The 55,979-nt window shown below is 57.5% G+C and carries 55 protein-coding genes and 2 pseudogenes (1 of these 57 running past the window's edge); 36 read left to right on the top strand and 21 right to left on the bottom strand.

What is annotated here, in order from left to right; genetic code table 11:
- The 4 genes and pseudogenes from PKO02S_RS09055 to PKO02S_RS09040 form a co-directional block, all read left to right on the top strand.
- A pseudogene (locus tag PKO02S_RS09055) lies at positions 1-752 on the top strand (MFS transporter) (it extends 225 nt beyond the left edge of the window).
- A 24-nt stretch (positions 753-776) separates the two neighbouring features.
- Positions 777-1,133 carry a DUF1904 family protein gene (locus PKO02S_RS09050; protein WP_127581395.1) on the top strand — a complete coding sequence of 119 codons (357 nt, stop codon included), beginning with the start codon at positions 777-779 and terminating at the stop codon, positions 1,131-1,133.
- 279 nt (positions 1,134-1,412) lie between these two features.
- Entirely contained in the window at positions 1,413-1,961 is a 549-nt protein-coding gene (locus PKO02S_RS09045; RefSeq protein WP_127581392.1) for a hypothetical protein, read from the top strand.
- The gene (locus PKO02S_RS09040) at positions 1,958-2,596 is read left to right on the top strand and encodes a type II toxin-antitoxin system PemK/MazF family toxin (protein WP_127581389.1); all 639 of its coding nucleotides are present in this window, start codon (positions 1,958-1,960) and stop codon (positions 2,594-2,596) included. The genes PKO02S_RS09045 and PKO02S_RS09040 overlap by 4 nt, the downstream gene beginning before the upstream one ends.
- Positions 2,597-2,853: 257 nt before the next feature.
- On the opposite strand, the gene PKO02S_RS09035 is transcribed toward PKO02S_RS09040, so the two are convergent.
- Together PKO02S_RS09035 and PKO02S_RS09025 are read right to left on the bottom strand one after the other, a co-directional pair.
- Positions 2,854-4,074 carry a stalk domain-containing protein gene (locus PKO02S_RS09035; protein WP_246066892.1) on the bottom strand — a complete coding sequence of 407 codons (1,221 nt, stop codon included), beginning with the start codon at positions 4,072-4,074 and terminating at the stop codon, positions 2,854-2,856.
- A gap of 165 nt (positions 4,075-4,239) precedes the next feature.
- A complete protein-coding gene (locus PKO02S_RS09025; RefSeq protein ID WP_127581386.1) occupies positions 4,240-5,373 on the bottom strand; it encodes a copper amine oxidase N-terminal domain-containing protein in 1,134 nt (377 codons plus the stop codon).
- Between the two features lie 188 nt (positions 5,374-5,561).
- On the opposite strand from PKO02S_RS09025, the gene PKO02S_RS09020 reads away from it, so the two are divergent.
- From PKO02S_RS09020 to PKO02S_RS08960, 13 genes are all read left to right on the top strand, one after another.
- A complete protein-coding gene (locus tag PKO02S_RS09020) occupies positions 5,562-6,197 on the top strand; it encodes a DapH/DapD/GlmU-related protein (protein ID WP_127581382.1) in 636 nt (211 codons plus the stop codon).
- A gap of 6 nt (positions 6,198-6,203) precedes the next feature.
- A complete protein-coding gene (locus PKO02S_RS09015; protein WP_127581379.1) occupies positions 6,204-6,908 on the top strand; it encodes a GntR family transcriptional regulator in 705 nt (234 codons plus the stop codon).
- A gap of 22 nt (positions 6,909-6,930) precedes the next feature.
- Entirely contained in the window at positions 6,931-7,356 is a 426-nt protein-coding gene (gene phnG, locus PKO02S_RS09010) for a phosphonate C-P lyase system protein PhnG (protein ID WP_127581376.1), read from the top strand.
- A gap of 15 nt (positions 7,357-7,371) precedes the next feature.
- The gene (phnH, locus tag PKO02S_RS09005) at positions 7,372-7,995 is read left to right on the top strand and encodes a phosphonate C-P lyase system protein PhnH (RefSeq protein WP_127581373.1); all 624 of its coding nucleotides are present in this window, start codon (positions 7,372-7,374) and stop codon (positions 7,993-7,995) included.
- On the top strand, positions 7,983-9,146 hold the full coding sequence (locus tag PKO02S_RS09000) for a carbon-phosphorus lyase complex subunit PhnI (protein ID WP_127581370.1): 1,164 nt from the start codon (positions 7,983-7,985) through the stop codon (positions 9,144-9,146). Before phnH ends, PKO02S_RS09000 begins: the two co-directional genes overlap by 13 nt.
- On the top strand, positions 9,137-9,994 hold the full coding sequence (locus tag PKO02S_RS08995) for an alpha-D-ribose 1-methylphosphonate 5-phosphate C-P-lyase PhnJ (protein ID WP_127581367.1): 858 nt from the start codon (positions 9,137-9,139) through the stop codon (positions 9,992-9,994). The genes PKO02S_RS09000 and PKO02S_RS08995 overlap by 10 nt, the downstream gene beginning before the upstream one ends.
- Positions 9,987-10,832: an ATP-binding cassette domain-containing protein gene (locus tag PKO02S_RS08990; RefSeq protein ID WP_127581364.1), complete on the top strand. Its 846-nt coding sequence runs from the start codon at positions 9,987-9,989 to the stop codon at positions 10,830-10,832. Before PKO02S_RS08995 ends, PKO02S_RS08990 begins: the two co-directional genes overlap by 8 nt.
- Before the next feature lie 27 nt (positions 10,833-10,859).
- On the top strand, positions 10,860-12,038 hold the full coding sequence (gene phnM, locus PKO02S_RS08985) for a phosphonate metabolism protein PhnM (protein WP_127581361.1): 1,179 nt from the start codon (positions 10,860-10,862) through the stop codon (positions 12,036-12,038).
- Between the two features lie 25 nt (positions 12,039-12,063).
- On the top strand, positions 12,064-12,762 hold the full coding sequence (locus PKO02S_RS08980; RefSeq protein ID WP_127581358.1) for a phosphonate C-P lyase system protein PhnL: 699 nt from the start codon (positions 12,064-12,066) through the stop codon (positions 12,760-12,762).
- A 129-nt stretch (positions 12,763-12,891) separates the two neighbouring features.
- Positions 12,892-13,971, top strand: coding sequence for a phosphate/phosphite/phosphonate ABC transporter substrate-binding protein (locus tag PKO02S_RS08975; RefSeq protein WP_127581355.1), 1,080 nt, complete (start codon positions 12,892-12,894; stop codon positions 13,969-13,971).
- Positions 13,968-14,759, top strand: coding sequence for a phosphonate ABC transporter ATP-binding protein (gene phnC / locus PKO02S_RS08970; protein WP_127581352.1), 792 nt, complete (start codon positions 13,968-13,970; stop codon positions 14,757-14,759). Before PKO02S_RS08975 ends, phnC begins: the two co-directional genes overlap by 4 nt.
- Complete coding sequence (locus tag PKO02S_RS08965; RefSeq protein WP_127581349.1) at positions 14,749-15,534, top strand: PhnE/PtxC family ABC transporter permease; 786 nt, start codon at positions 14,749-14,751, stop codon at positions 15,532-15,534. Before phnC ends, PKO02S_RS08965 begins: the two co-directional genes overlap by 11 nt.
- Positions 15,531-16,319: a PhnE/PtxC family ABC transporter permease gene (locus PKO02S_RS08960; RefSeq protein ID WP_127581346.1), complete on the top strand. Its 789-nt coding sequence runs from the start codon at positions 15,531-15,533 to the stop codon at positions 16,317-16,319. The genes PKO02S_RS08965 and PKO02S_RS08960 overlap by 4 nt, the downstream gene beginning before the upstream one ends.
- A gap of 379 nt (positions 16,320-16,698) precedes the next feature.
- Here the strand turns inward: PKO02S_RS08960 and PKO02S_RS08955 are convergent, their stop codons facing one another.
- On the bottom strand, positions 16,699-17,574 hold the full coding sequence (locus PKO02S_RS08955) for a helix-turn-helix transcriptional regulator (protein ID WP_127581343.1): 876 nt from the start codon (positions 17,572-17,574) through the stop codon (positions 16,699-16,701).
- Positions 17,575-17,683: 109 nt separating this feature from the next.
- On the opposite strand from PKO02S_RS08955, the gene PKO02S_RS08950 reads away from it, so the two are divergent.
- The 6 genes and pseudogenes from PKO02S_RS08950 (at position 17,684) to PKO02S_RS08935 (ending at position 23,751) form a co-directional block, all read left to right on the top strand.
- The gene (locus PKO02S_RS08950; protein WP_127581340.1) at positions 17,684-19,027 is read left to right on the top strand and encodes a sulfatase family protein; all 1,344 of its coding nucleotides are present in this window, start codon (positions 17,684-17,686) and stop codon (positions 19,025-19,027) included.
- Positions 19,028-19,155: 128 nt separating this feature from the next.
- The gene (locus tag PKO02S_RS08945) at positions 19,156-19,905 is read left to right on the top strand and encodes an ABC transporter ATP-binding protein (RefSeq protein WP_127581337.1); all 750 of its coding nucleotides are present in this window, start codon (positions 19,156-19,158) and stop codon (positions 19,903-19,905) included.
- Positions 19,902-20,375 (top strand): annotated as a pseudogene (locus PKO02S_RS33745) (FtsX-like permease family protein); the annotation flags it as partial. The gene PKO02S_RS08945 and the pseudogene PKO02S_RS33745, both read left to right, overlap by 4 nt.
- 1,033 nt (positions 20,376-21,408) lie before the next feature.
- Positions 21,409-21,870, top strand: coding sequence for an FtsX-like permease family protein (locus PKO02S_RS33740; protein WP_307720014.1), 462 nt, complete (start codon positions 21,409-21,411; stop codon positions 21,868-21,870).
- A gap of 217 nt (positions 21,871-22,087) precedes the next feature.
- Entirely contained in the window at positions 22,088-22,219 is a 132-nt protein-coding gene (locus PKO02S_RS33620; protein WP_281280417.1) for a hypothetical protein, read from the top strand.
- The gene (locus PKO02S_RS08935; RefSeq protein ID WP_373865204.1) at positions 22,216-23,751 is read left to right on the top strand and encodes a DUF8451 domain-containing protein; all 1,536 of its coding nucleotides are present in this window, start codon (positions 22,216-22,218) and stop codon (positions 23,749-23,751) included. Before PKO02S_RS33620 ends, PKO02S_RS08935 begins: the two co-directional genes overlap by 4 nt.
- 219 nt (positions 23,752-23,970) lie before the next feature.
- On the opposite strand, the gene PKO02S_RS08930 is transcribed toward PKO02S_RS08935, so the two are convergent.
- Together PKO02S_RS08930 and PKO02S_RS08925 are read right to left on the bottom strand one after the other, a co-directional pair.
- On the bottom strand, positions 23,971-24,972 hold the full coding sequence (locus PKO02S_RS08930) for a sensor histidine kinase (protein ID WP_127581334.1): 1,002 nt from the start codon (positions 24,970-24,972) through the stop codon (positions 23,971-23,973).
- Positions 24,969-25,640 carry a response regulator transcription factor gene (locus tag PKO02S_RS08925; protein ID WP_127581331.1) on the bottom strand — a complete coding sequence of 224 codons (672 nt, stop codon included), beginning with the start codon at positions 25,638-25,640 and terminating at the stop codon, positions 24,969-24,971. The genes PKO02S_RS08930 and PKO02S_RS08925 overlap by 4 nt, the downstream gene beginning before the upstream one ends.
- Before the next feature lie 168 nt (positions 25,641-25,808).
- On the opposite strand from PKO02S_RS08925, the gene PKO02S_RS08920 reads away from it, so the two are divergent.
- Entirely contained in the window at positions 25,809-27,275 is a 1,467-nt protein-coding gene (locus PKO02S_RS08920) for an ATP-binding protein (RefSeq protein WP_127581328.1), read from the top strand.
- A 30-nt stretch (positions 27,276-27,305) separates the two neighbouring features.
- Here the strand turns inward: PKO02S_RS08920 and PKO02S_RS08915 are convergent, their stop codons facing one another.
- Both PKO02S_RS08915 and PKO02S_RS08910 read right to left on the bottom strand, forming a co-directional pair.
- On the bottom strand, positions 27,306-28,910 hold the full coding sequence (locus PKO02S_RS08915; RefSeq protein WP_127581325.1) for a HAMP domain-containing sensor histidine kinase: 1,605 nt from the start codon (positions 28,908-28,910) through the stop codon (positions 27,306-27,308).
- A complete protein-coding gene (locus PKO02S_RS08910; RefSeq protein WP_127581322.1) occupies positions 28,891-29,580 on the bottom strand; it encodes a response regulator transcription factor in 690 nt (229 codons plus the stop codon). Before PKO02S_RS08910 ends, PKO02S_RS08915 begins: the two co-directional genes overlap by 20 nt.
- 340 nt (positions 29,581-29,920) lie before the next feature.
- Here PKO02S_RS08910 and PKO02S_RS08905 point away from each other — a divergent pair, with 340 nt between their 5' ends.
- From PKO02S_RS08905 to PKO02S_RS08880, 6 genes are all read left to right on the top strand, one after another.
- Positions 29,921-30,973, top strand: coding sequence for an MBL fold metallo-hydrolase (locus PKO02S_RS08905; protein ID WP_127581319.1), 1,053 nt, complete (start codon positions 29,921-29,923; stop codon positions 30,971-30,973).
- 224 nt (positions 30,974-31,197) lie between these two features.
- Positions 31,198-31,677, top strand: coding sequence for a MarR family winged helix-turn-helix transcriptional regulator (locus PKO02S_RS08900; RefSeq protein ID WP_127581316.1), 480 nt, complete (start codon positions 31,198-31,200; stop codon positions 31,675-31,677).
- 69 nt (positions 31,678-31,746) lie between these two features.
- Positions 31,747-32,697, top strand: a complete 951-nt coding sequence (locus PKO02S_RS08895) for a ring-cleaving dioxygenase (RefSeq protein WP_127581312.1) — start codon at positions 31,747-31,749, stop codon at positions 32,695-32,697.
- Positions 32,697-33,308 carry an alpha/beta hydrolase gene (locus tag PKO02S_RS08890; protein ID WP_127581309.1) on the top strand — a complete coding sequence of 204 codons (612 nt, stop codon included), beginning with the start codon at positions 32,697-32,699 and terminating at the stop codon, positions 33,306-33,308. The genes PKO02S_RS08895 and PKO02S_RS08890 overlap by 1 nt, the downstream gene beginning before the upstream one ends.
- 273 nt (positions 33,309-33,581) lie before the next feature.
- Positions 33,582-34,037 (top strand): helical membrane plugin domain-containing protein, encoded by a 456-nt coding sequence (locus tag PKO02S_RS08885; RefSeq protein WP_127581306.1) that lies wholly within the window; start codon positions 33,582-33,584, stop codon positions 34,035-34,037.
- Positions 34,038-34,071: 34 nt separating this feature from the next.
- Positions 34,072-35,253, top strand: coding sequence for an NAD(P)/FAD-dependent oxidoreductase (locus PKO02S_RS08880; RefSeq protein WP_127581303.1), 1,182 nt, complete (start codon positions 34,072-34,074; stop codon positions 35,251-35,253).
- Between the two features lie 74 nt (positions 35,254-35,327).
- On the opposite strand, the gene PKO02S_RS08875 is transcribed toward PKO02S_RS08880, so the two are convergent.
- The 3 genes from PKO02S_RS08875 to PKO02S_RS08865 form a co-directional block, all read right to left on the bottom strand.
- Positions 35,328-35,702 carry a hypothetical protein gene (locus tag PKO02S_RS08875; RefSeq protein WP_127581300.1) on the bottom strand — a complete coding sequence of 125 codons (375 nt, stop codon included), beginning with the start codon at positions 35,700-35,702 and terminating at the stop codon, positions 35,328-35,330.
- Between the two features lie 18 nt (positions 35,703-35,720).
- A complete protein-coding gene (locus PKO02S_RS08870; RefSeq protein ID WP_246066894.1) occupies positions 35,721-36,092 on the bottom strand; it encodes a collagen-like protein in 372 nt (123 codons plus the stop codon).
- A 468-nt stretch (positions 36,093-36,560) separates the two neighbouring features.
- On the bottom strand, positions 36,561-36,977 hold the full coding sequence (locus PKO02S_RS08865; RefSeq protein ID WP_127581297.1) for a VOC family protein: 417 nt from the start codon (positions 36,975-36,977) through the stop codon (positions 36,561-36,563).
- 116 nt (positions 36,978-37,093) lie between these two features.
- On the opposite strand from PKO02S_RS08865, the gene PKO02S_RS08860 reads away from it, so the two are divergent.
- Positions 37,094-37,558 (top strand): winged helix-turn-helix transcriptional regulator, encoded by a 465-nt coding sequence (locus PKO02S_RS08860; RefSeq protein WP_127581294.1) that lies wholly within the window; start codon positions 37,094-37,096, stop codon positions 37,556-37,558.
- 56 nt (positions 37,559-37,614) lie between these two features.
- Here the strand turns inward: PKO02S_RS08860 and PKO02S_RS08855 are convergent, their stop codons facing one another.
- From PKO02S_RS08855 to PKO02S_RS08840, 4 genes are all read right to left on the bottom strand, one after another.
- On the bottom strand, positions 37,615-38,475 hold the full coding sequence (locus PKO02S_RS08855; protein WP_127581448.1) for a 1,4-dihydroxy-6-naphtoate synthase: 861 nt from the start codon (positions 38,473-38,475) through the stop codon (positions 37,615-37,617).
- Between the two features lie 20 nt (positions 38,476-38,495).
- Positions 38,496-39,203: a futalosine hydrolase gene (locus tag PKO02S_RS08850; RefSeq protein ID WP_127581443.1), complete on the bottom strand. Its 708-nt coding sequence runs from the start codon at positions 39,201-39,203 to the stop codon at positions 38,496-38,498.
- 139 nt (positions 39,204-39,342) lie between these two features.
- Positions 39,343-40,218, bottom strand: coding sequence for an N-carbamoylputrescine amidase (gene aguB, locus PKO02S_RS08845; protein WP_127581292.1), 876 nt, complete (start codon positions 40,216-40,218; stop codon positions 39,343-39,345).
- 28 nt (positions 40,219-40,246) lie between these two features.
- Positions 40,247-41,296 carry an agmatine deiminase family protein gene (locus PKO02S_RS08840; RefSeq protein WP_127581289.1) on the bottom strand — a complete coding sequence of 350 codons (1,050 nt, stop codon included), beginning with the start codon at positions 41,294-41,296 and terminating at the stop codon, positions 40,247-40,249.
- A 219-nt stretch (positions 41,297-41,515) separates the two neighbouring features.
- On the opposite strand from PKO02S_RS08840, the gene PKO02S_RS08835 reads away from it, so the two are divergent.
- Positions 41,516-42,145 (top strand): TVP38/TMEM64 family protein, encoded by a 630-nt coding sequence (locus tag PKO02S_RS08835; protein WP_307720013.1) that lies wholly within the window; start codon positions 41,516-41,518, stop codon positions 42,143-42,145.
- Between the two features lie 264 nt (positions 42,146-42,409).
- Here the strand turns inward: PKO02S_RS08835 and PKO02S_RS08830 are convergent, their stop codons facing one another.
- The 7 genes from PKO02S_RS08830 to PKO02S_RS08800 form a co-directional block, all read right to left on the bottom strand.
- Positions 42,410-42,565 carry a DUF1540 domain-containing protein gene (locus tag PKO02S_RS08830; protein WP_127581283.1) on the bottom strand — a complete coding sequence of 52 codons (156 nt, stop codon included), beginning with the start codon at positions 42,563-42,565 and terminating at the stop codon, positions 42,410-42,412.
- A gap of 47 nt (positions 42,566-42,612) precedes the next feature.
- Entirely contained in the window at positions 42,613-42,978 is a 366-nt protein-coding gene (locus PKO02S_RS08825) for a response regulator (protein WP_127581281.1), read from the bottom strand.
- On the bottom strand, positions 42,971-44,734 hold the full coding sequence (locus PKO02S_RS08820; protein ID WP_127581278.1) for a hybrid sensor histidine kinase/response regulator: 1,764 nt from the start codon (positions 44,732-44,734) through the stop codon (positions 42,971-42,973). The genes PKO02S_RS08825 and PKO02S_RS08820 overlap by 8 nt, the downstream gene beginning before the upstream one ends.
- A gap of 3 nt (positions 44,735-44,737) precedes the next feature.
- The gene (locus PKO02S_RS08815; RefSeq protein ID WP_127581275.1) at positions 44,738-45,289 is read right to left on the bottom strand and encodes a heme NO-binding domain-containing protein; all 552 of its coding nucleotides are present in this window, start codon (positions 45,287-45,289) and stop codon (positions 44,738-44,740) included.
- Between the two features lie 28 nt (positions 45,290-45,317).
- Positions 45,318-46,373, bottom strand: a complete 1,056-nt coding sequence (locus PKO02S_RS08810) for an HD domain-containing phosphohydrolase (RefSeq protein WP_127581273.1) — start codon at positions 46,371-46,373, stop codon at positions 45,318-45,320.
- Between the two features lie 256 nt (positions 46,374-46,629).
- Entirely contained in the window at positions 46,630-48,945 is a 2,316-nt protein-coding gene (locus tag PKO02S_RS08805; RefSeq protein ID WP_246066889.1) for an ATP-binding protein, read from the bottom strand.
- A 166-nt stretch (positions 48,946-49,111) separates the two neighbouring features.
- Positions 49,112-51,214, bottom strand: coding sequence for a multicopper oxidase family protein (locus PKO02S_RS08800; protein WP_246066888.1), 2,103 nt, complete (start codon positions 51,212-51,214; stop codon positions 49,112-49,114).
- Positions 51,215-51,512: 298 nt separating this feature from the next.
- On the opposite strand from PKO02S_RS08800, the gene PKO02S_RS08795 reads away from it, so the two are divergent.
- The 4 genes from PKO02S_RS08795 to PKO02S_RS08780 all read left to right on the top strand — a co-directional run bounded on the left by PKO02S_RS08795 (position 51,513) and on the right by PKO02S_RS08780 (position 55,727).
- Positions 51,513-52,973 carry a circularly permuted type 2 ATP-grasp protein gene (locus tag PKO02S_RS08795; RefSeq protein ID WP_127581270.1) on the top strand — a complete coding sequence of 487 codons (1,461 nt, stop codon included), beginning with the start codon at positions 51,513-51,515 and terminating at the stop codon, positions 52,971-52,973.
- 333 nt (positions 52,974-53,306) lie between these two features.
- Entirely contained in the window at positions 53,307-54,260 is a 954-nt protein-coding gene (locus tag PKO02S_RS08790; protein WP_127581267.1) for an alpha-E domain-containing protein, read from the top strand.
- Positions 54,257-55,132 (top strand): transglutaminase family protein, encoded by an 876-nt coding sequence (locus tag PKO02S_RS08785; RefSeq protein ID WP_127581264.1) that lies wholly within the window; start codon positions 54,257-54,259, stop codon positions 55,130-55,132. Before PKO02S_RS08790 ends, PKO02S_RS08785 begins: the two co-directional genes overlap by 4 nt.
- Before the next feature lie 295 nt (positions 55,133-55,427).
- A complete protein-coding gene (locus PKO02S_RS08780) occupies positions 55,428-55,727 on the top strand; it encodes a hypothetical protein (RefSeq protein WP_127581261.1) in 300 nt (99 codons plus the stop codon).
- The last annotated feature ends 252 nt before the right edge of the window (positions 55,728-55,979 follow it).

Here is a 55,979-nt window from a genome sequence, read left to right as displayed (position 1 = left end):
TGTGATGGCGGTGGCTATGCTTGTTTCCGGCGTGATTTCGTCTCGGCTCGGTATCAAATGGACGCTGCTCACCGGGATCGTTATTATTGCCGTATTCTCCGCGCTAGGCGGCATGTCCGACAGCATCTGAGGGCTTGTGTGGCTGCGCGGCGGCTTGGGGCTTGGCAATGCTTTGTTCGTAGCGACGGCGCTGTCTGCGATTGTGTCCTTGTCCCGGTCGGGTGTGGCGCAATCGATTATTTTGTTCGAGACCGCAGTAGGGTTAGGAATTTCCGTCGGGCCGCTGCTTGGCGGCGAGCTTGGCGCGATTTCTTGGCGGGGGCCGTTTTACGGCGTAGCTGCGCTGATGGTGGTCGCGTTCTTCTTGATCCTGTTCATGATGCCCAAGCCGAAGGCGGCGGTCAAGCGGCAAGGGACTTCGCTGCTGGATCCTTTCCGCGCTTTGAAACACCGTGCTTTGCGTGTGTTTGGGATCACGGCGTTCCTATATAACTTCGGCTTCTTCACACTGCTCGTCTATGCGGCACTTGTGCTGGGGCAGCTGGGGCTGGACGAGCATGGGCTCGGGTATGTGTTCCTCGGCGCGCTTCATCGGAGGCGCAATCGCGCCTTACTTGGCCGGGAAGCTGGCCGAATGGTTCAATCCGCATGTGCCGTTTCTCGTAGGCGGCGTGTTCGTTGTGCTCTCGGTTATTTATCTGTGGTTAAACCGCAAGCATCTGGCGCACATCGATCAGGCGGCTGTGCATTAATTTGGGAGAAGAGGAGTGAGGGCCTTGCCTCATCTATTGGTTAGAGGAATACCCGCAGACCGATTGAAGACAGTCGCGAAGCCTTTGGTGGCGGAATTGGCGTCTATTTGCAGCTGCGGCACGGATAATTTCATGCTGGAATGTCTGCTCACGACATCCATCGTAGATGGAGAAATCGCGGCAAGCTATCCGTTCATCGAGGTCGGTTGGTTCGAGCGCGGCCAAGAGACGAGAGACCGGTTCGCTCGGGCCGTTGCGGACCATGTGCAGGCTCTCGGCGTGCCGGAGTTCGAAATCGCGTTCCGCGTTTACGAGGAGCGAAGCTACTATGTGAACGGCGAGCCGATCGTTTCTATTTCTCAATCCAGTCCACTCAATTAGCGAGGCGAATCGCCTTAATTAAACGGCTCATCTCGGCGAGATGAGCCTTTTGGCGTTCATTGCTCTAAGGAGCGGTATCCGCGAAGGCGCCTTCAGCTCCTCAAGCCCGGTTACGTAAGGCCAGAATCCGAGTGCAAGCGACTGACTTTAGAAATATTTTCTATTGTATCTTGCAAACTACTAAGCAAGCATGTAAACTATGAGAACTAAGACACCAAAATGATCATCAATTATACAATATGAAATATTGTAAACAATAGGGCACTTAACGGAGAAAACATGAATAAGCAAACAAGCAAATGGATACAGTCGAGCGCTTTGATTGACCTCATCGAGGACATTAAGCAACAGCTCCACTTGATAAATCATTGCCTTCCCCATGAAAAACGACCGTACGTTGATTTAGACTTACCCAAACATATACAAGCATTATGGGAGTCGATCCACCAATTCAGGATGACATACTTCCCAGAAGAAAGTGATCTCTACTACAAGTCGCTGCAAAAGGTAGCTGGCCATTGTTTTGCTTATAGAGAATCCTTTTTGTCATCAACTGTTACTCACGAGGCTGTTATCAAGGAATACTTGGTCCTTCGAAGGAAAGTTAGCGGTCTAGAAAAGGACATCGTTAAGCAGTTTTATTACTGGGATACAGGCATCCATTCAAAGCGAATTCTAGCGATTCCAAGAGCTGCTGTGGTAAGAGGAAAAAGTGAAATTACGATTCGACGTTACATAAAAGGAAAAAAAGTACGAGCTTATAAGTTGATAAAAATTTGGTGGGTACCGATCGAGGAAGTAATCAATAAGGGAGGTAGAGAGAAATGATGCTACGAGAATCGGACGAAGAAAAACAGAAAGTGCGTCTTCTACTAGAAGCGATCTATAGTGATTTGGAAACAGAGTCTGCCGAAGATGCGCTCAAATATGCTGGACAACTGGTGGAATTAACTAAGATGCGAATCAAGGCAAAAAGCGGTTGGCTCCCGGACGTACCTTTTGGAGCCCCTGGTAAGTTCAGAATTATTCGACAATGCGTGTACAATGTAAACTTTTCGCCTGTTGTTGGATCGGAGCAGGATCTAACTCGCCCAGCTGTTATCGTACGAACCAGTGGAGGTAATACGGTCATGGTCATTCCATTGACGGACGAGCAGTATGGTAACAAGCTGTATTTTAACGTTGACTTAGAGAGACCATTCGATCCCCGAGTAAACAGTACAGCTTTAGTGGAACAAACGCAAGTGGTCGATAAGAGACGAATAGTCAGCCCGTATAGAATTAAGGGTCAGACCGCTCGAGTGGACGACACGGATATGCTGCGAATCCTCAGCGCATTGGCTCAGCTAACGAGCATGAATCTCGATGAAATCGCCGAATATCGCATTCGAGTGGTTGCTACTCAGGGAATTAAGACAGCAATGGATCAAGCCGCTTCGACCGACAAGACGATGGGATCATGACAAAAGCCGCCTTGAAGGGCGGCTTTTGGAAGTAAAGAGATTGACGCAGGGTTGTTTCCCTACGGAAAATTGGGTTACACTTAGTATAACTCTTCCTGCTTAGTGATGCAATTTAGTCCGCTAAAGTTCCGCGGTCCGATTTGGAACGTATTAGGCACCTGCGAATAGATTACGATAAGTATTACCTGGACAGAACCACATATATTCAAGCGCAAGTGCTGGCTTTACACAAATGAGCTGCTGCAACTGACAAAGCGCTAACGCTCGATCGGTCCGGTGTAGACCGCTTCGAAGTCGCTGCCCTTCAAGGCCCCGAGCTTGCGCAGGTCGTCATCGTTCCACTGCGGGCTGGGAGCGCCGCTCAAGTACAGGCTGCTGCCGTTGTCCGCGACGATCATGCCGTACTTCTGGAGCGCCCGCAGAATCGCCTGGTTCGTCGGCGAGTAGCCGGAGATGTCGAAGTCGGCCTTCAGGCGGAGCCGCAATCCCATCGGCGGCAAGATCGGGTCGGAGCTGCTCGAGGCATAGTGCGTCGCCGGGGCGATGAAGCCTTTCTGCGTCTTGCTGACCGTGAAGCGCAGCGCATGGTTGATCTCGCCGGCGGCGGCTTCCTCGTAGCGGACGAGTCCCGGGAAGACCGGCAGCCCTGCCGCGTCGGCGGATGTCCAGCGCTTCGGCCGAAGCGCGTTCGAGGTCAGGTCCCAGCGGGCGCCGCTCGACGCTTCCCAGCCGCCGTTCGCGGCCGGGCGTGCGTTGAACAGCTCGTACAGCTGCAGGTTGTCCTTGTCGACGACGATCACATGGCGATCGCCGTCGCCGTTCGGCCCGCCCTCGATCGGCGCGTCTGCCGGAATCGGGTAAGGGCCGGGGTCGCTCTCGTCGCCGTAGTCGGTGAAGGCGATGTTCACTTTCGGCTGATCGCCGCCCACTACCGTGTAGGGAATGCCGTTCGGCGCGCCGTCCCAGACGGTGCCGAAGTCGGCATGCAGCCGTGTAGACAGCCCAATGGAGGCGATGAACTTGTCGGAGTCCGGATGCACCGGGAGACCGCTGATCTCCATGTTCCACGGATTATCCGCCGGGAACACCTGCAGCCGAGTCGAGCCGACGGGCGATCCGCCGTTCGCGGGCGGCGAAGGCGTTGGCGTAGCAGTCGGCGCGAGTGTCGGTGTAGGCAGCCCGACCGGGCGCTCGCCTACGAAGATCGAGCTCGTGGCGTCGTCCCAGCCGACCGGCTTGCCCAGCGCCTCCGTCAAGAAGCGCAGCGGCACGTAGGTCGTATCCTTGTATAAGAAGCCTTGCTGCTCCGGCGGCGGCTCCTTCCGCACCCCGTCGAAATAGTACTTCAACTCGCGGAAATACACCTCGATCCCAGTCGCTCCGCCGGCCGCATAAGACAGCCCCGAGAAAAACACCGCCCCGCAGGCGAAGCCGATCATGCCGCTCTGCCAGCGGCTTGGCTTTTTTCCTTTTCTCATCCAATACCACTTCCTTCTTCATAATGACTTCAGCTTGTCCAGCTTGTCCTGTCCCCCTCATTGTAGCGATCGCTCAACCGGGCGGCTATAGTTCATCCCGCTCAATTCCTTACACACAAACAACCTCCACCCTGAGATAGGGGGAGGCTATTAGCTGTTGCTCGCTTACTCGGCGGCAGGCGGTTGGGCTTGCGATTGGGCTGGCTTCACGACAACCTTCCATGCTTGGCCAATTGGCGGCAGGCTGCGAGTCAGGCGAGGGCCGTAGAAGCCGATCACTTCCGCTCCTTTGACAACAGCGCTCTTGTCGATCGCCGCGCCGTTCGGAGCTACGAATAGAGTGTTCTCCCCGAGTGTAAGCACCACTTCGTCCGGCGTCTGCTCGTCAAGGCCTTGTCCTTGGATCAGGATGCTGGCTGAGCCGGAGTCGCCGGTGCGCACTTCTTCGATGGTGCCGGCTGTGCCGATCATCCCGGCTTGCAGTGCGGCATCGGCAACGGTGATGCGGTATGCAGCCGTCTGAGGCGGAAGGCTCATCGTCGAAATGATCGAGTGCTCGACATCGACGGTCAAGCCGGGATGCAGGTCGCTAAGCGCCAGCTTCGCCCCAGCCTTGGATTCGACGAGCGTTTCCGGGCCTACATTGAGGACGATTCCATCGGTACCGGCGCCTTGAATGTGCACGGAAGAGGAACGCTCGCCGATGCGAATCGAAGTGATGACGCCCTTCGCTTCCACGGATTTCCTCTGCTCCTGGAGCGAGACGGATACCGAACCGTCCTTCGTTTCCACGGAACCGTGCAGGATGCGTCCCACGAACGAAGCCGGCACGAACAGCTTGCTGTCCACCAGGGCAGGCGCCGTGCCCAGCGTGACGTACATTTTATTGACCGTGTAGCGATCCTGGCCCGTCGTGACGGTCGTGAACACGTTGTCCTTCGACAGGTCGACCGAATAAGTAACCGGGTTCCATTCCAGGGTAAAGCCGAGCTTCTCGGCGACGGCGCGCAGCGGCAGCATCGGCTCTTGTGCGCCATCGGCGTGATAGCCGGCTACCTCGACCGCTTGCCCATTCACCTGTACCGTAACTTGCTGAGACGGCAGTGGAGCCGAGATCGGCAGGATGATCGGTGCGGAGATCGGAACCGCAATAGGAGCAGAAATCGGAACCGCAATGGGCGCCGAGATCGGCACGGCCTGCACGGGTGCTGGAGGCTGGTCCGCGTAGGCCGCCACCGGGGCGATCATGGACGTGACGGTCGCGAGAACGATCAAGCTTCTTTTCATAGTATGGGTCATCAGGAATCTTCCTCTCTATGTATGTAGCAAGGTTGCCTCCTTTTAAACGAGAGTAAGTGCTGGAAGGTTGCAAGCGGAATGGAGGGGATTTACACGATCTTCATGGCCATTTTACATTGCAATAACCTTCCCAACTTGGCATCAAGTTAGACTGGTACCAGATTCGAAGCCATAAGGAGGATGCCAGGATGCAGCCTATTCACCAGCCTGAGTCATCAGCGAGACTGTCCGGCGAACCGACCGTACATGCGAGCGCTTCTGTAGTCAACAGCCATGCCGGTGCTTGGACGTCGATCGGTCCCGGGAACAAAATCATAGAATCCACAATCGGTGACTACACGTACACGATGGATGAAGTCACGATGAATTATTGCGAGGTAGGCAAGTTCACTTCGATCGCATCGCACGTATGCCTGAATCCGGTTCAGCATCCGATGGACCGGGTGACGCAGCACCATATGACATACCGGAGGGCCGGATTCGGATTCGCCGCAACCGATGACGAAGAGATCTTCGACTGGCGGCGCGATAACCGCGTCACGATCGGGCATGACGTCTGGATCGGTCATGGAGCGATCGTGATGAAAGGAGTTCGAGTGGGCCACGGAGCGGTCATCGGGTCGGGGTCAGTCGTGACGAAGGATGTCGAGCCTTACACGGTCGTAGTGGGCGTGCCGGCCAGGCCGATCAAGGTGAGGTTTCCCGCCGAGACGGCGGCCAAGCTGCTGCAGATCGCCTGGTGGGATTGGCCGAGAGAGGTGCTGGAGGAACGGTTTTTCGAGCTGAGCGATGTGGAGACCTTCATTCAGAAGTACGGGGGCTGAGCGAGGATGTCCGAGGAACAGGATATTATGGATCACCTGATCGCCGCGATCCAGGCGGGTCAGTACGAGCCCGAAGACAAGCTGCTGTCCGAGAACGACTTGGCCGAGCAGTTCCGCGTCCCCCGCATCACGGCGAGGAAAGCTTACGAGCGGCTGCAGGAGATGGGCTACATCTACTCCAAGCAAGGCCGGGGCAGCTTCGTGAAGGACCGCCACCAGCGCATTCCGCTGCTGCTATCCGCGAGCGAGAGCTTCAGCAAGAAGATGCTGGAGCTGGGCTACGACTATCAGTCCAGAAACGTATTCTGCGAGCCGATAGAGTATAATCGCAAAATTTTCAAGGCGCTCGGTGTAGAAGAGACGGATCGGGTGTTCAAAATCGGCAGGCTCCGCATGGTGTCGCGCCAGCCGATCGCGCTTCATATTTCTTACGTAGCGGAAGTGTTGTTCCAGGACATCGAGCAGGTAGGCCGGGACATCACATCGATGTACGAATTCTACAAAAGCAGAGGCTTCACGGAGCTTGGCGGCCCTGCGCAGACGCTGCTCAGCATCTCGTTCCCGACCAAGTACGAGCGATCGCTGTTGGCCTGCTCCAGCCTGATCCCCTTGCTCGTGCTGGAATCGGCTTGCGAGGACCTGCGTACGGGGAAGACGCTGGAGTTCACGAGAACCCTCTATCGCGGTGACTATTTCACATATGAGGTATAGAAATCCATCAGGGAGGCTCGGCATGAAACGGAAGCAGCGAACGGAGATTTTGATAGACGGCGCGCCTGACATCGCCGCCGCGTTGGCGCAAGAAATTGAAGGCCGATACGAAGTAACTACTCTCGAAACACCCAACCACGGACTGGTCATGGTCAAGGTCCGAGAGACGGCTCAGAACAGCTTGTTCTATTTGGGCGAAACGCTGGTGACCGAATGCAAGGTCCGGATCGCCGGACATACGGGTGTCGGCTTGCTGAGCGGGGATCGGCCCGAGATGGCGTACCGGCTCGCGGTGATCGACGCTGCGTACGAGGCGCAGCTCGAGGAGACGGCTGCTTGGACGGCGGTATTGCAGGCCGAGTCGGAGCGGTTGCAGGCGGAGCGGCATGTACTCGAGGAGCCGATCCGCAAGACGAAGGTCCAGTTCGAGACGATGGACACCGAGTAGAGAGGAGTGCAAGCGATGAAGCTGGATTTCGTGCACGACATACAGACGTCGTATCGGAAAGTCGTACAAGCGATGGCAAGGCCGGGGTTGGTGGTCGACCTGGCGGAGGAGGCAGGCAAGCTGGAGCCGGAAGGCGGCTGTTACCCGACTACAATGCTGCTCGCGCATATGCTGCTCGATACCGAAGTGACCTTCAAGGTCGTCTCGGGCGAGGAAGCGGCCGTGATGACGCAGTTCCTGAATCAGACGACGTATGCGAGGGCGGTCGAGACAGAGAAGGCGGACTATGTCTTCGTCCTGCGCGACGCCGTGCCGGAGGATGTCCTGCATACGTTGCGGAACGCCAAGATAGGCAAACTGGCCGACCCGCACCACTCGGCTACCGTCATCATTGAGGTGGAGTCGATTAGCGAGGCACAAGGTCATGGTCGAGGGCTCCGGCTCAGAGGCCCGGGCATTCAGACCGCCAGCTATGTGCAGTTGGAGCCGCAGCCGGATTGGGTCGAGCTGCGGGCGGAGCGCAATGTCGAATTTCCGCTCGGACTTGATCTGCTGTTCATGGATGCCGAGCATCGCCTGTTCGCGCTGCCGCGTACGACTCAGGTTGAGAGAGAGGAGGCGGGCGTGTGGCTTACGTAGCGGTGAAAGGCGGGACGGCTGCGATCGAGGAGTCGCTCCGACTGCTCCAGTACGAGCGGGTTCGCCAAGGCGTCGTCCTGGACGTCCGGTCGATTGAAGGCGGTCTGCGCGGTTTGATCGATCAGGTCATGTCGGAGAGCAGCCTATATAGCGAGACGCTGGCCGCGCTGGCGATCAAACAAGCCGAAGGCAACCCGGAGGAGGCGGTGTTCCTGCTGCGGGCCTACCGCTCGACGTTGCCGAGGAAACATTATTCCCGCACGGTCGTTTCGGGAGACATGCGGGTGGAGCGGCGTATCTCGGCCAGCTTCAAGGACATTCCCGGCGGCCAGCTGCTGGGCGCCACGACCGATTACAGCCACCGCCTGCTCGATTTCGAGCTGGCGGAGGAGAGCGAAGCGTCCGTCCGAGAGTGGCTTCTCGCTTTTGAACGGGACACCCGGGAGGCTGCCTATGCCGGCGCCGGCGGCGACCGACAGGCTGCCGAGTCGCTAGCCAGGATTCCGAAGGTGCTGGACTACTTGCGGCAGGAAGGGCTGCTGCCCGAATGCCCGCTCGATTCGCGGGAGCCGGACGATGTGACGCGCTCGAGCCTGACGTTCCCGGCGAGCCGCAGCCAGAAGCTGCAGGTGCTGACGCGAGGGCAGACAGGAGCGGTTACTTCGATGGCCTATGCGGTCATTCGCGGCTACGGCATGGTTCATCCGACGGTAGGGGAGCTGCGCGTCGGCCGGCTGCCGGTTTATGTGGACAGCCCGACACGCCCCTCGGACGACGAGGAGGAGGCGTACTACATCGGCGATTTGAAGGCAACCGAGGTCGAGATGCTCATCCCGGCTATGGTGGAGAAGGAGCGCGGCAGGAAGGAGCTTCAGTTCGATTTCGGCTATGGCCTCTGCTTCGGGCAGAACGAGACGAAGGCGATTGCGATGAGCATTCTGGACAAAAGTCTGGAGCGCGGCGATAAGACGGTGCCGACCGAGAACGAGGAATTCGTGCTCTTCCATATCGATTCCGTGGAGTCGACCGGGTTCATCTCCCACTTGAAAATGCCGCACTACGTTACGTTCCAATCGAAGCTGAACGACGTGAGGAAGACGAGACAGGCGAATCCGAAGCCGCAAGAGGAGGGCGTACCGGCATGCGACTAAACTACAACTTCGCCTTCTTCGACGAAGGCTCCAAGCGGGAAATTCGCCGCGCGACGCTCAAGGCGATTGCCGTCCCCGGCTACCAGGTGCCGTTCGCCTCACGGGAAATGCCGATCGGCCGCGGCTGGGGAACCGGCGGGCTGCAGCTGACGCTGTCCCTCATCGGGAAGCGCGACGTGCTGAAGGTCATTGACCAAGGCTCGGACGAATCGGTCAACGCCGTCAGCATCAAGAAGCTCATCCACAAGACGACCGGCGTCGAGACGGTAGACGAGACAACCGAAGCTACTCTGATTCAGTCGCGTCACCGCATCCCGGAAGTTCCGCTTCGTCCGGACCAGATACTGGTGCTGCAGGTGCCGATGCCGGAGCCGCTGCGCATGTACGAGCCGAGCGAGCGAGAGACGAAGAAGCTGCACGGGGAGAACGAATACAGCGGGGAGTGGCTCATGCTGTTCGAGCAGATCATGAAGTACCGCGGGATGACGACCGGCGCCGATCACCCGGTGCTCGTGCATGACCGCTATGTGATGGCGCCGAGCCCGATCCCGAAGTTCGACAATCCGAAGTTGCACGAGTCGGAAGCGCTGATCCTGCTGGGTGCCGGGCGGGAGAAAAAGATTTATGCAGTGCCGCCCTACACCCGCGTCGTGTCGCTGGCTTTCGAGGATGTGCCGTTCGAAGCGGAGACGTTCCAAGGCAAGGCGTGCAAGCTGTGCGGAGCGGAGGATACGTTCCTGGACGAACTCTTCGATCAGGAGGCGGAGGGGACGTACTACCAATGCAACGATACGAGCTACTGCCTGAGTCGGTTGAACGGTTCGGAGGGGAGGGTCGGCCATGCGTAAGGAGACGGCTCCGGTATTGTCCGTGAGGAACATGAGCAAACAATTCGGCGGCGGCTGCGAGAGGTGTGCCAACCCGGACACTCGCGTGCTGGACAAAAACTATTGCCCGGACTGCGGCACCGTATACTCGTGCCAGGGACTTACGTTCGACCTGTATCCCGGCGAGGTGCTCGGTATTGTGGGTGAAAGCGGCAGCGGCAAGTCTACGATGATGCGATGCGTCTACTTCGACGAGGAGGTCACGGGAGGCGAAGCCTACATCCGAACTTACAAAGGCGGTTCCGTCAATTTGTTCGAGGAGTCCCAGCAGCAGAAGCGGTACATCCGCAACCACCTGATGGGCAAAGTGTACCAGAACCCTATGCTAGGCTTGCGCATGGAGTTTACGTCGATCGGCAACATCGCCGAGAAAATGATCGCCGCGGGAAGCCGCAACGTGCAGGCGATGGAAGCCCGGGGACGCGAGCTGCTCGAGCGGGTGCACATTCCGCTGTTCCGGATGAAGGAAGCGCCCAAGCTTTTCTCAGGCGGCATGCAGCAGCGGGTGCAGATCGCCAAGGCGCTCTCCAATCAACCGTCCATCCTGCTGCTCGATGAGGTGACGACGGGGCTGGACTTGTCGGTTCAAGCCAACGTGCTGGACTTAATCAAGCAGCTGCAGCGGGAGCTCGGCATCAGCATGCTGCTCGTCTCGCACGATCTCGGCGTCATTCGTATGCTCGCCGACCGGACGATGGTGATGCTGGACGGCCGTATTGTGGAGCAAGGACTGACCGATCAAATACTCGAGGACCCGCAGCATGCCTATACGCAGCAGCTCGTGCAGTCCTTGCTCTAAATCCTAGGAAGAGACGGAGGCAATTCCATGTATCTGATTACCAACGGGCGCATCGTTACGGAAGAAACCGTATTGGAAGGATTCGATCTCCTCGTTGCGGGGGACCGGATCGAGCGGATCGGCCTGCGGGGCGAAATTCCGGTCACCGCGCAGACCCAGATCATCGATGCCCGAGGCGGCATTGTCTCTCCCGGCTTCATCGATATCCATTCCGATTACATCGAGCATATGTCGGGGCCGAGGCCGACCTCGCTGTTCGACTTCCGGCTGAGCTTGCGGGAGACCGAGCGGGAGCTTATCACACACGGCATTACGACGATGTATCACTCGCTCTCGATTTTCAAATCCGCCGATTACAAATATCGTCCGATCCGGGAGCCGGAGAACGTGAAGAAGATGGTCGACCTCATCGACGAGTTTCACAACAGCCGGCATCTGCTGCGCCACCGATTCCACGCACGGTTCGAGATCGACAACATCGACGAGATCGACAACCTCAAACAATTTATCGTCGAGAAAAAGGTGCACTTGATTTCCTTCATGGATCATACGCCGGGCCAAGGGCAGTACCGCGACCTGGAGGTGTATCGCAAGGCGATTCAGGGGTATCAAGACTACAGCGAAGGCCAAATCGAAGAGATCATCGCCGCTCATCAGGTGAAGCCGAAGCTGACCGTGGAAGGCATTCGCGAGATCGCCCGGCTGGCGCAGGAGCACCAGATCGCCATCGCCTCGCATGACGACGATTCGGTCGAGAAGCTGGAGCTCGTCCAGAGCTTCGGCACCGCCATAAGCGAATTCCCGATCACGCTGGAGATCGCCTGCCAAGCCAAAGCGATGGGAATGGCCACGATTGCGGGAGCGCCGAACATCATCCTGGGCGGCTCGCACAGCGGCAACCTATCCGCGGAGGAAGCGATCAGTCACGGCTGCATCGATATTCTATGCAGCGACTACTACCCGGCGGCTCTGCTGCATGCAGTGTTCCATCTGGTCGATCGAGGCCGACTGGAGCTGACGGAGGCGATTCGGATGGTGACGATTCATCCGGCGAGGGCCGTGAAGATCGACGCGGAGGTGGGCTCCATCCAGGAAGGCAAAAAGGCCGATCTGATCGTCATCGAGCAGTTGGAGGACGACTTCCCCGCCGTTACTGCGGTAATCGTGGACGGTCGGCTTATTCAGAAGACGGAGTATCGAATCTAAGAGGAGGAGGAGGGAGGAGGAGCCCATGCAAGCGATTTTATCGATCCAGAAGCTGTCCAAGTCGTTCATGCTCCATCAGAAGAACAAGCGCATCCGGGCGATCGAGGACGTCAGCCTCACCCTGCATGAGGGGGAATTCATCGGCATCACAGGCAAGAGCGGCAGCGGCAAGTCCACCGTCCTGAAATGCATCCACCGCACTTATTTGCCGGAAGCGGGCGAGATCTGGTACAACTCCCGCTTGTACGGCCCGATCGATCTGGCCCAGGCATCCGAGCGGATTATGATCGAGCTTCGCCGGGAAGAAATCGGCTACGTATCGCAATTTCTGAACGTAATGCCGCGGACAACCGCCAAGGAGCTGGTGAAGCACGCGATCGTCGAGACCGGCCGGGATGCGGACTACGCCGAGCGGGAGACGGTGCGGATGCTGGAGCATTTCGAGCTCGACCGCGAGCTGTGGGACAGTTATCCAGCTACATTCTCCGGCGGGGAAAAGCTGCGCTTGAACATCGCCCGGGCGATGGCGAAACGTCCCCGGCTGCTGCTGCTCGATGAGCCGACGGCCAGCCTCGACGAGGCTTCCAAGGGCAAGGTCAAGGTGCTGATCGAGCAGCTGATGGGCGAAGGCACGACCATGCTGGGCATTTTTCACGATCTGGAGTTCATGAACCACCTCTGCAGCCGGGAATACCGAATTCGCGATGGCCGCGTTCTGGCTTGAAAGCTGGAGGGCTTGAGCCCACGCATCCTTACAACATCTTAAAACCCTATTAATAGAGCGATGATAGTGTCTAGGTATACTAGTATGGAGAGCTCACAATTTTAAATGATGAAGGAGAGAAGGTTTCTTATGAAAAAAGCGGTTGCCCTATTAGCGACTCTAACTCTTGCAGCGGTAATGACAGCTTGTGCTTCCAACTCCGATAACTCTAAGACGACGACTGGCACTACTACGAACGGTTCCTCCGCGGTGAAGACGAAGGACACGGTCACGATCGCGTGGTATCCGAACGAATCCGGAGCGGATTTGAAGGACGCGCGGGACGAAATCGGCAAAATCATCGAGAAAGCCATCGGCAAAAAAGTAGAGCATAAAACGACGACCGATTACATTATTGCCATCGAGGCGTTGGCCAACGGGAATGCCGATTTGAGCTTCATGGGTCCACAAGGCTACATTGAAGCGAATACGAAGAACAAGAAGGTGCAGCCTCTCGTCGTAAACAGCGGTGCATCCGGCACTTTGGACGATGCCGTCTACTTTAGCTGGCTGAACGTTCGTAAGGGCGAGGAATCCGCCTACAAGAGCGGCGACGCGTTCTCCATCGACAACATTGCGGGCAAGAAGTTCTCGTTCGTCTCCAATAGCTCCACTTCGGGCTTCAAGGTGCCGTCGGCCGGCATCGTCAGTTATTTCAGCAAGAAGGACAAATACAAGAGCCTGACGACGGACGATCTGCTGCAAGGCGGCAAAGACAAGTTTTTCGCGGAAGTGTTGTTCGGGGGCTCGCACCAAGGCTCCGCTGTCAACCTGTTGACCGGCAAAGTCGATGTGGCTGCGTTCTGCGACACTTGCGTAGCCAACTATGTGGAGCTCGCATCGGGATCCGCCAACAAGCCGGGCGCGGTGTATCGGGTAAAGCAAGGTGCAGCGGAACCGTTCAATACCCTGATCGGCAAAGAGTTCTCGCTGATCTCCGTCACGCCGGTGCTCAACTCGCTGTTCGCCATTAATACCAATACGGTTAGCGCCGACGATATCCAGAAGCTCAAGGACGCGTTCGTGTCCGATGAAGTGACGAAGAACCCGAAGGTGTTCCTGCCTAAGGATTCCAAGGATTCCGGGTTGTTCCGCCAAAGCTCGGGCAAAGAAAAATTTCTGACCGTGGAGGACGCATGGTTCAATCCGATTCGGGAATTGTCCAAATGAGTCCGTTGCTCGAATGCCGTCAAGTTTCCAAGCAATACGGCTCTCAGGCCAGAGCCTTGTCGGACATCAGCTTTTCGGTGCGAAAGGGCGAGTTCGTAGCGGTCATCGGGCCCTCCGGTGCGGGGAAATCGACGCTGCTGCGCTGCATCAACCGGATGATCGAGTCGAGCGGCGGCGATATTGTATTCGACGGCGCGCCGGTGACGAAGCTCAAGCGGGGCGAGCTGAAGCAGCTCCGCACGAAGATCGGGATGATTTTCCAGCACTACAATCTGGTCGACCGGCTGACGGTTATTGAGAACGTGCTGCACGGGCGGCTGGGGTACAAATCGACGTTTGCCGGCATCTTCGGCTTGTACAGCAAGGAAGAGAAGGAACGGGCCATGGGCATCCTAAGCGCGCTTGGCCTGGAGGAGCACATGTACAAGCGTTGCGACCAGTTGAGCGGCGGCCAAAAGCAGCGCGTCGGCATCGCCCGGGCGTTGGTGCAGGAGCCGAAGATGCTGCTGTGCGACGAACCGATCGCCTCGCTCGATCCGAATGCGTCCAAGGTGATCATGGATCATCTGAAGAGCATTTCCCAGACGATGGGCATTACCGTGCTGATCAATCTGCATCAGGTAGAGACGGCGCTGAAATATTCGGACCGGATCATCGGCGTGAACAAAGGACGAATCGTGTACGACGGAACGCCGCGGGGCGTAGATACGACCGTCCTGAGCCATATTTACGGCGGCGCCCGCGCGGACGAGCTGCATGCTTTGCAGGGTGGGCAGCATGCAGGCTGATTTTTTCGCGAGGAAGCGCAGGCAGTCGTATGTTTATTTTTCCGTTATGGTCGTGCTGACGCTGGCGGCCATCTTCGTGACGGAGTACGACGTGGTCAAGGGGATCTCTTCGATCCCCAAGGCGGCGGAGTGGACGGTCGCCAACTTTTATCCGGACGCCAAGGCGATGAAGAAGCTCCCGGACATTCTGGATACGTTGCTCGAGACTGTGCTCATGTCGATCGCGGCGACGACGGTCGCGGCGGGGCTTGCTTTCCTCTTCGCGATTCTCGGGTCGCGGACGACCGGGATCGGCGGGCCGTTCAGCTTGGTGTGCCGCGGGATCGCGACGCTGTTCCGCAACATCGATGTGGCCGCGTGGTCAATGATCTTGCTGTTCTCTTTCGGCCAAAGCGTTTTGACCGGGTATTTCGCCTTGTTCTTCGGTTCGTTCGGTTTCCTGACGCGCGCCTTCATGGAGGCGATCGATGAGGTGAGCGGTTCATCCGTAGAGGCGCTGCGGGCGACAGGGGCGGGGTACTTCCACATCGTGTTCCAATCCGTCGTGCCGTCCAGCATCCCGATGCTGCTGAGCTGGATCCTCTTCATGGTGGAGACGAACATTCGGCACGCTACACTGATCGGCATTTTGACAGGGACGGGGATCGGCTTCCTGTTCAGCTTGTATTACAAAAGCTTGAACTACAGCTCGGCCAGTCTTGTGGTATTGGTCATTGTAGCGGTTATTTTGCTGATCGAGTATGTCTCGAACAGCATCCGAAGGGTGATCCTATGAAACCTTACAACCGGTCCCGCCTGACCATCCAACTGACGCTGCTCGCCTTGGCGGCTTTGACGATATATGGCTTTCTCACATTCGATTATAAAGACATCCAGCTCGGAGAAGCACTTCAGTCTACATTCCAGACGATACGGACGATGTTCCTGGAGCCGCACTTCAAGCATTTCACGCTAGTGGAAGCGCTCGAGCAAGTCGCCATCACGCTGGGGCTCGCTTTCCTGACTACGCTATTCGGTGCAGTTCTGGCGCTGTTCCTCGGCCTGTTCGCCGCCCGCAACTTGTCCAGCCGCTGGGCTTCCGTTGTTATTCGCGGGTTCGTGGCTTTCATCCGGGCGGTACCGACCGTATTGTGGGTGCTCATCTTCGCGGTCGCGGCCGGCCTGGGGAGCGTCGCCGCCGTCGTCGGGATGACCTTCCACTCGGTCGGGTATTTGATCAAGGCGTACTCGGAGTCGTTCGAGGAGCTGGACGGCGGCGTCATCGAGGCGCTCAAGTCGAGCGGCGCGAACTGGTGGCAGATCGTGTTCCAGGCGGTTATTCCTTCGACGATGTCATATCTGATTTCGTGGACGTTCCTGCGGTTTGAGATCAACTTTGCCGTTTCGGTCGCGATGGGGGCGGCTGCAGGTGCAGGTGGCATCGGCTATGACATGTTCATGGCCAGCTCGTTCTACTACGACGTGAGAGAGATCGGGACGATCACGTACTTCATTCTGGCGCTTGCGGTCCTGATGGAAGTGTTGGCGAATCGCCTCAAGCGGAAGCTGCGGAGTGCTTAGCGGTTTGAGAGGTCAGTTGAGGCAAGGCAGGGCAGGCAAGGAGAGGGAAAGAAGCTGTTCAGCGGGGGCTGGGCGGCTTTCTTTTTTGTTGGCAGGTGTGCATGGTTGGAGGCGGTCTACAATGTGGAGCGGCGGTCGGAGGTGGGGAAGAGAGGCAAAAATTGGTCTACATGGTGGTAGCGACGATCGATAGAGGGCGAAGAAGGGGAAAAGTTGGTCTGCATAGTGGGAGCAGCGCTCGGCGATAGGCGAAAGGGTCCTGACGCGAGAAAATAACGATCTGGCATATCTTTATTCTGCGTAATTCAAGGGTTTGCGGCAAAATAGCGTTACACCATATCGTTATTGGTCCCGAAATGGCCCGTACTACAACAAACCTTCACCCCTCCCGCCCAGCCGAAGGCGAATACCCCCAAGCAGCCTTGAACTGCTTGGAGAATACGAACGGGTCCGGGTAGCCGAGGGCGGCGGCGATATCCTTGACGCTCTGGTCCGTGTTCTCCAGCAGGAAGCGGGCGTAGATGAGCCGGCTGCGGATTTGGTACGCCTTGAGGCTCATGCCCATAGAGGCGTGGAACAGGCGCGAGGCGTACTTGGGCGACAAGTCCGCCAGCGCGGCGAGCTGCTCCAGCGACGAGCGGTTCGTCGGATGCTCGTCCAGGAAGGACGCCAGCCGCCGGATGCCCGGATGCAGCAGCGGAGCCGACAAGGCGCCGCCGGAATCGGCCAGCTGGCTGTGCAAGGCAAGCTCGCCCAGCAGCTGCGCGATGGCGGTGTGCGTCAGCGAGTCCCTCAGATCAGAAGCCGGCAGGCTGCTGCCATAGCGGTGAATCGCTTCGAACCGCTGCTGGAACTCCTGAGGGGGTTCGCACACGAAATGAAAATAGAAGGGCTCCGCCTCGAATGGGATGTAACCGTTATCATCACAAGAAAACAATCGGAACCGAATTGGCACGATGCTCAGATCGATCCCCTTATATTTGTAAGCCCGGTGCGTCGTCTGCGGCGACAGGAAAATCAAAGTCCCGGGCAACAGAGGCACCTCATCCACACCTTCTATCACATAGCCGCCCCGCCCATCCTTCACGTACAGCAGGTGAAAATCGTCATGGATCCGGTCAGGGAACGACCAGTGCGGGCGGACGGTCAAGCTGTAGGAGCTCTCCAGCCGAAACCGATTCATGGAGCCCAGCATGTCGCCGAGTATTTTCTGCAGCAGTTCGCCAATGGCCAATCCAGTGATCCTTTTTGACATGCAGTTCACCCCTTTTGCTATGGGCTAGGCAGGCTTGATTTATTTATAATTATGGGAATAAAGGCAGGAATGTCAAGCCATTCCGCCAACTCCGAGGGAGGCAACCTTCATGAGCAAGCAGCCGAATGTGGTTTTCATTATAGCCGACGATCATCGGCACGATGCGATTTCCAGACATGGCGATCCGGTCGTGCAGACCCCTGCGCTGGACCACTTGATCGACCAAGGCATATCGTTCCGGGGCACGCATATTATGGGAGGGCTGTCGCCGGCCGTCTGCATGCCCACACGCGCCAGCGTGAACACGGGAGCGAGTGTCTTCCGAACCGGCGGCGCCGGCAAGGTCAACCCGGAGCTGACGCTCATGGGCGAATGGTTCCGCGCGCACGGCTACTATACGTTCCAGGTGGGCAAATGGCACAACGAGCCGGCTACGCACCACCGCAGCTTCAGCGGAGGGGCCAAATGCTTCTTCGGCGGCATGAGCGACCACTACCAAGTGCCGCTGCATGATTTCCGCGCCGACGGCCAGTACGAAAAAAATCAAATTTACTTCGAGGACCGCCATTCCACAGACATCTTCACAGACGCGGCCATAGACTTCGTGCAAACCTACGACCGGGAAGAGCCGTTCCTGCTCTACCTCGCTTACACCTCGCCGCACGATCCGCGCACGGCGCCGGAGCCTTTCGCCAGCCGATACAACGCCGACAACATCCAGTTGCCGCCTAATTACATCGAACAGCATCCTTTTGACAATGGAGAAATGGTGATCCGCGACGAGCTTTTAGCCGAACAACCTCGTAACGCCGCTGAAACCCGCCAACATATCGCCGACTATTATGCCATGATTACCCATCACGACGATGCGCTCGGCCGTCTGTTCAAGACGCTCAAGGACCGCGGCCTGTGGGACGACACCATCATCGTATACACGGCCGACCATGGTCTGGCGGTAGGACAGCACGGCCTGCTGGGCAAGCAGAGTATGTACGACCATAGCGTCCGCATCCCATTCCTCCTAAGAGGACCGGGTGTTCCAGCAGGCCGACAATTCGAGGGACTCACCTGCCAATTCGACATTTTCCCAACGTTATGCGAGCTGTCCGGACTTTCCATCCCGACAACCGTCGAAGGACAAAGCCTTGTCCCCACCCTGACGCAGCAGCCTGCAACCGCGCCTATTCGCGACAGCGTCTTTTCCCTCTATATGGACATCCAGCGTATGGTCAAAACACCACGTTGGAAGCTGATCCGTTACTACCGCAACGAGGAGAAAGGCGTCGGCACCGACCGAATCCAGCTGTTCGACCTGCTGAACGACCCGTGGGAGACACAGGATCTCTCGCAGCAGCCCGATATGGCCCCGCAAATCGAAGCGTTGGCCGCTACGATGTCGCTTTGGCAGCAGCAAATCAACGATCCGCTCCAGCAGCGTCCGATTCTCGTCTAGCACCGCCGCCGGATCGAAAGTGACAAAACCGTAACTTTGGATCACGCTACTTCTATGGTTCGAAATGGGAAATCCCCCTATAGTACATAGTATAAGAAGACTATGCGCCATGTAGGAGGGACCATCCCATGACGGCAACCATTATTCAAACGAAACAGCTCACCAAGAGCTTCGGCAAAAATCAAGTGCTCCGCAACATCGATCTCACGGTCACGCAAGGCGAATTTACTGCAATCATGGGTCCATCCGGCTCCGGCAAGTCGACGCTGATGAACGTCCTCTCGACGATCGACCGGTTCTCGGGCGGCGATATTCTCCTGGAGGAGAAGTCGCTGCTCGACTTGAACAAACGGGCGCTGCGGCAATTTCGCCAAGACCGGATGGGCTTTATTTTCCAAGACTACAACCTGCTTGACATGCTGACAGTGAAGGAGAACATCTTACTGCCCCTATCGCTGCGCAAAATGAAATCCGAGGAAATGGAATCGCGCCTCAAGAAGCTCGGCCAAGCGCTCGGCATCGAGGACATTCTCGACAAGTACCCGAACGAAATCTCGGGCGGTCAGAAGCAGCGTGCCGCTTCCGCCAGAGCGCTGATCACGAATCCGGCCATCGTCTTCGCGGACGAGCCGACCGGCGCGCTCGATTCGCGTTCCGCCACCCAACTGCTCGAGCAGCTCGTGCACCTGAACAAATCGCTTCACACGACCATTCTGATGGTCACCCATGATGCCTACGCGGCCAGCTATTGCAGAAGGGTTATTTTTCTGAGGGACGGCAGCATCGTGAACGAGGTGTATGCGGGCGAGCAGAGCCAGAAGGACTTCTATGAGCGGATTCTCGATACCCAAAGCCTGATGGGGGGCAAAGGGCGATGAACCTGCTAGACTTGACGCTGCGCAACGTCCGACGCAATTTCCAGCTATACACGATTTACTTATTTTCGCTCATTATCGGGGTCATCATTCAGTTTACGTTTTCCTCGCTCATGTTCAACCAGGACATTCTCGACGTCATCGCGAACCGGGCCATGTTCCAGCAAGGCGTCAGCATCGCGTCCGTGGCGGTCGTGCTGTTCATCATTTTCTTCCTGATCTATGCGAATTCGTTCTTCATGCGGCAGCGCAAAAAAGAGCTCGGCATGTACTTGCTCTTCGGTATGAAGGAGCGGCAAATTACGAAGATGGTGTTCTACGAAACGCTGTGCATCGGCGCGATCTCGCTGGCCGCAGGCATCTTGCTCGGAGGTTTGCTGTCCAAGCTGTTCGGGCGCGTGCTCATGAATCTGATGCAGTACGATCAAGTGATTTCGTTGGCGTTCCCTCCGCAGGCGATCGGTACCACGGTGGGCGTGTTTCTGCTATTCACCCTGATCATCACCATTCAGAGCGATTGGGCGGTGCGTCGGCTGCAGCTGGTTGAATTGTTCCGGGCGAAAGAGAAGATGGAGAAGCCGATCCGAGCCTCGGCTGTCTGGGCGGTACTCTCGCTGTTGCTGCTGGGGGAGGCGTTTATGCTGATCCTGAGCGGCAGCCAGTCCGTCTTCTGGGAGGAAAAGTACTCGATGTACAGCCTTTTGGGCGTGGCGGTGGGTGTAGTCGGGGGGACTTACTTGTTCTTTCGCCAATTCATCGGCTGGCTGCTGCAGGCGATCAGTCGGATGCGGCGGTATTTTGAGGGCGTGCGGCCGTTGTGGACGTCCTCACTAAGGTTCCAAGTGCGCAGCAATGCGCTGAACCTGACGTTCATCACCTTGTTCAGCACGATGATCATGCTGCTCATCAGCTTCGTGGCGATCAATTACAAGGTGCAGTTCGAGGCCGTCGGCAAAAATGTACCTAACCATATCGCTTTCCAGACGCTGGATCGGGCAACCAACGAGCGCATCGAGGCGCTGATCAATAGCTCGGAGCATCCGGTTACGGAACATACCACCTTGCAGGCTTTGCGGGTGAAGGCGGTGACGGACCGCAACGTAGCGTTCGAGAATGCGGAGTATTATTTCGAGGATGTGCTGCTTGTCTCGGAGCAGGCCTATGAGGCTTGGACCGAGCGGCGCGGCGACTCACAGCCGGTGACGCTGCAAGGGCGGGAAGCGATCGCGCTGTCGCAGGGGATGGATTTCCCGACGCCTTTGGCACCGGGTGAGCAACTGGCTTTTGCGGTGGAGCCCGGGTACGAGTTCAAGCTGGTCGAGCGCAAAGACTTTGCGCTTCTGGGTTGGGCGACCGATCCGGAGGAGGCGATGGATAAAAAGCCGGGCGTGCTGGTCGTGTCGGACGACGCGTACCGCGAGCTGAGCAGGGGTGGGCAGGCGCACGCCGTGACGTTCGAGCTCTACATGGTGGAGAACGCGAAGACGGCGGACCAGCTGTCGCGGGATGTGTACGCGATCGTCTCGCAGACGCCGGGCGTGTACTACTCTTCGTTCGCGGACATTTACTCGAAGCAGATCGAGAGCTCCGCGCTCCTGTTGTTCTCGGCCGCGTTCCCTGGCCGTCATCGCGCTGTTCGCGCTGGCGAGCGTCATTTACTTCAAGCAGCTCCGCGAAGCGACGGAGGAACAGCAGCAATTCGGCATCCTGCGCAAAATCGGCGTGGACAACGGCGTGATGAAAAGCGTCATCCGCAAAAAGCTGCTGCTCGTGTTCGCCCCGCCGCTCGTGCTGGGCATTCTGATCAGCTGGACCTCCATCAAAACGTACATCCTCGACTCGGTGCAGGACTACCCGGGGTTGGTCGGGATGGTGTGGGGCATCATGGCGGCTTACTTCGTCATCTACATCTTGCTGTACGTCTCGTCGACTAACGTCTACTTCCGCATTGTGACGCGGAAAGCGTAACAAGAAGCGCCTCCATCCGATGGTGAAACCAGGAGTGGAGGCGTTACGCATTAGAAATAGTTATAAAGTGGCGGAAGAGGTTGTGGTTGAAGGGGGCCGCTCTTGAATCCTATGCTCGTTCATTATTTTATTTTGTTAGGTGTATAAGATAGAATTGTAATTAGTTGTGGGTAAGATGTTAAGGGTAGTAGTTTTTGTAATGGAGGAGGGATAACTGATGGAGCAACAGGAGCTAATGCAACTGCTAAATGATCTTCGCGCTATGCCTGCTGAAACGGAATGGCTTGAGTTCAAAGAGGCAAAATCAACATTTGATTCAGGGAAAATAGGAAATATGTTTCAGCCATAAGTAATGAATCAAATTTAAAGGGTAGACCATTCGGATGGCTTATCTTCGGGATTAGAGATGCCGATCGGCAGATTGTCGGATCTCAATACCGAGTGAACCGTGCGGATCTCGATAGCTTAAAACATGAAATTGCAATCAAATCTTCTGGCGGGCTAACTTTTAGGGAGATCTACGAACTTATGCTACCTGAAGGCAGGGTTGTTTTGTTTCAGATTCCTGCAGCTCCACTGGGGATCCCTACTGCGTGGGATGGACATTTTTACGGTAGAAATGGTAGTTCTATTGTGGCTTTAAGTTTGCAAGAAATCGAACAGATACGCAGTCAGGTTATGAAGAAAGACTGGTCAGCCGACATTTGTCACTCTGCTACTGTTCATGATCTGGAACCCGATGCAATTATAAAGGCTAGAACAGAATATAAGAAGAAATTTCCTCGACTTGCTGATGAAGTTGATAGCTGGGATGACTTAGCCTTTTTAAACAAAGCGCGAGTAACGGTGCAAGGTGAAATTACTAATGCAGCATTAATTCTTCTAGGAAAACCGGAGGCAGAGCATTTTATCCAGCCGGTTGTAGCGAAAATGAGCTGGATATTAAAGGATAAGGACAACATTGAACAAGACTATGATCATTTCGGTCCTCCCTTTATTTTGAACTCAGAGCTTTTGTTTTCCAAACTCCGTAATCTGAAATACAGATATATGCCCGATAATAGTTTATTTCCTATTGAGGTTAATCAATATGATGCTTATGTAATACGTGAGGCACTTCACAACTGCATTGCACATCAGGACTACGAAAAACAAGGTAGAATAAATATTGTTGAAAAGCCAGACGAGCTTATTTTCACAAACCTTGGTAGTTTTATTCCTCAAAGTATTGCAGCCGTAATTGAACGGGACTCTCCACCGGAGTATTATAGGAATCGATTCTTAGCGGAGGCAATGGTCAATTTGAATATGATTGACACCATTGGTTCGGGTATAAAGAGAATGTTTTTTACTCAAAAGAGACGATTTTTTCCGTTGCCTGATTACGACTTATCAGATCCTAATAAGGTCCAAGTTCGAATCATTGGTAAAATACTCGATGAAAATTACACGCGTATGTTAATCAATCATACAGATTTAGATTTATCAACGGTTATTTTGCTTGATAAAGTACAGAAGAGAGAGAGAATCAAACCAGAGGAAGTTAAAAGGTTGAGATCACAGCGCCTGATTGAAGGCAAATATCCTGTTATATATGTCGCAGCGCAAATTGCTGCGTTAACAGGGGATAAGACTGCGTACATCAAAAACCGAGCATTTGACAAAGAATTTTATAAAAGTATGGTTATTAAATTTCTTCAGCAGTATAAATCCGCAGACAGACAAGAAATTGACAACTTATTAATCAGTAAACTTTCGGACACTTTGGATGAAACGCAAAAAAGAAAAAAAATTAATAATTTGTTATTTGAAATGTCTAAAAAAGACGGGACAATTGTGAATATGGGATCTTCAAAACGACCGAAGTGGGTTTTAACTTAACTAAGGATAATTAGTAGTAATTAAGTTGAAAAATAAGTTATAAACTTAGATCGCGAGTAAGGTTAGCACGGCAACATCCGCATCACATTGCGGATTTTTGTCTGGGAATGTTGGGGATTTGAAAGTAAAACATAAGTAATAAAATTTACAGAGCCGATGATCGCAGTGTCCTTGGGCCTTTGGTTTTATTTAGGTTGATCCCTCTTGCGCTTTAATTAACTAATCCGGCCCTACCCCCTTCACCACCTGCAAAAACGGATCATGGTTGCGCGGAAAATGGATCACCATCTCGGTAAACGCACCGACCGCCGAGGTAGCGGTGATGTAATGGCCGAGCTTGTTCGACAGAGCCTGGGCCAAGTACAAGCCCATGCCCGTCGACTTCATGTGCGAGCGGCCGTTCGAGCCGGTGAAGCCGCGGTTGAAGATGCGGGGCAAGTCCTTCGGCTCGATACCGATGCCCGAATCGCGCAGCACGAGCTGCTTTTCCTGCGCTGTGGACCGCGTCGCCACTGTGATTTCGCCTTGATCCGGCGTGTATTTCAAGCTGTTCGTAATGAGCTGATGGATGATGAACTGCAGCCACTTTGGGTCGCTCTGCACGACGAGAGCGGGGTCGAGCTGCAGCACGATGCGGATCCTTTTCGAGATGAACGTCTTGGAGTGGGTGCGCACGGCGTCCTTCACGAGCTGCTCCAGCGTACAGTTGCGGATCTCGTAGTCCTGGTTGAAGCTGTCCAGCTTGGCGTAATAGAGCGCCTGATCGACATAATGCTCGATGCGGGACAGTTCCTCCTCCAGGCTCTTCGGGTCGATCTCGGTCTGCTGCATGAGACGGAGCACGGAAATCGGCGTCTTGATCTCGTGGAACCAGGACAGGATGAAGTCATAATATTCGTTCTGCTGGGCTCGGACGCTGTTCAAGGCGCGGATATGCTCCTTTTCCAGGGCGGCGATCGCCTCTTGGTAGGCTTCGGCTTCCAGTGACAGCGGCTCGGCGTCTTCGTCTTGCATGTGCTTGATGGCGTGGACGTTTCGCAAGTAGCGATGCACCAGGAACCCGGCGACCAGGAGCAGCATCAGCAGCAAAGTGTAGAGGAACGTTTCTCTACTCCAGGCCGTTTCCGGGTCGGTGAATGAGACGATGGCGATGATCATATAGGCGACTGCGAACAGCACCAGATAAGGCAGCTCATATTGCAAAAACCGCCAGCCTCTCATTCGACGAGATACCCCATTCCTTTGCGCGTTACGATATAATCTTCGAGGCCGAGCATGGCGATTTTGCGCCGCAGCCGGTTGACGTTGACGGTCAGCGTGTTGTCGTCGATGAATTGCTCATCGTTCCAGAGCGCCTGCATCAGCTCCTCGCGGGAGACGATTTTGCCTCGGCTGCGCAGCATGGCCTGGAGGACGATAAACTCGTTGCGCGACAGCTCGGCGGACTGCTCCCCGACTTGCACGGAGGAGTTGGACAGGTTGAGCGTCAGTTCCCGGTGCGCGAGCTGCAGCTGCTCGTCTTGATATGTATAGTTGCGGCGCAGCAGCGCGCTCACCTTGGCCACCAGCACCCCGAGGTCGAACGGCTTCTGCACGAAGTCGTCCCCGCCCATGTTGATCGCCATGATGACGTCCATATTTTGATTGCGCGAGGAGAGAAAAATGATCGGAACCTTGGACACGGCGCGAATTTGCTGACACCAGTAGAACCCGTCCATAACCGGCAGGTTGATGTCCAACAGCACGAGATGCGGCTCGAACGCCGCGAACTCGTCCATCAGGCCGTCGAAGGCGGTCACCTCCAGCACCTTGTATTGCCACTTTCGTAGCATATCAGCCACGATCGTGCGGATTTTCTCATCGTCTTCCACGAGCAGAATTCGGAACATGGCGGAGCTTCCCTTCTTTCGGTCAACACAATGGCTATTGGTTTTAGTATACCATTCATGAGGGTCTGAGGCATGTGGGTGAGAAATGGAGATTCTATAGGATAGATTTACTCTTTACCGTATATAATGTAAAGTATAATTAACATAAATGAAGAGGTTTTGTTAAATATGAATTTTATTACGGATGAGAAAATACTTAAAGTGCTTCGCGGCTACAACCAGTGGTGGATTAGTAAAACGATATCTTCGGATTTGACCCGTCCGGTAAAAAGACTGGCCTACTATGAGGCTAAGAAAACGTTTGAACACCCCCAGATTCGTAGAGAGGTCATATTATCGGGTCCGAGACGTGTCGGCAAAACCACGATTATGTATCAAATGATTGAGAATATGCTGAATGAAGGGGTCGAACCAAGAAATATCCTGTACGTTTCCTTCGACCATCCGATGCTGAAGCTGTGCGATATCGGCCGCATTCTAGACATTTATCAGAACAATGTGAATCCGGACGAGCGGAACCTTTATTTGTTTTTTGACGAAATTCAATATGCAGGGGACTGGGATTTATGGCTGAAAACGTTATACGATCAACACTCGAGCTACCGTATTATGGCAACCGGCTCGGCAAGTCCTCTTTTGGCAGAAAAAGCGAAAGAAAGCGGCGTTGGACGCTGGACGTCGATTCGTATTCCCACTTTGTCTTTCTATGAATACATTGAACTGATGGGCGTTGCGAAGCCGGAGCTATCCAGGGACATTTACCCTACAGCGCTCGCGGGGCTTACCGAGGCGAGGTTAGCGGCAATCATGATGCAATTGGAACCGCTGCAAAGGCATTTTCATCGCTATTTAATCGTAGGCGGATTTCCGGAAGCTGCTTTGGCAGACGATATGGACTATGCTCAGAAAATGATACGCGAAGATGTTGTGGACAAGGTGTTGAAGCGAGATATGGTATCGCTTTTCCCGATCCGCAATGTGGCTGAGTTGGAGCAAATCTTTTTGTACCTCTGTATGATTAGCGGAAACTTGGTTGTACAGGACACGATTGCGAAGGAAGTAGGCATCTCTCGACAAACGGTTGCCAACTACATGGAGTTTCTCGAGCAGGCCAATCTGATCTATACGAGCCAACCTACGGAACTAAGCGGGAAGAAGATTTTGAAAGCGAAGCCTAAAGTCTATTTAGCGGATGCAGCGATTCGGAACGCCGTCCTAATGATCGGAGAGGAAGTGCTGACCGATCCTCTGGAGATGGGCATGATCATTGAAACGGCGATTTACAAGCATATTCATTCCTTCACTTACTTGGATACAACGAAAATCGGTTATTTCCGCGACCCTAGATCTGAAAAAGAAATTGATATCGTCGTCACATACAAAGTCGCTTCCAAAATCATTATGGAGGTCAAGTACCGTGAAAGCACGGGTTTGTCCATTAAGGAGGCTATAGTGGAATGGGCGGATGACCCCAAAACAGCGGCTGCCTTAGTCATCACTAAGAATAGCACGGATTACGGGAAGACGGATCACCAGACTAGGTGCCCGATCATTAAAATACCTGCCTTTGCATTCCTGTATTTGCTCGGGCATGCGGAATATACGAGATATATGGAGGCAATGAGAAAGGCATAGAAGAACCGCCCGAATGGGGCGGTTCTTCGTCTAGGTTTGCTTCCAACGAGGCAGCAGCAGCCGGAAGCGGGTCCCCTGCGGGGAGCTCTCCGCCAGATCGAGCGAGCCGCCCATCGCCGTGGCCAGCAATCGGCTAAGAGAGAGGCCGAGCCCCATTCCGCGCAAATCCAGCCGCTTGTTCTCCCCTCTATAATAGCGTTCGAAGATGTTTTCTTGCTCTTCGAGCGGGATCCCGCAGCCGTTGTCGCTCACATAGACGACTAGCTGCGAATCGGAGTGTTCTTGCAGCTCAACCGTGATACGCCCCTGCTTGCCTAGCGCCTGGCGGGCGTTCTGCAACAAATTGATGAGAATTTGCTGAATCCGACCCGGATCGCCGGCCGCGTAGAGCTTCTGCGGCGGCAGGGCGAGCTGCAGGTCAAAATCAGGCTTCTCTTGCTCGCGCACGAGCCTCCACTGATACGCAATCTCGTTCAGCAGCCCGCCGAGCTCCAGCTTGTCCGCCAGCACATGCACTTTGCCGGAGGCAAAGGAGTTGAAGTCCAGCAGCTCGGCGACCATATGCTGCAGCCGGGCCGTTTCCTTCAGCGAAATCTCAATAAACTCTTCCGCCTCCGCGCCGGTTACGACTTGATCGCGTACCGCATGCAGCAACCCGTGAATCGAGGTGACCGGCGTCTTCAGCTCGTGGGTCACGCCGGCGAGCAGCTCATTGCGCAGCTCCTCCAGCTGCTTCAGCCGTCCGGCCATATTGCCGAACGAGTGGAGCAGGTCGTGCAGCTCCTGCTCCTTCACGGGGGCGGGCAGCTCCACGTCGAAGCTGCCTTGCTCGATCTGTTTGGCGGCGGCGGCGACTTCTACGATCGGCCGGGTCAGCTTGCGCGCCAGCAAGTAGATCGCCAGCCAGCCCAGCAGTGCGGCTGCCAGCAGCAATTGGCTTAGCGACAAGTACTCCTCGCCGAATTCGGCGATGGAGGGTTTCGGGGCGCGTAGCGTCACGGTACCGAGCTCCACGCCTTGGTGAGCCAGCGGCAGCACCACGGAGTGGGTGCGGCTGCGCGCGGGGTCTACGGCTCGTTCCTGTTCCTCCGCAACGACCGAACGCTCCGAGGACGACGGTGCGCCTCCGTCGGCTTCCGTTCCCGCCCAGCCGTCATCGAGCGGACGATCGCCGCGCGACGGCTGCTGCGAAGAGGGAGCGTTCCCGTTCCCGCTGCCACCGCCCGGCGGTCGCCTTCCCGGCGAAGGCGAGGCGGTCGTGTCGCTTGCAGGCGCTTGCGCTGTGTCCGGTCCGAACTCGACCCGAGGGCCGAGCTTCGTGAACAGCACCTGGCCGCTCGAGTCTTTCAACTCGACATAGAGCGGCTCGGGTATTTCCAATAGACCCAGTCTCCGGTCGATCCATGCAGGCAGTTCCCGCCCGTCGAGCACGTATCGGCCGGAGGCATCCACGATTTTCCCGGCCAAGTCGCCGGCGAGCTGCTGCATCCGCTCCGTCCGGTGATTCAAGGTAGTATGGTGGATCCACCAGAACGATATGGCGACCACAACAAGCATTCCGGTGAGCAAAATCGCCACATAGAGGAAGGTCCAGTGGCGAAGCAAAGTCGTCCGTCTAGCTTTCTTTCCTAGCATACAGCTGATACCCCGTTCCTCTGAGCGTGCGGATCTCGCCCTCCTCGAGCGGCCAGTGCAGCAGCGCCTTGCGCAGCCGCTTGACTGCGAGATCGACTGCGCGATCGCTTCCGTCGTAGTCCATCCCCCAGACGCGCTCGATGAGCTGCTCGCGGTGGAAGAGCTGGTTCGGGTGCTCCGCCAGGAACAGCAGCAGCGCCATGTCCTTCGGGATGATCGACAGCGCGACCCCGTTTAGAAACGCCTCTCGCGACTTGAAATTGAGCCGCAGGCTCCCGAAATATTTGTACTCGCTCGCAACGAAAGTCTGTGCCGGCCGCCGCAGCACGGCATTGACCCGGGCAACGACCTCCTCCGGCACGAACGGTTTGGTGATATAGTCGTCGGCGCCTTCGTTCAACCCGGCCAGACGGTCTTCCACATCGCCCCGCGCCGTCAGCATGATGACCGGGCAGGCGCTCATCTGCCGGATGGCGCGCAGCACGCCCCACCCGTTCAGGCCGGGCAGCAATACATCCAACAATACGAGCGTCGGGCGATCGGCTTCGAATTGCTCCAAGGCTTGCTGCCCGTCGGCGCAGATACGGCAACCGTAATCGGCTTTGCGCAAGTAAGCGGCGAGCACGCGAGAAATCGCAGGCTCGTCTTCTACGATCAGGATCGATTTCATGTTCCGTTCCTCCCATTTCCGCCCCATGCGACCGAGTATGCCCCCAGCCTATTACAGCTGTAAGTCAAGCGTGTGTCGAATTACTCCCATTGTATCGCAAAGTCGCGCCTGCCGGGGAAATCCTCGTTCGAATACATTTTAGAGGACCCGAGAAATACTGACAAACAGCTGTCAGTGGCGCTGAGGTAAGCTGATAGAGGAACAACGCACTTAACCTATGGTCCGTCCAAGGAGGAATGGATCGCGATGGGTGTGCCTGCCCCGGTTTAATTGACTACGCTGCGCGGTTCCCCTACAATGATCGACAAAGACATGTTCGATAGCGATAGGGGAGAGCGACATGAAATTTCTGCCGGCGCTTGGCGGCAAGCCTTCGGAGGCGAGCCGGGCGAGAATGAGCAAGTCCCAGCACTATGACAGCCGCAAGTTCAACAACCTGATTCCGACATCGACCGCCATTGACGCTTCTTTCCTGGAGAAGTGGAAGGTGATGGGCCAATTCATCAAAGGCAATCCGAAGGGCAAGCCGGCCAAACCGCTTCAACCGGTGCCGCTTGATGCCGACGCTTGGGTTCGCGCAGAGGATGACCGAGTCGCTTGGTTCGGCCATTCCGCAGTGCTCCTGAAGCTGGACGGCAAGACGCTGCTGATCGATCCGATGCTGGGGCGGGCGCCTTCTCCGGTGCCGATCTTCGGGGGCAAACGATTCAGCGCCGAATTGCCTGCCGCCGTCGATAAGCTGCCGCCGATCGATGCGGTGCTGCTGTCGCACGACCATTACGATCATCTCGATTATGGGACGATTGTGCTGCTTCGAGATCGTGTAAAGCGTTTCTACACCCCGCTTGGCGTAGGCGGCCACCTGGAATCCTGGGGCGTGCCGGCCGATCGGATCGTCGAGCTGGACTGGTGGGAGGAGACGGTGTTCGAGGGCATTCGGCTCGCTTGTACGCCGGCCCGTCACTTCTCCGGACGCAGCTTGGTCGGCCGCGACGGCACACTGTGGTGCTCCTGGGTGCTGCACGGCAATCAATCGCATGTGTTTTTCAGCGGGGACAGCGGGTATGGACCTCATTTTCAGCAAATCGGGGGCAAGTACGGGCCGTTCGATCTGACTATGGTGGAGTGCGGGCAGTACGACGAGCGATGGGCGGCGATCCACATGCTGCCGGAGGAGACGGTGCAGGCGCATCTGGACGTTCGCGGCGACGTGCTGATCCCGATCCACTGGGCGGCGTTTACGCTGGCTCTCCACGATTGGACCGATCCGGTGGAGCGCGCCCAGCGACAAGCATATGAGCTCGGGGTGCGCATCGCGACACCTCGAATCGGGGAAGTTGTTCCGATCGGAGCGGGCGGCACGTTGTCCGCCTCCGCGTGGTGGAAGGGTTGAACTGAGAATAGGTATCGATCCCGGGTGCAGAAGTGGAATAGTATGGCGTCGAACGCTCCATCCTTTAAGGATGGGGCGTTTTTTGGCATGCTGAGAAAAAGCGAGTTCTTGCCAATAGCGATATGCCGTATCGTTATTCGCAGGGCGTTAGAACAAACGCTTGACTTTTACGTGCAAATTAAGTATCTTAAAATTAAGATTTTAAAAAAGCGAGGTGATGCCACATGCAAACTCCTGATTCCGATCGCCATCCCGATCGCACCTCCAGCCGCAACGACGCGCTGCAGCTGTACATCGCGCTTTCTCGTGCCGGCCAGTGGGTCCACATGCACGCGGATCGCGACATTCGCAAGCACGGTCTGAACCGCACCGAGTTCGGCGTACTCGAGCTGCTGTACCACAAGGGGCCGCAGCCCATCCAGCAAATTGGCGGCAAGGTGCTCATGAGCAGCGGGAACATCACCTACGTGGTCGACAAACTGGAGCAGAAGGGCTTCGTGAAGCGCAAAGCTTCAACGGAGGACCGCAGGCTCATCTACGCCGAAATCACGGACGCCGGCCAGCAGTTCATGAGCCTAGTGTTTCCCGGTCATGCGGAAGCGATCAGCCACGCCGTCAGCGGCTTGACCCCGGAGGAGCGGCGACTGGCCGCCGACCTGCTGAAGAAGCTGGGCAAACAAGCGCAGCAGCTGTTCAAACCGTAGTCCTTCCATCCTTGTTCCTATATATGCTGCAATCAGCTTACTCAAACATAAACAAAGGAGTGGTTCCATATGACAATACGTACAGCAGGTATCCATCATATAACGGCATTCGTGCAAAACGCGCAGGCAACGGTCGACTTCTACTCAGGGCTGCTCGGACTGCGGCTCGTGAAAAAAACGATCAACTTCGACGCGCCGGAAGTGTATCACCTGTACTTCGGCGATGAAGCCGGCACTCCGGGCACGATCATTACCTTCTTCCCGTTCGCTGGCTCGCGCAAGGGGAGGATCGGCGGCGGTCAAGTCGGCATCACGACTTATGCGATTCCTCCGGGCACTACATCGTTCTGGAAAGAACGGTTCGACAAGCTGCAGGCGGCATATACGGAAACGCAACGTTTCTCCGAAACGTACTTGCATCTACAGGATCCCGACGGATTGCTCGTGGAGCTGGTGGAGCGCGAGGAAGGGGCGCTCAGCACATGGTCGTTCGGCGGCGTACCTGCGGACAAAGCGATCAAAGGCTTCGGCGGAGCCGTTCTCTATAGTACGGCGCCCGAGAAGACTGCTCCGCTGCTCGAGCGGGTAATGGGGCTGGAGCGCGTCGGCGAGGCGGACGGCTTCATTCGATACCGCTCTTATGGCGAGATCGGAAATATCATAGACCTGAACGCATCGCCCATGGAGCATGGCCACGGCGGCGCAGGCACCGTCCATCATATCGCCTGGAGAGCGAAGGACGACCGGCAGCACAACGAATGGCGCGAGGAAGTGGCGCGCCACGGCTACCAGCCGACGCCGATCATCGACCGGCAGTACTTCAACGCGATCTACTTCCGTGAAGCAGGCGGGCTGCTGTTCGAGATCGCGACCGACCCGCCGGGCTTCGCCCGCGACGAGCATCCGGATGAGCTCGGCGAGAAGCTGATGCTGCCGGATTGGTACGAGCCGCACCGCGCCCGGATTCAGACGAACCTGGGACCGATCGAAGTGCGCGTATTGGAGGGGGATCACGCCTAATGAAGCATATCTACCAGCAAGGAACGAATCCGAGTGCGCCTGTTCTGCTGCTGCTACACGGGACAGGAGGGACGGAGCGCGATCTGTTGCCGCTGGCGGGGTTGATCGATCCGAGCGCCTCCGTGCTCAGCGTGCGAGGCAACATCCTGGAGAACGGCATGCCGCGCTTCTTCCGCCGACTGGCGGAAGGGGTGTTCGACGAGGAGGATCTTGTCTTCAGGACGCAGGAGCTTAACGATTTTCTCGACCAGGCGGCGCAGCAATACGGCTTCGATCGGCGCAACATCGTCGCGGTTGGCTACTCGAACGGCGCGAACATCGCCGGCAGCCTGCTGTTCCACTACAAGGACGCGCTCCGCGGCGCGATTCTGCACCACCCGATGGTGCCGATCCGCAGCGTCCCGCTGCCGGACTTGTCCGGCGTGCCGGTGTTCATCGGCGCCGGCCGCAACGATCCGATCTGCGCGCCTCGTGAGACGGAGGAGCTGGCCCAACTGCTCGGAGGCGCCGGCGCTCAAGTCACCGTACACTGGGAGGCATACGGGCATCAGCTGACTCAGACCGAGGTGCAGACGGCAGCGGCTTGGTACAAGCAGCTGTTCCCGCAATAAATAACAGCAGCCTCTTCGTTCCTCGGAACGGAGAGGCTGCTCTCTTTTCCGCAGCAGGGCGGTCTGGCGGGTCTTCCATGCATGGATAGGAGGGGATTGGAGATGCTGAAAAGAACAGGCGAGAGTCTGCACATTATGGCAAATTCCGATTTTTTTCGACACACTTTAGTCACATTTACGCGGAAATTGTCTCTCTTGCCACCGAGGAATGGGTGTAAAATAATGTTGTGAAAAAAGTAACAAAGCGCTTGTTTTCGAGGAGGAGACGTTCCCATGTCAACTACAACAGCAGATCAAGAGGCAGCCGCCGTTCAATCGGCCGACCTCGCACTCGGGCGGAACTCAATAGATGTTCTGGATCAATTGATTCGCCCGGAGGTTCAGGAGTCGCTCACCATCCTGGTGGAGAACCTGCCGAAATTGGCGGAGATGGTCACCGTGCTGACGAAGGCCTACGATTTTGCCCAAAGCGTCGCGACCGACCGCGTTCTGATCGACGATTTCAAAACCGGCCTCGAAGAATTCGTGAAGCCGGTAGCCGACACCGCCAAAGGCATCGCCTCGGCCGCCATGGAAGCGAATGACCGCGCCCAAGCCGAGTCGGCTACGATCGGGCTGTTCGGCATTTTGCGTATGCTGAAGGACCCGCAGGTCCAGAAGACGCTGCGTTTCGCGCAAGCTTTCCTGAACGTGACCGCCGAGCGCCAGCGCCAGAAAGCATCCGAGTAACGACTATCAGCTTGAGAAGAACGGGGGATCGACCATGTCGAAACATATTTTGATACTGGGCGGCGGATACGGCGGCTTGCTGAGCGCGCTGACAGCCCGGAAATATTTGAACGTGGCGGATGCGAGAATTACGCTCGTGAACCGTTACCCATCGCACCAGATCATCACCGAGCTGCATCGTCTGGCGGCGGGCACGCTGGTGGAGAAAAATGTAGCGCTGCCGCTGGAGAAGCTGCTTCGCGGGAAAAATATCAACCTGGTCATCGATACGGTGAAGGAAATCAAGCCGGACGAGAAAAAAGTAACGCTCGCGAGCGGCGCTTACTACACGTATGACGCGCTTGTTGTGGCGCTCGGAAGCGAAACGGCGTTTTTCGGCATTCCGGGGCTGCAGGAGCATTCGTTCATCCTCAAGTCGGTTGACGATGCGAACAAGATTCACGCGCATGTGGCCGCTCAGTTGGATGCTTACAAACAATCCGGCAACAAAGCGGACGCTACATTCGTCGTCGGCGGAGGCGGTCTTACCGGCATCGAGCTGGTCGGCGAATTCGCGGACAAGCTGCCGGAGCTGTGCCGTCAGCGCGGCATCGACTACAAGGACATCTCGCTGTATTGCGTGGAAGCGGCGCCTTCGATTCTCGCGGGTTTCCCGCAGGAGCTGGTGGATCGCGCCATGGCGAGCCTGCAGAAGCGCGGCGTGCAATTCGTGGTCGGCGTTGCGATTACCGAGCTGACGAAGACCGCCGTGTCGCTCAAGGACGGTCGTTCGATCGAGACGAACACGCTCGTCTGGACCGGCGGCGTACAAGGCAACTCCGTCGTGGCGAACTGCGGCATCGAGGTGAATCGCGGTCGCGCCAGCGTGACGGAGACGTTGCAGTCGACGTCGCACAAGGATGTGTTCCTGGCCGGCGACAGCGCGGTTGTCATCCCGGGCGAAGGCGCACGGCCTTACCCGCCGACGGCGCAGCTGGCTTGGCAGATGGGCGAGCTCGTGGGCTACAATCTGTTCGCCTTCTTCAATGAAGGCGCAATGGAGACGTTCCAGCCGGTATTCTCGGGTACGCTCGGCAGCCTCGGCCGCAAGGACGCGATCGGCATGATCGGCGCGAACCAAACCCGCTTGAAGGGTACGGCGGCTACGTTCATGAAGGAAGCGAGCAATATCCGCTACTTGACGCATATTAACGGATTGGCTTCGCTGGCGTATTAAAAAAGATAAAAGCGGCCGACAGATCATGGGGATCTGTCGGCCGCTTTTTTTGCGTGAGCCGCTGTAGCTGTTGTTCAGCAATGATAGTCCGCGAGAAGGCCGGCATAGCCAATCAGCTCTCTCGGGTTCAGGCCGCCGCCGATCATCCGGTCGTTGTAGGACGTGAGGAACAGGTTCAATCGAATGCCGTTCAGCAGCTCGACCTGCACCCACTGGTTCAGGCAGCTCTGCGCCTGCTGCTCATTCTGGATCGCCGCACCGCCGCAGTAGACGGCGCGGTAGGAAGCGCGGGAGACGAAGCCTGTCGCATAGTTCATGCCGGCCTGCGTCACGAGGACCTGCAGCTGGGTGCCGTCGCGAAGCGTCACGGTGACCCAGCGGTTCATACAGGCCATGAGGCTCATCAGGCTGGGACGCTGCAGTCCGCCGTTCGTTGGTGTTTGCCACATAGATGCCGTCTCCTTCGCTTACGAGCAAGTGAAGGCGTCGATCAGTCGCAAGTCGATGCCGAAGTAGGCCCAGGTCCAGCCGGTCCAGCGGAAGCCGGCGATCGAAGTCGGGCCGACGAAGATCGGGAAGAACCAGAACTGTTGGCCGTTCGCTAGCCAGATGTACGTGAAGCGGAAGAGGCAGCGGGAGATCGCGCCTGGATCGACGAAGGCTACCGCGCCACCGGGACCGGCGGATTGGAGCGAGAACGGCTTGGGCGGGATGAACCCGGGAGGTGGGGATGTCGGCGCTTGGCCGGTGCCGCCGGCACCGGGCATCGGTGTCCCCGGTGTTCCTGGGAAACCAGGCATCGGGCCGCCCGGGAAGCCCGGACCGCTAGTGCCCGGCATGCCTGGGATGTTGAAGCCGCCGCCGCCGATCGGATTGAACGAGCGGAAAGGAGCGACGACGGTATCGAGCTCGCTCTGTAGGCTCGCAATTTCTCCGCGGAAAGCAGCTTCCTGCTGCAGCGCTTCGGCTTGTTTGCTCAAGATCGACGATTGCAGCTGTGCGACTTGCTGGTACACTTCCAGCGGAACGGCCACGCTTGGCGCGCCCGGGGTGAACGGAGCGGCGGCTTGAGGCCGCGAGTATGGCTGCGGCTGCGGCGTACGCGCGAATTTGGAGCGGACGGCCGATTTGGCCGCGATCTTAACTTTGCTTTTGGATGATGCGGATGATGGCACTTGATGTTCCTCCTCTGATGGACTATAGCCCTTTGGGATACTATATGCGGACGATAGGCTAATGTCACAGAAATCGCAAACGCCCGGGGCTCTCCCCGGGCGTGAATGATGAAGCTATGAGGCGGTGCGGCGTCAGCCTTGCGGCATTTGGCTCATATCCATGTACAGCACGTTCCAACGGTGACCGTCCAAGTCGACGAACCCGGCGCCGTACATCCAGCCTGTTCGGTCGCTCGGCCTGCCATAGATCGTGCCGCCCGCCGCTTCCACCTTGTCCAGCAGCTCGTCCACCGCGTCGCGGCTCTCGGCGTCGATCGAGATGAGCACTTCGCTGCCCAGCTTCGTGTCAGCCACTTCGTGGTTCGTGTAGCCGCGGAAGGTCGCTTCCGGCACGAGCATAACGACGATGCTCTTCTCACCGACCAGCAGGCTGGCGGCCTCGTTGGAATCGCCGAACCGCGGATTAAGCGCGAAACCGATGGATGTGAAAAATTGCTTCGAGCGCTGAACGTCTTTCACGGGAAGGTTAAGCCACAATTCTTTGGTCATTTGCAATTGCTCCTTTTTTTGGTGGAGTTGCGTCGGCGGTTTCACTATGATGATCATAGTGAAAATTTAGCATATTTCACTTTGATAATCAAATTTATTTTTGCTATAGTGAGAATATGAAGAGAGAAGAGAACAAATCGGGCTGTCCTATCAACTATACCGTGGAAATACTGGGCGACACCTGGTCGCTGCTAATCGTGCGCGATATGCTGGCGCTGGGCAAAAAGACGTTCGGCGAGTTCCTCGAATCGGAGGAGCGGATCGGGCCGAGCGTGCTGGCCGACCGCCTGGCTCATCTTGAGCGGAAGGGCATTCTCGCGAAGACGCCGAGCGAAACCGATCGACGGAAGATGATCTATTCCTTAACCGAATCCGGCCTGAACCTCATTCCGCTGTTATACGAGGTATCGTCTTGGGGCTCGATCACGAGCCCGAATCCGGCTGCACCGGATTCCTGGTTTGAGGCGATGAAGCACGATAAGGTGCTTGTGCAGCGATTATGGCGGGAAGCGGTGGAGGCGGGGAGCTCCTTCTTCCTCGGACCGGATAGTGTAGTTGCGAAGCTGGGCTTGGATGTGTGAAAAAGGGAAGCGCTCCTGTGGGCAAGGCTGTTTGCTTGCAGGGGCGCTTCTTCTAGTTAGTAGCTGCGTAGCTGCTCGGGGTTAATGTGCGGGACGAGCCCTTCGTCCGCAGCCCGGTTCAGCAAAGCGTAGACGGCTTGGTACCCGCTGTCGCCGAGATTGCCCGTGAACTCGTTCACGTATAGGCTGATGTGCTGCTGCGCGACGGACGGGTCCATTTCCTGCGCATGCGCCATAACGTAAGCCTGGGACGCTTGGGGGTACTTCCAGGCGTATTCGACGGAAGCGCGGATCCAGTCGCTGATCGCCCGTCCGTCGAGCGAGCGTCGGGCGATAATGGCGCCGAGCGGGATCGGCAGCCCGGTGTCCGCTTCCCACCAGACGCCCATATCGGCCAACATATGCAGGCCGTAGGTCTGGTACGTGAAGCGGGCCTCGTGGATGACGAGCCCGGCGTCGACGGAGCCGTCGCGCACCGCCGGCATGATCTCGTGGAACGGCAGGACGACGATGCGGCCGAGCCCGCCGGGTACATGCTGCGCCGCCCAGAGGCGGAATAGCATGTAGGCGGTCGAGCGCTCGCTTGGGACGGCGACCGTGCGGGTGGCAAGCTGCGCCGCGTCGGTCGAGGCGTCGGCCGTCAGCACGAGCGGGCCGCAGCCGCGGCCCAGCGCGCCGCCGCAAGGGAGCAGCGCGAAGCGGTCCAGCACGTAGGGCAGCGCGGCGTAGGAGATTTTGAGCACGTCGGGGACTTCCCTCGAGGTGCTCTCAGAGCCGTCATAGGACGCGGCGAGCCCGTTGGTGATGTCGATGTCGGCGTACATCACGTCGAGCTTCGGCGTGCCAGGGATCAGCCCATGCGCCATAGCGTGGAACACGAACGTGTCGTTCGGACACGGCGAGTAGGCGATGCGCAGGCTTTGCGATTGTGGTTGCGTCATAGATCGAACACCTCCGATAATACGGCGCTGGCCGCTTCCAGCGCTTGCAGCGCCTGTGGGATACGCCAGGCCGCCCGGTCGCGCGGCCCAACGGGGTTCGAGATCGCCCGCAGCTCCAGGACGGGGAGCTGCATGGCGCGTGCGGCTGCGGCGACGCCGAAGCCTTCCATGCCTTCGGCGGCGGCGTCGGGGACGCGTGCGGCGCGCGCGGCAGCGGTGGCTGCGGTGCCCGTCACGGTCGCCACCGTGAGCACGGCGCCGGTGCGGACGGACTGGCCCGCCGCCTGCAGGGCTTGGACGAGTCGCGCCGACAGCGCCTCGTCCGTCGCGATGCGAGCTGTGCCGAAGCCCAGCTCGTCCAGCGACAGGAAACCGCCCTCGGCGGTTTCCGCACCTAACTGCGGGGCGACGCAGGCCGTCGCCACCACAAGCTCGCCGAGCGCGGCCCGCTCGGCGAAGCCGCCGCCGATGCCGGCGCACAGCACGGCCGCGTACTCGCCGCGGCCTATCGCCAGCGCCGCGCCGGCGGCGGCGGCAGCCGCCTCGGAGCTGACGCCCGCGGCGATCACGTCGAAGCGGCCGGCGTCTCGCAGGCCGCGCAGCACGGCATCCCGCTCGGCCGAGACGGCGGTCACAATCAACACTCGCCGCCCTTGGCTCTCGACGATCTCGCTGCTCCCGTCGTTCCCTCCAAGCCCATCCATCGTTTCCGTCACGACAATCTCCCCCTCCAGAACAAATAACGCTGCATCAATGTCCAACTAAGGTCAGCTTGTAGCCTACCTGCCAAGCCACACAGACCAGAAACCGCAGAGGCTGCCCCCTGCGGTCCGACCACATCCATTAAATCATACGCTCTCCGTCATACGACGTGATGATCTTGTACAGATCCGGCCGCCGGTCGCGGAAAATGCCCCACTCGATGCGCTGAATCTCCAGCTGATCGAGATCGAACTCCGCGGTCAGCACCGCTTCCTCCGTGCGTCCGGCTTCCGCGAGCTTGTTGCCCTGCGGCCCAGCGATGAACGAGGAGCCGTAGAAATTGATCGTTGAATCGCCGTCATCCTCCGGTCCGATCCGGTTGGAGGCGATGACCGGCATCAGGTTCGATGCGGCATGGCCGAGCATGCACATCTGCCAATGATCCTTCGAGTCGATGCTGCCGTCTTGCGGCTCGGAGCCGATAGCCGTCGGATAGAACAGCAGCTCCGCCCCCATCAGCGCCATACAGCGGGCGGCTTCCGGGTACCATTGATCCCAACAGACGCCGATGCCGATTTTCGCGTAACGCGTCTTCCACACCTTGAACCCGGTATCCCCCGGATTAAAGTAAAACTTCTCCTCATACCCCGGTCCGTCCGGAATGTGGCTCTTCCGATATTGTCCCAGTACCTCGCCGTTAGCATCGATCACAGCCAGCGAATTATAACGCGCATAGTTCTTTTTCTCATAAAAGCTGATCGGCAAGACGACCTCCAGCTCCCGCGCGATTTGCTTGAAATGATTGACCGCCTTGTTGTGCTCCAGCTCGGTGGCGTAGACGTAATAGTCCGCTTTCTCCTTCTGGCAAAAATAAGGCGTTTCGAACAGCTCCTGCAGCAAAATAATTTGGGCGCCTTCAGCCGCCGCCTTCCGCACGAGCGATTCCGCCCGACTAATGTTCTCCTCTATATTCGACGAGCAGCTCATTTGAGTGGCCGCTACTTTTACTTTACGCATAACCTACAGTCCTCCCTTTCCTAAGAGCTTACTTGACGCCGCGCGCCGCCATCTGCTGGGTCGTGCAGTGGACGTTGCCGCCTTCCTTGATGACCGCCATGCCGTCTACCGTGCGAATGCGACGACCCGGAAACGCTTCGCGCAACGCCTGCTCCGCCAGCCGATCCGTGCGCTCTGCAGCGCCTCCGAATACCGGCAGCACGATGCCGTCGTTCACGAAGTAGAAATTCAAATAGCTCAGCGTCAACCGGCTGTCCTCGAACATCGTCAGTGGCGGCTGCTCGATCTGGATGATGTCCAGCTTCCGCCCTTGCGCATCGACCGCTTCCTGCAAAATGTGCAAGTTCTCCTGCGTAATCGCATAGTTCGGGTCGCTTGGGTCGTGGCAAACTTGCAGGATCACTTGGCCCGGTGCCGCATAGCAGGCAATGTTGTCGACATGACCGTCCGTCTCGTCGCCGTCCAGCCCTCTTTTCAGCCAGATAACCTTCCGAATATTCACATACTGCTGCAAGTACTCCTCAATCTGCTCGCGGGACAAGTCCGGATTCCGGTTCTCGTTCAGCAAACATTCCTCGGTCGTCAGCAGCGTGCCTTCTCCGTCGACGTGGATCGAGCCGCCCTCCATCACAAGAGGAGCGTCAAACCGGCGGATGCCGTAATGCTCGAGAATTTGGGGAGCGACACTGTCGTCCAGATCCCAAGGCGCATATTTGCCGCCCCAAGCGTTGAACCGCCAGTTGACGCCGGCCACATCGCCCTCCGGGTTAACCAGGAACGTCGGACCATTGTCGCGAAACCAGGCATCGTTATGCGGGATGGCGAGAAGATCAATATTGGCTTGCCCTTTGAAATAGCCGCTTACTTTTTCCAAATCCTCGGGATTCACTACTAGCGTAACGGGCTCGAACTCCGCAATGGCGCGGGCGATCTCCGCATAGCCTTCGCTCACGGCTTCATAGTCGTCGGGATATACCATCGAGGCTTGTACCGGCCAGGACAAAAACGTCCGCTCATGCTTCGACCATTCCGGCGGCATCGCATAGTTCAACTGATTCGGTGTTGCAGCATTCGTCATTCTACTTCGCTCTTTTCTTATATGATGGTGGATGAGTATTAGTATCGCTTGTTGCAGGCATCCTACCCATCATATAACAAATCCCCAGTCGGCTCAACAAGCCGTAGACCGCTCCCGGCCCGCATTGGCCAAGCAATCTTCACCCTCCGAGGCGGACAAGTATGGTATGCTAGAATGAAGATTTGGTAAACGATGCTCGGATAGAAAGCGTGGTTGCGCATGACGGACTGGTTGTCCTCGTTGACCGAAGAAAATTTGCTGGAGCTGCTGGAGCAATTCCGCGCCTGGGGGCCGTTGCCGGGCATTCTGCTGACGTTCCTGAAAGCGTTCGTGCCCCCTATGCCCACTATAATCCTCATCGGGGTCAATGCTGCGGTGTATGGGCTGTGGCTCGGTTTCCTGTACTCGTGGCTCGGTCTGGTGTCGGGGTGTGTCGTCACATTCCTGATCGTAAGGCGAATTGCAGGGCATCCGTATCTGGAGCGCTGGGCGCACAAGCCGAAGGTGAGCCGGAGTCTGCATTGGGTGCGGCGAAACGGCTTCAGCTACGTGCTCGTGCTAAGCCTGTTTCCGCTCGGGCCGTTCGTGGTAATCAATATCGTTTCCGGACTGGTGCGGTTACGACTGCGCACATTTCTGTCGGCGATTATGCTGGGCAAAGGGATCAATGTCCTCCTCTTCTCCTACATCGGGCACGATTGGCGCCGATTCGTCGACCAGCCTTGGCTGCTCGCCGGTCTGCTGGCGTTCATCGCCGCTACTGTGTGGATCGGGCGCAAGGTCGAAGCACGCTATATGCAGCCGTCCCCTCCCGGTGGCCTGACCGCCAAGCATCACCCGCCGAAATAGCGATTTGAATATCGTTATTCTTAAAAGCACGAGCCATGCAGTCGAAAAGAAATCGCCCTCTGAGAGTGATAAACATTCTCAATGTTGGGCAGGCTAGCAGTAGCGAAGCAACGAGAAGAGGTTAGGAGTACAAAGAAAGAAGCGGCTGTGGGGCAGCCGCTTCCGGTGAAACCAATCCAAATAGCCAATCCAAGTAGCCAGTCCAATTAGCTATTCCATTTAGCCACTCATGTTGCCGTTCCAAGCAGCTAATCCATATAACGGTTACACCTTCGCTTCGAACGTCTTGCAATCGGTCTCCTCGGACTTATGGGCTTGCTTCCCCCGGTGGCTGACCACATAGATGGAGGATGCTTTGCATTGATTGTCCGGAGCCCAGTACTTGCAGCTGTTCACTTCGCACAATACGTCTTTCGCCATGACCTGATTCACCTCCTTTTTACTAGGATGGACGAATCAGGTTCTTATTATAAGCGGAGCAGCGCCTCCATCTTGCTGAGCAGCCGGGTCAGGTCGACCGGCTTCGTGTCGTAGTCGTCGCAGCCGGCCTCCAGCGCCTTCTCGCGGTCGGTCGCCATCGCATGCGCGGTCAGCGCGATAACCGGAATGCCGCGTGTCGCTTCATCGGCCTTCAGCGTTGCCGTGGCCGTCCAGCCGTCCATGATCGGCAAGCTCAGATCCATCAGGATGAGGTCGGGCATCCACTCCCGCGCACGCCGGACCCCCTCCTCGCCGTCGATGGCCATCTCGATCTCGTAGCCTTTGCGCTGCAAGCGACGGGACAGCATGTCGCGGTTCATCTCATTGTCTTCCACAATCAGTATTCTAGCCATTGTGCGAATGCCCCCCGTCCGGGGCATCTGCAGCGTCTGCAGCCTGCAGACGGCCTGTATGGACGATCAGCCGGTTCACTTCCCGCAGCAGGGCGCTTGTCGAAGACTGACCCTTCTGCAGGATGTTCTCCACCCGTCCGTTCAACCGCAGCCGGTCTTCCTCGGTAATCGTCTTCGCGGTAATGACCACGATCGGCACTGCCGCCCATTCGGGACGTTGGCGCAGCTCGGAGACGAACTGGAAGCCATCCATCTCCGGCATCATCAGATCGAGCAGGATGAGCTGCGGATTGGCTTCCGCCATGCGCTGCAGCGCCACGAGCCCGTTGTCCGCTCGGGTCACGGAATAACCTTCCCGCGTCAGCAGCTTCGTCATCATCTCCGACGTAGGGACATCGTCCTCGATGACGAGCACGCTGCCGGCCTCGCGTTGATCGACGTACTGGTTCAGCACGCTGAGCAGCCGTTCGCGCTCGACGGGCTTCACCAGGTACTCGGAAGCGCCAAGGGCGAAGCCCAGATTGCGGTTGTCCGAGACCGACAGCAGAATGACCGGAATGTCGGCGACCTCGGGCTGCGATTCCTTCTTCAACTGCGCCAAGACGCTCCAGCCGTCCATGCCCGGCATAAGCACATCCAGAATGATCGCATCCGGCTTTTTCTCCCGCGCTAGCTGCAGTCCTTCCAAACCGGTGCGGGCCATCAGCACCGAGTACTGCTCCTTCTGCAGATAACGCTGCAGCAGCTTGAGCATATCCACATCGTCGTCGATGACCAGGACGGTCAACTGGTTCGGGTTCGCACCCTCTCCCTCGACAGGCTCGTCCGGCGACCAGTCGTCGCCTTGCCCCCCGTGGCTCGCTTCATTGATGTTGGGCAGCCAGACGGTGAATGTGCTGCCCGTGCCGGGTTCGCTCTTCACCTGGATCGAGCCGCCGAGCATCTGGGCGAATCGCTGGCTGATCGCCAGACCGAGGCCGGTGCCGCCATACTTGCGCGTCGTGGACAGGTCGGCTTGCGTGAAGGCGAGGAACAGCTTGTCCATCTGCTCCGGAGTCATGCCGATGCCGGAATCCGTCACACGGAACAAGTAGCCGCTTCGGTCGCCCTCCATCGCCTGTTGGATCTCGAGGCGGACCGCCCCTTCTTGCGTAAACTTGGACGCGTTGCTGAGCAAGTTCAGAATGATCTGCCGCAGCTTGGTCACATCGGTGCGGAAGAAACCGGACACGCCTTGAATTTCGAGGGTGTTGCGGTTTTTGGCGATGAGCGGTCGTACGGTCGACGCGACATCCTGGATGAAGCTGTCCACCTCGCATACCTCGAGGTAGATGTCCATCTTGCCGGCCTCGATCTTCGACAGATCGAGAATATCGTTGATCAGGGACAGCAGGTGCTTTCCGGACGTATGGATTTTTTTCAAGTCCTCGGCAAAAGCCGGCTCGCCCAAGTCGGCGGCCTCCTCCTGCAGCATCTCGCTATACCCGATGATGGCGTTCAGCGGCGTCCGCAGCTCATGGCTCATGTTCGCGAGGAACTGGCTTTTGATCTTGCTCGCCTCGATCGCCTCATCCCGGGCGCGGACCAATTCCGTCGTCCGTTCCTTGACCAGCTCCTCGAGATGATTGTTGACGTCCTTCAGCTCCTCATTGGCGTAGAACAGCTCCCGCGTCTTCTGCTCCGCAATGTCTTCCGCCGCCTTGCGCGCCCTCTTCTCCCGCTCCAGCTGTCTGCGAAGCAACTCCAATTCTTCCATCGGTCAATTCGTCTCCCGTTTCGTCATAGTGAAGCGTGCCGCGGTCCCGCCCGCATCCTCCAAGTTCTCCCGCTCGAGGGTGATGTCCTCTTCGAAATGCTTGATTGCCCCGACAATGAGCCCTTCCGCCAGATCGGCGAACGGACGCGAGGAGCGATAGGTCATGACCATGACGCCCGGCGACGGCGTCTCGTAGGAGAAGCCTGGCAGCTCGGCGTCGGGATACAGCTTGCGAACCTCGACATGGATGTAGGAATCGACCTTCAGCAGAAAATCGTACACCGACTTGTTGGCGGCAACGAACTGCGGGTACCCGGCGGCCAACTGGCCGAACATATACTCGCCGAACACGCGGACGAGATCGGACACGGGGATGTCCGTCTGTTTGCTGAGCTGTACGACCAAGCTGATGATTTCCTCATGCGAGTAAGTTCCGAGGCTCGTGTACGCACCGCCGGACGGAAGCTCGGCCAGCTCGATGATTTTGTCGGCCATCTGTGGGGAGAACCGCTCCTCCACCATTTCCAAAAACGTCGTAAATACCATGCCTTTCATACGTTCGAGCCTCCATCGTCTCAAAAATCTAAATTGGGGTTGCGGTGTTCTGCGAGCGAACCACAGTGAGGAATGCTTCCGTAACTACGGGATCGAAATGTTTGCCTTGCTGCCGTTCGATTTCCTGTATCGTCTCGTCCGTGCTCCAGGCCGCCTTGTAAGGGCGCTCGTGGGTCAAGGCGTCGTAGAAGTCCGCGATCGCCACGATGCGTGCGGGCAGCGGAATTTCCTCGCCCTTCAGTCCGGCCGGGTACCCGTTGCCGTCCCAGCGCTCATGATGGTGCAGCGCGATCTCGGAGGCGAGCCGCAACGTCGGGAAGAAGGCGTCGCCGATAATATGCGCTCCGATCGACGTGTGCACCTTCATCTTCTCGAATTCGTCGGGCGAAAATTTGCCAGGCTTGAGCAGGATGTGATCCGGGATGCCGATCTTGCCGATATCGTGCAAGGCGGCGGCCGATTCGATCTGTTCGACATCCTCCTCCGGGAGGCCCAGCGCCCGGGCGGTCAGTCCGGCCAAGCGGCCGACTCGCTGCGTATGCTCGCCCGTCACATCGTCGCGGTACTCGGCCGAGCGCGCCAGGATGCGCAGAATCTCGAGCTGCGCCTCTTCAAGCTCCGCCGTGCGTTCCGACACCTTCTGCTCCAGCTGCTGATTGTGCAGTTGAAGCTGCATGTGCAGATAGCGGGTCTTGAGCAGATTCGTGATGCGCAGTACGACCTCGCTTCGGTCGAACGGTTTGGTGAGGAAGTCGTTGGCACCCTCGCGCAGCGCTCGCTGCTTGGCCTCCGGCGTGACGTCGGCGGTCAGCACGAGCACAGGCAAATAATCGTCCTCATGGACAATCTGCTTCAGCCTTGCGAGTGCCGCGAATCCGTCGATGTGCGGCATATGGAGATCCAGGAGCACAATATCCGGCCGGTAGTCCAGGAACAGCTCCTCGAATTGCATCGGGTCGGTCGTGCTGATCATCCGGTCGAAGCCCGCCCGCTTCAAGATGCGCTCCAGCAGCTCGATATTGAACGCTTGATCGTCCATGATGAATATTTTCGATTGCTTCAGCCAGGTTTGCTCGAATTCCATCTCGTTACCTCTCGGATTAGGGCTCGTGTCGAAATATGCAAGTCTTACCATTTTAAATTCGATTCGGTCCGCCTATCTCCTTCTAGTTCCAACGGCGCAGATCAACTTTTTAATAGGAAGATTCAGCGCTAAGAAACCGCTTTCATCTCGCAGGTCAGCCCGTCCTAGGCGGATGTGCCGCCGCTCCTGCAGAAGGTGTTCCCGTACGTGCTGACATTGATCGCGCTAGTCGTGTTCTCGTAGTCCTCGAACGCGCCTAAGGCTGTCGGGGAGCCGGTCGATTCGGGGAAGCGATAGCGGCTAGGGGTAGACGGATTTCCACCGTTGTTCCAATGCCCAGCTCGCTCTCGAACCGCATCGTGCCTTTATGATTCGCTATAATTTGCTGACTGACCATGAGTCCGAGCCCTGTGCCGGACTCTTTTCTTGTATAGAACGGCTCGCCCAAGTGGGCGATCTCGTCTTGCGGGATGCCGCAGCCTTCGTCGATGATGCGGACGACGAGATCGTCGCTTCGAGGCGTCACGGCATGGAACAGCTCGATCGTCAGCTGTCCGCCCTCCGGCATCGCCTCCATGCCGTTCTTCAGCACGTTCAAGAACACTTGCTTGAGCTGGTTGGCTTCGCAAGTGAGCGGCGGCAGCTCGGGGGCGAAGCGAGTCTCGATCTGCACATTGCTCATATTCGCCTGAGAGTCGAGCAGCAGCAGGATGTCCTGCATCGTATCGCGCAGATCGACTTCCACGAACTTATTCACCTGCGGCTTCGCCAGCACGAGAAATTCGCTGACGATGAAGTTGATGCGATCGAGCTCCGAGAGCATGATGTCGAGATGGTATGACGAGCTCACCCCGCGCTTCTGCTGCAGCTGGATGAAGCCGCGCAGCGTCGTGAGCGGGTTGCGGATCTCGTGCGCAACGCCGGCAGCGAGCTGGCCGACGAGCGATAGCTTCTCGGAGCGGCGCAGCACCTCCTCGGTCTGCTTCTTCGCGGTGATGTTCCGGGAGATCGAGGACATGGCGACGATATCGCCGGCATCATTGCGGATCGGCGAGATCGTGATGCTCACGTCGAGCGGGCTGCCGTCCTTGCCGGAGCGTACCGTCTCGTAATCCGTCACGGAGGCGCCTCGTTCGATCTTCCGGCGAATATGCTGGTACTCCTCCGCCAGCTCCTCCGGTACGATCGGCAGCGGCCTGCCGAACGCTTCGCCGCGGCTCCAGCCGTACATCGACTCGAACGCGTGGTTGACGGTGAGCACCTTCCCTTCCAGGTCGGACACATGAATCGCATCGGACGTATGGGCGAAGAACGATTCCAAGTATTCCTTCGTGTTGCGCAGCTCCTCGGCCGCATCCTTCAGGCGGCTCATATGCGACTGCAGATTGGAGGCCATGGCGTTGACGCTCTCGGCCAGCCGCCCAAGCTCGTCCTTGCTGCCTACCGGAATCGGCGTGCCGAACTTGCCTTCCGCCATTTCGTTCACCGCCCGCACGATCTGGCTCAAGCCGCGGGTCATGAAGCTCGCGCAGAAGTAGCTGGCGATCATCGAGAGCAGGACGAGTCCCAGAGAAACCATAGACTGCACGACGAGCTGGCTCATCAGGGCGATATGAATCGACTCGCGGTCGAATACCACGGCGACGATGGAGGGTGCCGATGGGGAACCGGTCGGGACGAAGCTTTTCATCACTTGTTTTTTGTTGATAAAGTGGTTCGAGATTACGGTGGTGCCGGTTGAGACCGCCCGCTGGACGTTCAGATTGTCGAATTCGAGGGACTGGTACGCATATTCGCCTACTACGATGGCTCGGACATCCAGGTTGTAGACGGTTATGCCCTGCTTGAGCTCAAGATGCGGCGGCTTGCCGAAAAACTGCGGATCGATGCCGGTAATTTCCAGAATGTTCGGGTTGTCCCGGAGCGTCTTGGTGATGATCTCCTCGGCTCCGATCTGCTTCTCGAAATTCATGAGGGAGGTGGCGTCCAAGCAAGGATTGATCATATAGTTGGTCGTGCCGTCGTAGTAGTTGCCCCATTTTTTAATTTTGGTCGGATCGGATGTGGCGTAGTTGATCGGGCCCGACCAGTAGTTCGGCTGCTTCAAGCCTTGAGGAATGGTTGCGAAACGGTGGTCAAACAGCTGCTGAAAGGCGGTATGCCAGTAGTCCCATGTTTTGGAGCTCAAATACAGCTCTCGAGGGTCGGATGATTTCAGGACGAGGATGTCGTCGCCGACCTGCTTCCACAGGCTGATGCCTTCGACCCCGAGCTCTTCACTGAGCGCGACGAGCTGGCTGTTCTCGACTTTGGCGATATCAGGATCGAGCCGTTCCTTGATCGCGATGGAGGCCATCCGCAGCTTCTCGGCCATCGAGTCCTCCAAGTGCTGCTTGGCTTGGCTGGATGCCTTCAGCGTCGCCCCGATCTGTTCGGCGGCGGCCATCATTTGCTGCTCGGCATTGTACTGCAGATCGGTGTTCGTCGAAATATAGTTAATCCATACGTTTAAGGATAAAATGACGGCAACGATCAGCGAGATGGAGATCGCAAGTTTCGCTTTGATGGACAAGGTCGTGCCTCCGTAGGTGATGTTGGGTTCATCATAATAATGTTAGACGCGAGTCGGCAAAATCCTGTTTTCCATTATTTTCATGCTGCGTGCAGGGTGTTACATTTTGACATTCTAGGGGGATATAAAAGAAAAACCGTCCTAAAGGACGGTTCTCGGTTTAGCCTTACTCCGGATGATTATGCGTATCTTCGCCTATGGCGAACGGCGTAGTGACGCCCTCGTAGCTGAGGTGCATAGTCATGCCGGCCTTGGCGTGCTGCAGGTTGTGGCAATGGTCCATCCAGATGCCCGGATTGTCGGCCCGGAAGGCGACCTCGTACGTGTCGCCCGGCCGGACGTCGAGCGTATCGGACCACCACGGCGATCCGGTGGACGGCACGCCGTTGCGGGAGAGGACGAGCACATGGTGGCCGTGCAGGTGCATCGGGTGGTCGACACCGCCGCGGTTCACGAACTTCACCTTGATCAACTCCCCTTCGCGGACCATGAACATCGGGGCGTTCGGGAACACTTCGCCGTTCATCGTGTAGAGCTGGTTGAAGCGGCCGTTGAAGAAACCCAGCTTGTTGTCAAGCACCACCTCGAACGTGCGGTCGAACTTGCTGTCGGCGTTGAATGGGGTTGCAGTCGGCTCGCCGTAGTTCAGCGGGTCGAAGGCGATCGACACCGCCGGCAAGCCAGGCACATCCGCCTTGCCGCTCGGGCTCATCAGAATGCCGAGCTTCTTGGAGTTGCCTACGCTGAGGTAGATCGGCTTGTTCGGCATCTCGAACTCCAGATCCATCCGGCCGCCGGTCGTCAGCTCAATGCGGGTGTTCGTCAGCAGCTCCGGCTTGTTCAGACTCTCGCCGTCGATCGCGACGACCCGGAACGGCGTACCGACGAGCGTGTACTTCTGAATGACCCAGTCATCGGTATTGATCAGCCGCAGCCTAACCTTCGTACCTGGTTCGATCTGCTTCTGCCGGACGCCGTCGGAGGTGCCGATCGCGAATCCGGCGCCGCTCCAGACATGCGTCATCACGGTGATGTCTTCCGCCGATGACGGCTGCGTGCTGCGGGGTTCGATGATCAGCGGACCGAACAAGCCGCGCTGCACCGCTTCTTGTGAATTCTGGTGCGAATGGTACCAGAACGTGCCGACTTGATCGGCGACGAACCGGTACACATGCTGCCCGCCGGGCATGACGGCATCTTGCGTCGCGCCGGCTACGCCGTCCTCGGCGTTCGGCACGTCCAGGCCGTGCCAGTGAATCGTAACTCCTCCTTCGATGTCCTTGTTCAGCAGCGTCACTTCGACGAGCTCGCCTTCCCTGAACCGGAGCTCGGGGCCGGGAATTTCTCCATTGTACGTCCAGACATCGACGCTTTTGCCAGAGTCCATCCGGATCGTGCCCTTCTCTGCCATTAATGTAACCCGGCGGTCCGGGGTGCCGGTTTGCGGACCGGTCAGCTGCGTGACCGGGGTGCCGGCCGTTCCGGCGGAGGCGGTCATCGTGTGGCCGCCGTGATTATGCGAGGCCACGACGGGGCCGCCGCCGTAATCCATCTTCCCGGCCATCATGTCGACCGTGCCGGGGAGGAGGCTGTTCTGCATAGCCAGGAAGAGGAGCGAGGCGCCGACGGCGGCTACCCCGACGACGATGCCCAAGTCGCGGATGGCGCGTCTGCCGCGCCGGTTGACGACTTCGGCTTCCGGCTTGCTGTACAGCTGGTTGCGGCGCAGGTGCAAGACGGTGAACACGCCGACGGCGAGCAGGAATACGGCGGCCGGGATGGCCGTCTCCAGCGTGAGCCAGCTCGTGGGCGGCACCAGCGCGAAGTAGAAGGCGGTCGCCGCACCCAAGCCTAAGGCTTGGTAAGGTACGACCAGCGCCGGAGCGCTGGCCAGCCGCCGCAGCTCCGGCGACAGCGGACCGTCTGCGTCGCCTTCGGCTTTGGCGGCATGGCGCAGCCTCAGCAGCATCGGGACGGAGACGAGCAGCACGGCGAGCATCGGCAGCAAGAGGAGCGGCGTTCGCAAGTACAGCGGGTACTCCCAGAAGTCTTGGCTGTACCAACTCATGAGCAAGCCGACTGATAAGAGCTGTGCTAGCGAGAGTAGGGTCAGCCATAAGGCCCAAGACAGCTGCTTTCTCGCTTTCTGTTTCATACGAGCCGCCGTTCCTGCATACAGCAGTCCGGAAGCTTTCTTGCCCGCTATCCATCCCAAGAGCGCCAGCAGGAATAGCCAGGCATACTCAAGTCCTAACAATAGGGCATACACGTTCCTGATCCTCCTAAAAACCGATCGCGGCCATCGAATGCTCCGCATCGTCATGATTGATGGTACCAGTGTACCGAATGGAGGAGGCGTGCAGAAACCGACGCAGGCCGTATGATGGCCTAGACCAAAGTTGGGGGAGTTGGTTTACTGAAATTTCATGTTATGTATATTGACACGAAATAACAGAAGACATATGATTAATAGCATAATAGGTCTGAATGTTCGGAAAAATAGGTCTATTTGTGTGATGTCTGTGTTATAAATAGTAACAACAACCGGAAAATAGAGGTGAAGCCCCATGTTGGACCTCAATCGCCCCCTTATGGCTCCTTACTCGCTGGACTCGTTTTACGACGAAATGTTCGGCTATGATGTGCCCATTCGCGCTCACTATGAGCAGGTGTATCGGACGTTCCTGACGATGGCTCCCGCGGAGCTGGCGGGCAAACAACTGGCGATGGAGCGACGTATGCTTGAGGAGGGCATTACGTTCGCGGTCTACAAGCCCGATCAACCGGATCCGCTGGAACGTACGATTCCGTTCGACCTGATCCCGCGCATCATCCCCCGGGATGAATGGACGATGCTCGAGAAGGGGCTGAGGCAGCGGGTGAAGGCGCTGAATCGCTTCACGCACGACATCTATCACGAGCAGCTGATTGTGAAGGAGGGCATTATTCCGCGCCGCATGATTGTGGCGAACCGCTATTTCCGGCCCGAGATGATGCATGTCGATGTGCCGGGCGGCACCTACATTACGACTTCGGGCATCGACCTGATCCGGGACGCCGCAGGAGATTACTACGTGCTGGAGGACAATTTGCGCTCGCCGTCGGGTTTCTCCTATTTGTTCAAGAGCCGCTCGATTATGAATGAGATCTTCCCCGAACTGACGCTTTCCAATACGATCCGGGACGTCGAAATCAGCTTGAACCGCTTTCTCACTACCCTACGAAGCCTGTCGCCTTCCCGAAAATCGAATCCGGTCATCGCGCTGCTGACGCCGGGCTCCTTTAACTCCGCTTATTATGAGCATGCTTTCCTTGCACAACAAATGGGTATTCATTTAGTAGAGGGCCGAGATCTGGTAACGATGGATCATAAGGTGTACATCCGCGGACTGAAGGGGCTGCAGAAGGTGGATGTGCTGTACCGGCGCATCGACGACGATTTTCTCGATCCGCTGGCGTTCAAGCCGGACTCCGTCCTCGGGGTGGCGGGCATCATGAATGCCTACCGCGCAGGCAATCTGGCGATCGTCAATGCACCGGGCACAGGGGTGGCCGACGATAAGGCGGTGTATTGCTATGTGCCGGACATGATTCGGTTTTACTTAAATGAGGAGCCGATTTTGCGCAATGTGCCCACTTATGTGCTTGACCGGCCGGATGAGCGGGAGTACGTGCTCGAGCATCTCCGGGAGCTCGTCGTGAAGGAGACGTCGCTGTCGGGCGGCTACGGGATGCTGATCGGGCCGGCGGCTACGGAGGAGGAGCTGTGCGCCTTCGCCGAGCGGATCCGGCTGAACCCGGGGCTGTATATCGCGCAGCCGACCGTTCAGCTGTCGCGGGCGCCCGTCATCCAGGACGGGGTTATGACGCCTAGGCATATCGACCTGCGGGCATTCGTGCTGACCGGCAGCCGCGAGCAGATGCATGTCATCCCGGGCGGGCTGACGCGGGTGGCGATGAGGCCGGGGTCGCTGGTCGTGAACTCCTCGCAGGGCGGCGGCTGCAAGGACACCTGGGTGATGGCTTAGCTGGGTTGCCGGAAAGTCGAGAGGCGGAAAGAGAAGAGAACGAGAACGAGAAAGAGAACGAGAAAGAAACAGAGTATAGAGATAGAGAAGCCGAATAGGCGTATAACAAGTGGAGAGAGATTGGTTAGAGAGCGGAGCTGAAGGATTAGAGTGCGCAGAGAGTGCGGATAGAGTCGGATTGAGCGCGCTAGAGAGTGCGGATACAGATCGGACAGAGTCGAAGAGAGCTCGGACAGAGTGTGGCGAGAAAATGGAGAGAACGGCTAGCGCAGCGGAGAGTACGGAGAGTGCGGAAGAGAGAACACGGAGAGGCGAATGAAAGGAGATGCAGGGATGCTGAATCGGAATGCGGAGGCGTTGTTCTGGGTCGGGCGGTATATGGAACGGGCGGAAAATCACGCGAGACTGATCGATGTGCATTACCACATTCAGCAGGAGGGCGATTACGAGCGGAAGGAGCAAAAATGGGAGCGGCTCATCCAGGCGCTGGGGGCGGAGTACGACTATTCGCGCTTGTACGGCACCTACTCGCAGAAGGATGTGCTTACCTTCATCACGCTCAGCCGAGATTATTCGAACTCGTTGTTCTCCTGCGTCAGCCAGGCGCGAGGCAATCTGCGGACGCTGCGGGAGAAGCTGCCGAGCGAGATGTGGGAAGTGATGAACAGCTTCTACTTGTGGCTCGGGGCCAAACAGCCGGACGACTTGCTCGCGGAAGGGCCGCATTCGTTTTATAAAGCGGTGAAGGAGCGCTCCGGTATGTTCTACGGCGTGCAACAGTCCGTCATGCTGCGCGAGGACGAGTGGTACTTCATGGAGAGCGGCAAATATTTGGAGCGGGCGGAAAATACGGTGCGCATCCTGCATTCCGTCATTCAAGCGATTCTGGAGGACCAGGCGCCGCCGTACTTGTATTTGCTGACCGTGCTGAAATCGGTGAGCGGCTACCAGGCGTTCCGCAAATATTACGCCGACGCCGTCTCCGTGGAGCATCTGATGGAATTTCTGATCGGCAGCCCGCAGTTCCCGCGGTCGATTCAGTTCGCATTTACTCGGCTGGAGGAATGCCTCGCGCGCATTGAATTTGCGCTTAGCGATTCGCCCTTGCCCAAGGAGCGTAGCATCCGGCTAGCGAGTCGGGTGAAGGCCGAGCTCGATTGCCTCGAGAAGGGTCAGATGACGCTGCCCTATGTGAGACCGCTGCTCGACGAGATGGTGCTGGCGTGCCAGAAGCTCGGCAAGACGATCGAGTGCTCCTTCTTCACGCTGGAGGGAGCGACCGCATGAAGATTGAAATCCAGCATATGACCCGGTACATCTATGGCGATCCGGTCGTCGACAGCGTCAACGAAATTCGGCTGACTCCCCGGACGAACGAGCGGCAGTCTTGCTATCACCACGAGGTAGTCGTCGAGCCCCCCGCCGCTCTGCTCACGTACGAAGACTTCTTCGGCAACCGGGTGCACGCGTTCTCCGTTAATCCCGCGCATCGCGAGCTCGTCATCCGCACCCGGGCGACGGTAGTGACGCAGGATCGCTGGCCGGCGGCGGACGGGACGACCGGGAATGCGGCGGCGCCGGAGGAGGAGCTCGCGCAGCTGCAGAGCGAGAAGCTGCAGGATCGCTACATCGAGTTCCTGCTACCGACCGAGTACACCGCGGACGGCGCGGACGTGCGCGATTACGCCGAAGCCTACCCGTTCGGCGATGATGGCCTTCGCGCCTGGGCGGGTCGGCTGTGCGCCGGCATACACCGGGACTTCACGTATGATCCGTCGGCGACCGACGTCCATACGACCGTGAGCGAGACGCTGCGGCTGCGGCGCGGCGTCTGCCAGGACTACGCGCATCTGATGATTGCCGTCTGCCGCAGCAAGGGCGTGCCTGCTCGTTATGTGAGCGGCTACCACTTCGTCGGCGATCTCGAGGGGGCGCGGGCCGATTTCGTGCAGGCGTCGCACGCCTGGCTCGAGGTGCAGATTCCCGGCACCGGCTGGATCGGCTTCGACCCGACGAACAACGGAGAGGTCGGCGGCCGGTATGTGAAGCTGGGGCACGGGCGGGACTACAAGGACATCGTACCCGTGAAGGGCGTGTATTTCGGGACGGTTGAACAGCGGCTCGAGGTTAAGGTGGATGTGAGGCGGCTGGAGGATTAGTCGGGCTCGGAGCTAGCGGATAGGGCAAGGCGATGTGGGACGGACGTCCCGGTTGGCCGTTGGTTGCTTGAAGGCTGGCTGACTTCGGCTGGCTGATTGACTGCTGAGCAACGGTGAGCATCCCCCAGCTGGCCGGAGGAGTCCTGGCGGCTGGTGGACTTCGGCTGGTTGGTTGATTGCCCCACAGTGGCGGGCGCCCCCGGCTGGCCGGAGCGTGTTCGTTTGACATGGGCGGAGCGGGTTTCTATAATTTGATCAACAGCAACAGACAGATCCCGCGCAAGGAGCGAACGCCATGGCCTTCGGCATTACCCGGCAGGAGATGAACGCCTGGAAACAGGCGGTCTCCCGGGGCGATCTCGCTTTTCTAACCCATTACTGGCTGGACCCGCGTTTCCCGGACAGCCGGACCGTGACCAAGGTCGGCTGCTCCGACCTGGGCAAGCTGGCGGACTGGTGCGTCCGCAACGGCCTGAACCCCCGCTACATCCATCGGCGCGCGGAATACCCGCATTTCGACCTGATCGGGCCGAAGCAGGTGCAGATACTACGGGCCGAGGGGCTCTTGGAGCAGGTTAACCGGTTTCGGCTGTGATCGCCGAAATAGCGTTACCGCATCCGGGATCACGCTAATTGCCCCCGAAACATGGGGAACCGTGCGCCGGGGAGCGAAATAAGGTGATACCAAAAGTAGGATCGTAGTATGGTGGGAGAGTAGAATAGTAGAAGCACAGCCCGGCGATGAGCCGGGTTTTGCTTCGCAAGTAGACCAATAATTACCCTACATCGAGTCCAGCTGCCCGTTTCAGCCGCCAAGTGGACCAATTTTACCCTACATCGAGTCCAG

The sequence above is a fragment of the Paenibacillus koleovorans NBRC 103111 genome, from assembly GCF_004000845.1.
GTDB lineage: Bacteria > Bacillota > Bacilli > Paenibacillales > NBRC-103111 > Paenibacillus_AA > Paenibacillus_AA koleovorans.
This window is presented reverse-complemented; position numbering and strand designations above follow the sequence as displayed.

What these genes read in the sequence shown, in the direction of transcription:
- PKO02S_RS09025 (WP_127581386.1), bottom strand. Translation starts at nt 5,373, where the DNA reads ATGACCCATACTATGAAAAGAAGCTTGATCGTTCTCGCGACCGTCACG.
- PKO02S_RS08960 (WP_127581346.1), top strand. Translation starts at nt 15,531, where the DNA reads ATGAAACCTTACAACCGGTCCCGCCTGACCATCCAACTGACGCTGCTC.
- PKO02S_RS09035 (WP_246066892.1), bottom strand. Translation starts at nt 4,074, where the DNA reads ATGAGAAAAGGAAAAAAGCCAAGCCGCTGGCAGAGCGGCATGATCGGC.
- PKO02S_RS08945 (WP_127581337.1), top strand. Translation starts at nt 19,156, where the DNA reads ATGACGGCAACCATTATTCAAACGAAACAGCTCACCAAGAGCTTCGGC.
- PKO02S_RS08980 (WP_127581358.1), top strand. Translation starts at nt 12,064, where the DNA reads ATGCAAGCGATTTTATCGATCCAGAAGCTGTCCAAGTCGTTCATGCTC.
- PKO02S_RS08995 (WP_127581367.1), top strand. Translation starts at nt 9,137, where the DNA reads ATGCGACTAAACTACAACTTCGCCTTCTTCGACGAAGGCTCCAAGCGG.
- PKO02S_RS08815 (WP_127581275.1), bottom strand. Translation starts at nt 45,289, where the DNA reads ATGAAAGGCATGGTATTTACGACGTTTTTGGAAATGGTGGAGGAGCGG.
- PKO02S_RS08965 (WP_127581349.1), top strand. Translation starts at nt 14,749, where the DNA reads ATGCAGGCTGATTTTTTCGCGAGGAAGCGCAGGCAGTCGTATGTTTAT.
- PKO02S_RS08790 (WP_127581267.1), top strand. Translation starts at nt 53,307, where the DNA reads ATGCTGAATCGGAATGCGGAGGCGTTGTTCTGGGTCGGGCGGTATATG.
- PKO02S_RS08900 (WP_127581316.1), top strand. Translation starts at nt 31,198, where the DNA reads ATGCAAACTCCTGATTCCGATCGCCATCCCGATCGCACCTCCAGCCGC.
- PKO02S_RS08795 (WP_127581270.1), top strand. Translation starts at nt 51,513, where the DNA reads ATGTTGGACCTCAATCGCCCCCTTATGGCTCCTTACTCGCTGGACTCG.
- PKO02S_RS08905 (WP_127581319.1), top strand. Translation starts at nt 29,921, where the DNA reads ATGAAATTTCTGCCGGCGCTTGGCGGCAAGCCTTCGGAGGCGAGCCGG.
- PKO02S_RS08825 (WP_127581281.1), bottom strand. Translation starts at nt 42,978, where the DNA reads ATGGCTAGAATACTGATTGTGGAAGACAATGAGATGAACCGCGACATG.
- phnC (WP_127581352.1), top strand. Translation starts at nt 13,968, where the DNA reads ATGAGTCCGTTGCTCGAATGCCGTCAAGTTTCCAAGCAATACGGCTCT.
- PKO02S_RS08820 (WP_127581278.1), bottom strand. Translation starts at nt 44,734, where the DNA reads ATGGAAGAATTGGAGTTGCTTCGCAGACAGCTGGAGCGGGAGAAGAGG.
- PKO02S_RS08955 (WP_127581343.1), bottom strand. Translation starts at nt 17,574, where the DNA reads ATGTCAAAAAGGATCACTGGATTGGCCATTGGCGAACTGCTGCAGAAA.
- PKO02S_RS08865 (WP_127581297.1), bottom strand. Translation starts at nt 36,977, where the DNA reads ATGACCAAAGAATTGTGGCTTAACCTTCCCGTGAAAGACGTTCAGCGC.
- PKO02S_RS08870 (WP_246066894.1), bottom strand. Translation starts at nt 36,092, where the DNA reads ATGCCGGGCACTAGCGGTCCGGGCTTCCCGGGCGGCCCGATGCCTGGT.
- PKO02S_RS08875 (WP_127581300.1), bottom strand. Translation starts at nt 35,702, where the DNA reads ATGTGGCAAACACCAACGAACGGCGGACTGCAGCGTCCCAGCCTGATG.
- PKO02S_RS08990 (WP_127581364.1), top strand. Translation starts at nt 9,987, where the DNA reads ATGCGTAAGGAGACGGCTCCGGTATTGTCCGTGAGGAACATGAGCAAA.
- PKO02S_RS08920 (WP_127581328.1), top strand. Translation starts at nt 25,809, where the DNA reads ATGAATTTTATTACGGATGAGAAAATACTTAAAGTGCTTCGCGGCTAC.
- phnH (WP_127581373.1), top strand. Translation starts at nt 7,372, where the DNA reads ATGAAGCTGGATTTCGTGCACGACATACAGACGTCGTATCGGAAAGTC.
- PKO02S_RS08830 (WP_127581283.1), bottom strand. Translation starts at nt 42,565, where the DNA reads ATGGCGAAAGACGTATTGTGCGAAGTGAACAGCTGCAAGTACTGGGCT.
- PKO02S_RS08925 (WP_127581331.1), bottom strand. Translation starts at nt 25,640, where the DNA reads ATGTTCCGAATTCTGCTCGTGGAAGACGATGAGAAAATCCGCACGATC.
- PKO02S_RS09020 (WP_127581382.1), top strand. Translation starts at nt 5,562, where the DNA reads ATGCAGCCTATTCACCAGCCTGAGTCATCAGCGAGACTGTCCGGCGAA.
- PKO02S_RS33620 (WP_281280417.1), top strand. Translation starts at nt 22,088, where the DNA reads ATGGAGCAACAGGAGCTAATGCAACTGCTAAATGATCTTCGCGCTATG.
- PKO02S_RS33740 (WP_307720014.1), top strand. Translation starts at nt 21,409, where the DNA reads ATGTGTACGCGATCGTCTCGCAGACGCCGGGCGTGTACTACTCTTCGT.
- PKO02S_RS08880 (WP_127581303.1), top strand. Translation starts at nt 34,072, where the DNA reads ATGTCGAAACATATTTTGATACTGGGCGGCGGATACGGCGGCTTGCTG.
- PKO02S_RS08840 (WP_127581289.1), bottom strand. Translation starts at nt 41,296, where the DNA reads ATGACGAATGCTGCAACACCGAATCAGTTGAACTATGCGATGCCGCCG.
- phnM (WP_127581361.1), top strand. Translation starts at nt 10,860, where the DNA reads ATGTATCTGATTACCAACGGGCGCATCGTTACGGAAGAAACCGTATTG.
- PKO02S_RS08975 (WP_127581355.1), top strand. Translation starts at nt 12,892, where the DNA reads ATGAAAAAAGCGGTTGCCCTATTAGCGACTCTAACTCTTGCAGCGGTA.
- aguB (WP_127581292.1), bottom strand. Translation starts at nt 40,218, where the DNA reads ATGCGTAAAGTAAAAGTAGCGGCCACTCAAATGAGCTGCTCGTCGAAT.
- PKO02S_RS08780 (WP_127581261.1), top strand. Translation starts at nt 55,428, where the DNA reads ATGGCCTTCGGCATTACCCGGCAGGAGATGAACGCCTGGAAACAGGCG.
- phnG (WP_127581376.1), top strand. Translation starts at nt 6,931, where the DNA reads ATGAAACGGAAGCAGCGAACGGAGATTTTGATAGACGGCGCGCCTGAC.
- PKO02S_RS08885 (WP_127581306.1), top strand. Translation starts at nt 33,582, where the DNA reads ATGTCAACTACAACAGCAGATCAAGAGGCAGCCGCCGTTCAATCGGCC.
- PKO02S_RS08835 (WP_307720013.1), top strand. Translation starts at nt 41,516, where the DNA reads ATGACGGACTGGTTGTCCTCGTTGACCGAAGAAAATTTGCTGGAGCTG.
- PKO02S_RS08860 (WP_127581294.1), top strand. Translation starts at nt 37,094, where the DNA reads ATGAAGAGAGAAGAGAACAAATCGGGCTGTCCTATCAACTATACCGTG.
- PKO02S_RS08895 (WP_127581312.1), top strand. Translation starts at nt 31,747, where the DNA reads ATGACAATACGTACAGCAGGTATCCATCATATAACGGCATTCGTGCAA.
- PKO02S_RS08785 (WP_127581264.1), top strand. Translation starts at nt 54,257, where the DNA reads ATGAAGATTGAAATCCAGCATATGACCCGGTACATCTATGGCGATCCG.
- PKO02S_RS09045 (WP_127581392.1), top strand. Translation starts at nt 1,413, where the DNA reads ATGAATAAGCAAACAAGCAAATGGATACAGTCGAGCGCTTTGATTGAC.
- PKO02S_RS09040 (WP_127581389.1), top strand. Translation starts at nt 1,958, where the DNA reads ATGATGCTACGAGAATCGGACGAAGAAAAACAGAAAGTGCGTCTTCTA.
- PKO02S_RS08950 (WP_127581340.1), top strand. Translation starts at nt 17,684, where the DNA reads ATGAGCAAGCAGCCGAATGTGGTTTTCATTATAGCCGACGATCATCGG.
- PKO02S_RS08915 (WP_127581325.1), bottom strand. Translation starts at nt 28,910, where the DNA reads ATGCTAGGAAAGAAAGCTAGACGGACGACTTTGCTTCGCCACTGGACC.
- PKO02S_RS08810 (WP_127581273.1), bottom strand. Translation starts at nt 46,373, where the DNA reads ATGGAATTCGAGCAAACCTGGCTGAAGCAATCGAAAATATTCATCATG.
- PKO02S_RS09015 (WP_127581379.1), top strand. Translation starts at nt 6,204, where the DNA reads ATGTCCGAGGAACAGGATATTATGGATCACCTGATCGCCGCGATCCAG.
- PKO02S_RS08910 (WP_127581322.1), bottom strand. Translation starts at nt 29,580, where the DNA reads ATGAAATCGATCCTGATCGTAGAAGACGAGCCTGCGATTTCTCGCGTG.
- PKO02S_RS08890 (WP_127581309.1), top strand. Translation starts at nt 32,697, where the DNA reads ATGAAGCATATCTACCAGCAAGGAACGAATCCGAGTGCGCCTGTTCTG.
- PKO02S_RS08850 (WP_127581443.1), bottom strand. Translation starts at nt 39,203, where the DNA reads ATGGATGGGCTTGGAGGGAACGACGGGAGCAGCGAGATCGTCGAGAGC.
- PKO02S_RS08930 (WP_127581334.1), bottom strand. Translation starts at nt 24,972, where the DNA reads ATGAGAGGCTGGCGGTTTTTGCAATATGAGCTGCCTTATCTGGTGCTG.